A 51,625-nucleotide genomic window follows, 5' to 3' on the forward strand; every position below is an offset into this window, starting at 1 on the left:
CCTGCCCATTTCCATTGTCGCGGATTTTCGAAGGCGCGATGATGCGGCCATGCTGGGTCGGCGCAAAAAATTCGTCTTCATATTCGTTGATCTCGTAGATGCGCCCCGGCGACACATCACCGCCACCTGCTCGCGCTCCGCCCTTTAGAAAATCGCCGAGGGTCGTGTTCGGCACGAAGCTTGAGGAGAAAAGCCCCTTGCTACCACCGCCAAAGCCACCGGACAACGCTTCGAACAGCGAGCCGAAGAGCCCCTTTCCATTCGTTTTCACGTTGACCACTTCCGTGAGCACGGCTGCGAGTGCCTCTTTAAGATCGAAGGTGCCGTCGATGGCCCGCATCAACTGATCGTCGAGCGTGTCACCCATGCGCTGCGCCGCGTCGCGCATCCGCTCCTGGCTGTCGATCAGCTGTTCCTCGGCCGCCATCTGCTGATACTTCTTGTCGATCAGCTTGGAGATTTCCTGCCCCTCTTTCGAGGCGTAGGTAACGCCGGCTTCGCGCAGCGCGATTGTGCGCTCGCGCTCGATGTCCGTCAGCCCCATCACCGCGAGCTCGTCGCGCAATGACTGGATGACGTCGTCGATCGCCTTCTTTTCCTTTTCGGCGGCGCGCTCCGCCTTGGAGCGTCCGCCGCTGCCACGCCCCTTTTTGTCATCATCTGGTGTGATAACGGGTGGCGTCCATTTCACGCTCGGCGCGGGTTTTGGGGAATTTCGGTCGCTGAGGATCGCGATCACGCGATCTTCTTCTTCCCCGATCTGATCGAGGTAGGCTTCCAACTGGGTAATTTGCTCATCGAGCATACCCTTGGCACCGTAGGCTCCCATCGCTTCCCGCGTTTCTTTCGCCTCGCGAATCTGTTGGGCAATATCGTTGCGTCGTCCCAGCAGCTCGGTCTGGCGGGCAGCAAGCGTATTCGTCTGCTGGTTCTGGATATCATTGAAGCTATCGATGAACTGACCCATGCTGCTAACGACTGACACGATGGCAGCTTTCAAGTTGGTGCCCACAGTCGTCGCTATAGCGTTGAACTTGCGGTCGATCTCAGCCGCCTGCTGGACCATCTTTTCGTCCAACACGATACCGAGGTCATTGGCCGCCTTGATCGTATCGCGAATGCCAGCTTCACCCGCTTCAATAAGCTGAACGAACTGCTCGCCGCCGGTACCACCGAAGACTTCATCGAGAATGCGGATCTGCGCCGCCTTATCGAACTGCTGCAGCTTCCCGATAATCTCGGTAAACAGGGCCGATGGGTCCTTGAGCTTTTTCTTAAGATCGTCGGCATTTAGCCCCAGACGCTTAAACGCTTCAGCCGCCGAACCGCTGCCCGTGAGGATGAATTCATCGGCGCGAAGGTTGAGTTCCTTGATGCCGTCGGTCAGAGCATCGACGCCGATGCGGTTCTGCTCGGCGACATACTTCAGTTCCTGAAACGACTTCACGTCGAGGCCTGCACGCCGCGCCTCGTCGCCGATGGAAGCTATTGCACTGGCCGCATCCCGAATGACGGCAACCGTCGAGGCAGAGATAACCCCTGCCGCGATGCCCGCGACGCCACCTGCCAGGCTTCTGATACGGCCGATCGAAGCTACGACATCGAGCGCCGTAGATTTTGTCATAGCTCTAATGCGTGCTAGCGAAGCCTCAAAACCCTTGGAGTCACCCGAAATTGTAACCGGGATGTCTGGACGACTCATAGTAGACCTCACAAAGGATAGGGTTTGCTAACTGGAGGATGTTCGATGGCGAGAGCGGGTGACCAAAACATAAGGTGGTTGGCGGCACTCGCCGTCGCGCTTGCAGTTATTTTGACGGTCTGGGTCGGCGGCGTTCGAATCTTTGTCATTCAGCCGATCGGGGCGATACCCGAGGGTGTGACCGCCATCGTCGTTAACATTCGGGGACTGAATCTCATCGACAGTCCGGACGCATTCTGCGCCCGGCAAGGTCAACCAAACCTGCTATGCCGCGGCATGACCGCAGCGAAGGTGGCTAACGAAGGCAAGATCATACTGAGGCTTCCCTACAGTCAGACCCTTTATTCTTTAACCGGCGCTCCTGAATACTGACGCAGCTCGCAGAGGCTAGCTCCCGCCTAGTGTCTTTGCCTTCGGATTGGTTTTGAGCGAGGGCCGAACCCCGTAAGCCGCGGCGGCGCGGCGTACTTCCTCGCGAGAAACAAATGGCGCGCCGCTGAGCCTTCCGGAAAGCCCCTCCAATGCCATCTCGAATTCGACGGCCGTCGCCTTCCAGAAGACTTCCGGCGACCAGCCGAGAAGCTTCGGAGAGGTGGCGACACGAAACGCCGTCTTGAGATGGTCAGAAATCAGGAGGGGCTGACGGGCTTTCCCAGCAGAGCATCCGCCGCGATGTCGTTGGCCGTCCGCTCGTCGCGCCGGATTTTGCCCGACGCAACATGGCCAGCGAGTGCCGTTTCCGCCGCCTCGCGCCAGTTCGCCTGGTCGGCGAGCGAGATGTTGTCATCGGCGAGGATTTTGGCGACCAGCGTGTCGAGCTGGTCCGCGTCGTCGACGACAATCAACGCGCGGACAGCGCAGGCAACGGCCTTCGGCTCGAAACCCAGCAGCCGCGCGTAGACCTCATCAATCGTCCTGGCGCCGATCGCCTGCGAGAGCCGGGCAAGACCGGAGAAGGTGACGGCGATGCGGAAATCGATGGCGCCGATCTTGACCGGCGCCTCTCCGCGGATGGGGTTGGCTTCTGTTTCCACTGTCGCCTCCGTCACACGGCCGCTACGAAGGTGATGACGCCGGTCATCGCGCAGCGAATGTCCATCTGCAGCTCATTCGTCTTGTCACCGGAGAAGGTGATCGAAATGAGCATGTCGCCCTCGAAGGTGCCAACGCCCGGCACGGTCACCTGGTATTCCCTGATGACCTGGTTGATGGCATCCGCCGCAACTTCCTTCATGACGGCGCTGCTGACGAAAGCGCCCTGTCCGCTGAATCGGATGGACTGGATGCCGTACATCAGCGCGAGGGTGAGTTTTTCCCCCGGATCCGTGCAGTTTGGCTTGGTGATATCGATCTCCTCGTTGTTGATTTCGAGGGATCGCTGTTCGGTGATGCAGGCGAGAGTGAACGCGCCCGCAAGCGCAGAGCGAGCAAGGGTAAGCTGACGGCCGAGAGCCATGGCAAGATCCTCTATTGTTGGGATTGGGAGCGCTAGAGCGCGACTTGCTGCGGATCGGCCGCAAGGGTTTTGTAGGCGACCCGGTAATTGATTGAACCGGCGCCGATAGACAGACCGGTCTGAGAATTCACGTAGTGGCGCTCGGACTCGAGTGTGACCTCAACCACGAGGCCATCGAGTTCGATGGCAGCGCCCATGACGCTTTCCACTTCGACACAGATCTCGTCGAACTCAAGCTCCGGATCATCGTCACGAAGGTGAACCACGATCGACAGCGGCAAGTGGCGATCATAGCCATCCTCGCCGTTCGGCCCGGAGAACGGCCGCATGGTGGCGATTTCGTTGCTATCGGACCATGTCGGCGTCAAAGCCGGCAAACTTTCCTGACGGATCGCGCCCTTGCGTCCTCGGGTTACTTTGTCGGGACCGGAGAAGCGCGGGATGGTGACCAGCCGCGCCTTCACCGCGTCGAAGATCTGGGTGCGCAAGTGTGCCATGTCAGGCGATCTTCTTGCCAAGATCGCGGAGCGCCTGACCGAGGATCTCGGTAGAGTAACCGAGCGCCACGATCTGCTCGCGCGTCTTCTTCTGGTCTGCAAGGTGACCGACGTCCGAGCGGATCGCCGAGCGCAGGCGCGACGGCAACTGCTGCCACGGTCGCTGCGTCATGCCGCCGACGGCCTTGCGAGCCGCTTCCTTCTTCGCGCCTTCCTCGGTGGCGAAGAGCGCCTGGCAGATCTCTTCGACCGGATCGACCTTCGCGGCCGCCGGCGCGTCCTGTTCCTGTTTCATGTCAGATGTCTCCTGAAAGCGAGAGCTTGAGCATGGCCCGGGCGTCGTCGCTCACGTTGATGATGGGATAGGTCACGCCGTCGATCGCGACCGTGTCGCGCCTGCTTTCGAGTCCGGGCACATCGGTCGCGGCAACGGCGAGCAAATGTGTCGTTCCCTCGACCGCCTGGTCGACCTCTTCCATAAGCTCGACGTCGCGCCAGACGCGGAGGATGCCCCGAACAGCCTTCGGACTGACGACGTCGGCGATGGTGAACACAGCATCGACGTTGCCGAAGGCCTTTGCGAACTTCGACCCCATGCGGGCGAAGATTTCGGGGCGCCGGATCATCTCACGGTCAGCTTTTCGATGTTGGCCTCAAGGGTCTTGACCTGACCCTGCAGAGCCTTCACCTGATCGGCCAGCACCTGGTTATCCTTGCTGAACGCGTCGTTTTCAGCTTCGAGTTCATCGTTCTTCTTCGACAGCGCCTTGCTGTTTTCGAAGGCAGTGTCGCGCTCGGCCGTGAGGCGGTCGACGTCGCCCTGCAGTTCGTCGCGCTCGCTGGTAAGCTTCGCGAACTCGTCGCGGATCCTCGCCAGATCCGCGCGGCTGGGGATCGGACCTTCGGATGCATCCGGGCCACCGTTGTAGTCGCCGAAGTTGGTGCGCAGGTTCTTCACCTCGTCGTCGGACAAGCCGCCGCTGGCACCTACGGGCACCGGCTCACCGGGCTTATAGACCTTCTTGCCGAGGGTGACGGTGACGTTGAACTTCTCTGTCTTTTTGCTCATCGGAGCCTCCAAATTCCGTCATGCTCCGCCGCCAGGACAACGGCGGAGATGATGCGGATGCAGTGGTTTTCAGGGATGGATCAGCGGACCAGCGCGAAGAGGCTGGCGTCGGGCTCCGGCATGATCGGCAGCGGGGCCGACTGCGTCTGCAAGATCGTGCGCGACGGGTTCTTCTCCTTCCACATGTCCGGGAAGCGTTCGAGGGAGATCAGAGCGTCGTTGTCCAGAATAGCGCCGTAGGCGAAGTGCCCCAGGAAGCCGAAGGGATCGAAGATACCGACGCCGAACGAAGGCCAGAAGTTCTGCTTCGCCCCGCCAACCGTGTAGGGCTGCGAATACTGGATGAAGGTCAGTTCGCCGATCGTGCCGAGAACGGTGTAGTACTTGTTCTCCGCGCCGGTCGAGACAGGACCAAGCTGCATGATGCCGCCGTCCTGGCGCCGGTTATCCAGCATCTCCTGGAAGCGAGGCGACTTTTTCAGGAGACCTGCGGCGCCCGGGCCAAGCAGGACTTCCCGGGCGTTAAAGCCGCCGGTGTCACCCAACAACTGAGCCCACTTTTCAACGTCGTCCATCGGATCCACACCGGCCTCACCCCAGCGGGCCGCTCCGGCGAGCGCGATCGTAAGCGCCGCATCGCGACCGTAGGCAATCGTCTGTGTCGGGTAGTCCTCGCCCTGAACGACGACCTGACCGGTGCGCAGTGCCTGCGAGCACATGAACTCTTCGCGTCGGGTGATGCGCTGATCCTGGTCGTCGATGATCGTCGCGAGGTTGTATGCATAGCGCGACGCCGGTGTGTCACGGCCGCCGATCGGCTCGCCCGGAATGCGGATCATGTTGCCGCGCGGACGTAGCGTGTTCTGCGGCTTCACATAGGCGGGCGTAAAGCTGGTCGCCTTGAAGCCGCGGTTGGAGGAGTCCTTGCCGGGAACGTCCGGATGCACGAACGGAGCGAGTTCGCGATCGGGCAGAATCTTATCAAAAACGATCTCTTCCATGTCGGAAAGAACGGTCGTCGAGAAGTAACGGTCGCGCAGGAAGGCCTCTGGCCGGTCGCGAGGCGGCAGAACCTGAATGAGTTCTGCAGTGTTGAGAAGCATATCCATGTGTGAGGAACCTTTCAGGTCTTTGCCGTCACTTCAGCGTGCGGACGTAGAGCGGCGCGCTTGCCTTGCGGAAAGCGGCTTCTACGGTCGCGGCTGTGTGACCAGCGCCAAGGATGAGTTTCGATGCATCGAGGCCGGCGCCCGCATAGGCGGGTGCTACGACATCACCGGCGGATGCGTCGCAGTCGATCGCGAGCACGAGGCCCGGCGTCTGCGAGCCGTCGGCTGCGGCCGAGGCGGACAAGATGTACTTGTCCGAAGCGGTGATGTTGCCGATCACGGCGCCGCGCTTCAAGTTCTGGCCGCTGGCGATCGTGATATTGCGGGTAACGACCGGCACGTCGGAGACGAGCAGATCGTTCGGGGCGAAGGTTGCTTCAGCCATTGAATCAGGCTCCCTTGCGGTTACGGCCGTGGATGGCCTTGATGGTGTTGCCGATGCCGGCGATCACGGCCTGGCGCTCGGAGGACTTGCCGCCACCCGGAGTACCTGCGCCGAGTTTCGGGGTCTTGCCCTTCATGCGGGCGCCGAGGCTGGAACCGCCGCCGCCAGCCGATGCCAGGAGGGCGCCGGCTTCCCTGGCCGTGTAGAACTTCGATCCGAAGGCCAATTCGTTCGCCAAGCCGGGATTGCTCTCGGCTTTCGGGTGCGTAAGGATCGAGCGGATGCGGCCCTGCTCGGCGCGACGGATCGCATTTGCCGAGGTTTTGCCTTCGTCCGTCTGCTCCTCCTCTGTTTCCGCCGAGGTGTCCTCTTCGTCGGCTTCCGCCTCGGGATCGGTCACATCGTCTTCGGCAGAGGTTTCATCCTCGGTGCCTTCGGCGTTTTCGTCGTCTTCGAGATCTTCCGGCCGCTCTTCTTCCAGCCGGGAGCCCTTTTTGCCGCTGATGGCGGCGAGCACGCTCCGCGTGAGCGCGCTGGTGCGCGTCAAGTTCGACATTCGTCGTCTCCGTGTGATGGTGGGTTAGCCGGCTGTCCGGCTCAGTTCCGCTTCGAAGGCCGCAAGGACCTGCGAAGGACGTACAACCGCGTCGGCGAGGCCGGCCTCAACCGCCTTTTGTCCGCGATAGACCCGCGCCTCTGTGGCGAGAGCGGATTGCTGTGTGAGGCGGCCGGCACGGAAGCGCGCAACGGTCGCCGCAAATTCGACGCGAAGCTCTTCGAGCTCGGCGAGTTCCTGTTTCAAGACATCTTCGGGGATGGCCTGATAGGGATTGAAGTCGGCCTTGTGCGCGCCAGCTGAAAGGATCGTGACGTTCAGACCCTCCTTTGCCAGCCACGCGCTCATGTCGACATGCATGGAAATGACACCGATAGAACCGCAGATCCCGGTCTGAGGAATGACGACCTGTCGGGCCGGCGATGCACACAGATAACCGGCAGAGCAAGCATGATCGGTAAGCACTGCGATCGTCGGCTTCATCTGCGAAAGCTCGAAGATCTGCTCGGCGCAATCAAAGGCGCCAGTCACCTCGCCGCCAAAGCTGTCAACCTCAAGCACCACTGCCTTGACGTCGGCGCGCTCAATGCAATCGCGAACCTGAAGCGAAATCGCTTCATAGCTCGTCATACCGCACGACTGGCCGATCCACTTGCCCTTGTTGACCAAAGAGCCCTCGATCTCGATCAGCGCAATGCCACGTTCGGACAACATCTTGGGGCCTTTGTAGACGTCGTCTCCCCAATAGTCCTTCGCGTCCCGCAGCTTCTCGCCGATCAGGCCCATCTCTTCGCCACCCGCCACATGCGCGGCAACATCCGGCGCACCGAGGACCCGTGGCCCGAAGGCACGCGCAATGATGTCGCCCTTTGCAGGGTGCAACATCAGCGGCGTACCGAACATACGGCTGGCGATTTCAGGGTAGTTCCTCATGCCGGTTTCCTTCTGGCAATCGCAGGGATGCCGACCGGGTGCCGGCGGGCATACTTGCGGCCGTTGACCTCCTCCTCGGTATCCTCGCCGGGTTCGCGATCATCAGCCGGGTTCACGCGTGGACGCGCCGGGACATCGGCAGGCCCCATGGGCAAGCCCAGTTTTTCATAGAAGCTGCGCTCGCGTGCCCGCTGCAGCGCGTCCATCTTCCAATCCCTGCCCTGCTCTGCCGATTCCTGCTGCAGGGTCGTCAGGTTGTTTTCGATGCGCTCGCCGGCAGCCTGCGCTTCGCGCAACGGATCAATCCAACCACGGCCAGGGCCGATCCAATCCGCATGGCACCACGCCGCCGGGTTCTGGTCGAACGGCACGGCGCCGGCGGGAAGTTCGATCAGGCCCTTGTCGAAAATCTCCTCAAGGAACGCACGATAGATCGGGGCCATGAACTGGGCTGCAAAACCACCCTTCTTCGCCGTCAGTCCGCGCCAGATTTCCAGCAGGGCCGCGCGTGCCGACGAATAATTGACGTTGCTCCAGTCCATTGTCAGCTGCTCGTAGGTGATGCCGATCGCACTCGCGACCTTGCGCAGCGCAGCATTCACGAAGGCCTCAAAGTTCGCGTTTGGATGCTCCGGCTTTGTGAGGGTCGCTTTTTCCCCCGGCTGCAGCATGTTGACGCGAACGCCGGGAAGGTCGATCGGGGCGGCGCTGTAGTACGCCTTCTGCGCGTCCGACATCTCGCCGTAGACGCTCGCGACTTTCTGCGCCGACACGTCTTCACCCATGGCATCGAGAAACTCTTCCGGGTCAAAGGGTGTCTCGATGAAGGCGGCCATGACTGCGTTCAATGCCGCCGCCTGGCTTTCGAAGTCCTCATAATCCGTCGACTGTTTGATCGAGCGGATGATGGGCGCCCAGTCCGAGACCCCGCGCGTCATGCCGGCGCGCTTCTGTTCGAAGGCATGAACAACGATCGGGCGGCCCCATTCGGTTTCGCGCTCGACATATTCCCACTGCCACAAGCCGGTATTGCCTGCGAAGACTTCGCCGGGATGCGACTTGCGGAAATGATAACCCTGCGGTGCGCCGTAGCCGTTGATCACGACCCCGTCGCGCAGGAACTCGTCGTCCATGCGCCCGTTCGGGTTCGAGCACCGTGCCGGGTCAACGACATGAACAGCGGTCTGAAACAACGGAGCGTTGTCGTGCCAGACGATGACGCCCATCGCCTCGCCCTCAGGCCCGAACCGCTGACGGGCGGCAAGGCCGAGAATACCGGCCATCGTTTTCGTCCGCTCGGCATCGCACCACTTGTCGACGTCCTGCGTGTAGTCGCGCCATAAGGCCTCGATCCGGTCGGAGATCGCATCGGCTTGTTCGAAGGTCATGTTGAGCGAGACATGGTTCGGCCGGGCGGCAAGCGTCCAGCCCGAACCGATGATGTTGTCGACCAGGCGCGACGTACCCGCAGCACCCCAGCCGTCATTGCGGGCGACGTCGTTGAGACGGTCGACCAGGTCGACGCGGTTCCACGACAGCGCAGACTGGCCCGACCAGGTGCCCGGACGCCATTTGGCAAGTGACGGATGATCGCTGGCGGCACCCTGGTAGGCGGTCGATGCCATCATCCGGTTCTTCGACATCTGCACACGGGCGGCCGCGCGCATGGAATCGGGCAACGGCTTGTCATCCGGGCCGTAAATCGCGACATCGCTCATCCGAAGATCACCCCTCGGCTACGGGCTCGACCCATTCGACGCTGGCCCAGCTGCGCCTCAAGACCGCGCACGTACTGACGCAGGCTTCCGGCATTGGCGGCGACATAGGTAATCGCTTCGCCGTTGTAGTGAAGGCTGACTTCCGCGCGGCCGATCTCCAGTTGGTGGAGTGCCTCGCGCGCTTCTGCGAGCCGCGCCTGCAGCACGGCGCGTTCCTGTTCGGTCAAAGCCATCTGAGATCCTAGCGATTGTTGCTGCGCTGGCGAGCTCGCTCGGCGCGCGCAAGCGCGGCGGCGAGCCGCGATGATGCTTCGGTTGCCGTCGTTTCTGGCGGCGTTTCCGTTTTCACCTCAACCCGGTTGAGATGGTCTTCGAGGTCGCCCTGTTGCGGGGCTTCGATCCGGCCGAGGCGGTCGGCTATTGCGTCCCACTCTTCGTCCGTCCAGTACGGCACGCCCCAGCGATAGGCACCGGCAAGGCTCTGGTTGAGCATGTCGATAATTTCGTTGCGGCGACCGTCGAGCAACTTCCAGACATAACGGGTGTGACCGCTGCGGGTCTTTTCCGGCACGCGCGCCTCCGAGGTCGCCTGCTGGTAGAAGTCGTCGCCAAACCCTCTGGCGAAGCGGATGTAGCCTGCCCGTTCCGGATCGCTTTTCTTGTAGTCACGATAGAGCCGTAGCTTGAAGGCCGAGGCATTGAACGTGAAGAAGCGCGACGACCACTTCTGCTTTTTCGGCTTGCCGCGCTTGTCGTACTCTTTCGTCTGCACGATCGGCGGCGCGGCCTCGGTGTTGCCACCGCGAACCATGATGACGCGAGACTTCGGGTGCTTGCGAACCCAGTTCCACACGTCGTCAGTGTATGCGTTGCCATCGATCGCGAGGCGATCAGGTAGGCGCTTGCGGCCGAGTTCGTCAGTCCACTCGCGCTGCAGCAACTTGTCGAGCGCTGCCCGAACCTCAGGCTCTGAGATGTGGCCGGAATGCTCCTTGTAGCCTGGGAGGTGGCTGCCGGCGCGATTGTCGATGACGCCGTGGTCTATGACGGCGCGATATCGGTTGCGGCCGTAACCGACGAGGAGCCACTCGACACGGTCGCCCTGAACGTCAAGGCCGAGCACCAACACGAGCGCTTCTGCCGGAATGACGCCGCGGCGGAAACCTTGCTCCTCACCGCGGTCGCGCAGAACTTCCCAATCGACCGCCTTGTTGTCCGCCTCATAGGCAAGACCGAGCCAGTCGTTGAAGAAGGTTTGCTCGGCTCCGGAGCCATTGTCCCGCTTCTCCGGTCCACCGGCTTGAAGGGAGAGCCATTCGCGCGCCAGGTTCTCCCAGCGTTCAAATGGCGAATAGGCCATCCAGACCCGAAACGACCGGTGGCGGCGCGCACGCTCCGGGTACTTGGCGACCCACTTCGCGCCGTTCCTCGGTAGCACCATCCATTCTCGATGATGCTCATGGATCTCGCCACCGCAATGGATACAGACGAAGTGCGCTTTCTCGGGATGCTCCGGATCGAGATGATCCCGCATGTTTTCCCAGCGCAGCTCCTGCAATCCGCCACACTCTTTGTGCGGGCAAGGAACGTGATAGCTCTCCTGCGTTCCCTCGCGATAGTTCGCCGTGATCTTGCATCCCGGCTCCACCATCGGCGTCGAGATCTTGAAGACCTTGGCGTTGAAGAACGCTTTGCTGCGGCTGTCCGCCTGCGCCTCCGGGTCGCCAGCCTCGTTCATCTGCCACTTGGCAAGGTCGTCTTGGACCTGCTTTCGCGGCGAGATCATCGACAGGCCTGCCGGCGAGTTGGCCCCGGCCGCCTGAATGGCTCCTCGGCCGTCGATGCGCTCCTTGTAGAGCACCGAGTTGCTGGCATCACGGCTGTTCTGCGAGAACAGCTTGGCGACGGCCGGCATCTCTCGCACCAGCGGCATCAGCTTCGTCTTCGACCAGCGCGACGCGTTTTCCTCGGTCGGGTGGACATAGAGGAAATCGCCGGGCGCCATGTCGAGCGAGCCGAGCGTGAAGATGTTGGCGCAGATGGTGCCGCCGATCTGCGCCGACTTCGCCAGGCTGACGATGTTGCACGGGTCCTCGGGCGACAACGCCCGAAGGATCTCCGAGAAGAACGGGACCAGGTCTTCGTTGTACGGCCCCGGATGATCGGTGATGCGTTCCGAGAACACGATGTTCCGCTTGGCCCACTCGAGATAGTCGACTGAAGGTGGCGGCTCGCAGATCTCGGCCAGGACCGAATAGATCATCCGCTCCGGGTTGAACAGCATCGTCACGTCTGTTCATCCTCGACATGTTCAACCAGCTCGGCCGCGGTAGTGGCAAAATCCCGCGCGGCCTTTGCTCGCGTTTCGCGGAACGACTTGAGCAACGCATGCATCGCATCGTGCATGGGCACATCGAACTGCGCAGCCATCGTCTTCGCCATGGCGGGTATTGCGAGTTCCATCACCTTGAAGGCTTCGGTAACCGCCTTGACCGTCTGACGCCTGGCATCGTCGGCAAGCATGTAGCGCCCAACTTCAAGCGCTTCCTCACGCTCCAGCTGGGCGGTCTTGATCTGCTGCTGCCTGAGACGCTCAGCCGCCAACTTGTCGGCAACGTCATCCCTGACAATCAGCTCCGGCTCGTCCGGATCGAAGGAAGGCGGCACCGCGGCCGGTCGTGGCGCGCGGCCACTAAGGTTCAGCGCCGGCTGGCGGGTCGGCATATTCAACGATGCTTGCCCGTTGGCGCCAAAGCGCTGGGAAGGCTCAAGCGTTTTCTGCAACTGCGACTGGGCGATGGTGGGCCTGATCTTCGCCGCCCTGCCCTCACCTTCAAGTGCATCGCCGTAGATCTTGCCTTCGGCGATGTACTGCGAGATCCGGCCAGCGCTCACGCCGATGTGCGCGGCGAAGGCACCCTTCGTCATCGTGTCAGCGGACAGGCTCATTTTAGCTTTCGACTTTAGCCAAGCTGTTTAGTTTAGGCTCTGACTTTAGGCTTCAAAAAGTCGCTCAGACTAGGCAACCACCGCGGTGCCAAATACCCGTAGGCCGGGTTTCGCCAGGAAGGACCCGCGAAACGGGTCGACCGGTCATCGGGCCGTCCGAACCGCCCTTTCGAAGGCAGCAGCGAAGTGGTCGTGAATGTTCGCGGTCACATAGCGATCGACGACCTCGCGAAGATGGAGGCGGATGCGATACGTGCTCTGCGACACGAAGAGGATGACCGGAAAGATCGCCTGCGTGGTCGGATCTCTCTGCCAGATGCCCGGAAACAAATGGCCCGGACGTTTCGCAGCGAAGAAGCGAGCGTTCTTGTAGTTTTTGTTCCGCTTGACCGATCTGTCGGAGCGGACGCGGGTTGCACCAGCGCCTCGATAGTCGATCTGCAGGTCGGCCATGACACGGTTGAGAAACCCTTGCGTCATGTTGCCGTATCGATCGAGACGCGCACGCTTGGCAGGAACAGCGACCTCGTTGCGCTTCATGACGCCACGATCGATAAGCTGTCGCTCGAAAGCCTTATGCGTGCGCATGCCGCCTTCGATCTGCGGCCCAAGGAACGCAGTTGCCGGCAACCCTCCCTTGGTTCGATCACCGGTCACGACGACAGCCGCCTGCAGGTTCTGCCTGGTCGCCCTGTCATAGACGACGCCGCGCTTGGCATAGGGTGTCGGCCGATCGAACACGCGATCCATCTCGCGCTGCACTTCGAGCCGGCCGCCTTTTGCCGCCTCGTTGAGAGTAAGCATGATCGCATACGGCAGTTGCTTGCGCTCGATCTCGCTCAGCGACCTCTCGAAGGCCGAGAGATCAAACCGTATGTGAGCATCAATCATGGCTAGTCCCAAAGGGCGAATTGCAAAAGCACCGAACCAGGCCAGAATGGACAACGTTCACCTGAGGGCAGTTAGTGAACTGGACCAACTTCCTCGTATCGGCTTGCGTGTTCGCCGCACTATGGGCGTGCCTGCTTACGGCGACTGCGATTTCGACTGACGACCGTTTTCTGCTTGGAGCCGGCCTGGCGATCGCAACCTTCATCTGGACCCGCAAGTACCACAAATTCAGCGGCGTCTTTTTTCGTCTGGTCAGCGCAGGCGCTTTACTAACCGCAATGATACTTGGCGGCATTGCTTTCGCGAACAACGATGGAGCTATCGGCTGGCTCGCCGGCTACTGTTTGGTTGCAGCTGGGCTAGCGTCGTTCCTCAGCAAAATTGCTGACGAAACACAAAGTCCGGCCACACAGGTGACAGCGTTAAACACCCAGCCCTCCTCAAACGACAATAGGCCGCCTGGTCCGGTTCGTACTAAACCGCAGCCTAGACGCCGCGTCATGAAGCAAGTTTTGGTGACGTGTAGCACCTGCGGCGGAAGCGCCCTCTATGGTGATTGCTCCGCCTGCAACAACGTCAGATGGTGGTACGAATATAGGTACGAAGACGAATGACTTGCACCTGAAGATCTGCACTATCCGACGGAAAAGGCGACCTTTCGGCCGCCTGTCATCTTCTCATAGCTGTCGCACTTGCCTTGAATCGGCGTCTCGCTCGGGAGACTTTCAAGGCTGGGGCTGACCGGCGTATCGACCTCGGGATTGCTCCCCGCTGTTTAGGCGTTCTCAGAGGCTCACTTCAGGATCATCAGCTAGTCCAGTGGCCGAATGACTCTCACAACTTCCGGAGCAATGCAAGAGGCACAGTTACAGGCACCTCGCCGCCCATGAAGCGTATTTCAACCACCACATCGCCTCGACCATTCCTGTTCGGCGTGACCACGATGCCTTTCTGGTTATTGAAGGGTCCAGCGGTAATCCAGACGGGCTCTCCAGCAGTCACCTGCAATTCGACATGTCGTTCCGAGTCGTAGGTTCCACCGAGCGCTAACGCATTGAAACGTGACACCTCCTTGTCACTGATGCGCATCGGCCGCTCGCACCCCCCGAGCACGTCAATGGCATGCTCAAGGCCCTGCAAGCCAGCGAGGTATTCTGGCTGCGGGAGCATTTGGACAAGCACGTATCCATGGATAACTGGCATCATCGTGCCTGGGATAACACGGTGGCGACGACGGAGATCCGGCCCTTTTCGCATCGGAACAAGCGACCGAACACCCATCCTTGCTAGCGCATCATCCACTACTTTTTCGCGGCCGGTCCAAACCCGAAGCGCGAACCATGGCGCTTTGCCACCATTGATTCGGCAATTCAGGGTGACCAGCGCGCCCTCGTCGAGCATGCCATCCGTGATTCGGCGCATTCGCTCCTCGAAGCGATCACTGGCTCGGATGGCGATTGGCTGCCCCTTCATTCCCCTATCCTGCATCATGGTCACCCTGCCCCTCGCTGATGGTTGCCTTGAACGTCTCGATTGCCGCTTCGACGCTGCCACCGGCCTCTACCACCGGGAAGCAGATCCACTTGGCGTCGCCCATGCGCGGCCATGGCCAATCCATGCGCTCATAGAATTGCCGATAGGCCTGCACCTCGGCAGAATCGACGTGGTAGCTCTTGAAGCCCTCGCCCGCCACGACGATGGCGCCGTCGATGACCTGGCCGCGAAACTGCTCCGCCGCCGCATACATCTCGCTCACCTTCGGCCAAGCCCAGCGTTGGCGATGCTCACGGCGCACGCGGTCGGCCATCGGGCCGCCGGCTTTCACAGTCTGCTGGAGGAAGGGTGTCATCGCCGGCATGGGTGCATCCGGCTCCAGCAGGCGGCTGATTACCAACGCCTGCCACGCCTTGCTGAAAGGCTTGTGCACGCTTGGCGGGTTGACCGCAGCGGCCGCCACGGCGCCAAGCCGTTGCCAGCGCTTTTCGTGAAGATACTTGCCCGCGGCGACTGTGCGTGTCTTCGAGCGGCCGAGCTGTTCACGCGCCCTGAGATAGGCTGGCGTGAGTTCGAGAGCTTCCTTACGCTCGGCAGGCGTCAGCCGATACCAGGCCTTGCGTGCTTCCGCCTCGCTGTCGTCGAGATTGGTCGGCCACGTCGGGAACCAGCGCTTGAAGCCACGTTCGATCGACTGCCGGCTTTCAGCCTTCTCGTCATCGCTCGCGCGCTCTCTCTCACTTCGTTCAGCAGGAGGCGTTAAACAAGAGTCGTTAATAGGTGCCGATCCAGGACCGGCAGGGGGTGCCGACTCTGGACCGGCAGGGGGTGCCGATATATCGGCAGGGGTGCCGGTATACCGGCAGGGGGGTGCGCCGTCTTCCTCGCCGGAAACAGGAGCGAATTCCTCGTCGGAAACGTCGCCGTCGTTGTCCCATGATTGGAATGCACTTTCCGGCGTCTCGCGATCGTAAATGACCCGATACCAGTGCGCGCTGTCGCGGCCGCTGTCGCTGGCAACCACGCGCCGCTCTACGGCCCCGATCAAAACGAGACGATCGAGCGAGGCCTGCACCGTGGAGCGAGCGCAGCCCATTTCCTCGGACATCTTGACCTGGCTGCGCCGGCACCATCCGTGCTTACTGCTGGTATGCCGCCCGAGAACGCAGAGAACCTGCAGATCCCGCCCCTTGAGCCGCTGATCGGTGACCAGCCAGCCGGGAATGATTGATAGTCGCGCCGTGCTCACGTCCCACCCCTCTGAATATGCCGTGCCGCCTGAATCGTGCGGCAAACCGCGTCCTCGCCAACGCCGAGGGCGTCTGCGATGTCGCAAGTGTCGAAATGTTTGGAGTTCCAAAGGATGACCGCGGCCAGCGCCTTCAACTCATCCATCTTGCCACTCATGGCCGATGATCGCGATCGGCGCACGTCTCTCCGGTTAAGACTCAACATGCCTAGCCTCCGCGCTGGCGCCCCGGCGCGCGATTTCGACGAGTTGCAGCCGCGCGTATTCGCGCGAGACCCGCATGGTGATGGGATGGCCGCCGTCATCGCAGCGGACGCCGCAGAGCGCGGCGATTTCGGTTGCCAGACACGTGAGGCCCGGCTGAAATCCCGCCCGCTGGAGCGCGGCGCGGATCTGCATCTGAGCGCGCAGAAGCACGTCCAGCGGTGCATTGAGGATCCAGCGAGCCCGAGTGGCATCGTCAGGCGCGTCGAGCAGCTCTTCGACGATCGGCAGCGGAGCCATCATTGCGCCACCGCCTTCCACACGCCGTCGCCGTCAGCGACGATCAGCCCGTCGGCTTCGAAATCCCCAATCAGAGCCCCGGCGACCGCGCCGCGCACGGCAACGCCACGCCGAAAGGTGCCAATGTCGAATGAGGCCTGACCGCGCACCCAATCGAGCGCTCGATCCCGCTCCTCGCTCAAACGCTCGTCGAGCGACTTGCGCGGCGTTTCGCGGGCGAACTCGTCGGGCTGCGGCTTGAAGGTCATTGGCGCGACGTTTCCGCCCGCACCAGGCAGCAGCGGCGCGGCATTCTCGTATGCCTTCCAGTCCACGCGGATGATGCGCGGGAAGCCGTCGCCATAGCTGCCGTCTTCGTTGCGTTCCCAGACAAACCACGCCGTGTTCATCTGGCTCGACGCCTCAGGCCCATCCCATCCGTCCCGGTGCATCATCGGCAGGCGGCGGGTGAAGAGGTAGACGCGCGACGGCGGGTTTTCGTCCATGACAAAGACGCGATTCGGATCGTCGAACCCGGCCGCGAAATTCCAGTTGAGGAGCAGCGCCATCTTGCGCGGCTTGTGCTCGCGCAGCGCATGGGCCGGGAAAGAGTTCGCCAGTTCCGCATAGGGCGGGTTGGTGACGATATCGACGCCGACCGAACCGCCTGCGACGGAAAGCAGGAAATCGCCAACCTGCTGCAACTCGCCGTGCCGCGTAGCGACGCCACGGTCGACGAGATCCGCGATCATCACCTCGTAACCGGCATCTTCGAGCGGGCGCATAATCGCGCCCTTGCCGACAGCCGGCTCTTTCACCGTCGCCGAGAAGCTTTCCAGCGCTAGCAACGCGCGCATTGCCTCGATCGACGTCTGGTAAAGCTGGTCGCCCTTGTCTTCCGACGGGGCCGAGCGCGTGCCGATCGCATGCGACAGGCTACGCCGGCTCGGATCAAGCCCTGCCTCCAGCCGCGCCGCGATCACGCGCTCGATGAAATCAGGCTGCTCGCGCACGACATTGCGGAGCTTGCGCGCTTCGTGTAGGCGGCGTTTGTCGATGCCGACATCGTCGAGCGTGAAAACGTCCGCGTCGCGGACCTTTGCGCGCCCCTGCTTGGCGACCTTCCCGTTTTCCTGCGCTTCGTCGATCGTGTCGGCCATCGCGACGTAGCACATGCTCTCGATCTTCAGCGCTTCCGCCTGCATCAGGCGTGCCTTCTCGAGCAGCTCGCGCGAGGCCCTGACCTTCTCCGCATAGTTCACAGCCGCTTTCGCCTGCTCGTAAGCACCGGTCGAAAGCAGCAGAGCTGCCCGCAGGTCGCCAGCGCTCAAAAGCGCGCGCGCCGTCTCGATCGAAACGACCAGCTCCGATCGTTCCGGGATAGGCGCCGGAGCAGAGAGCGGCGCATCGAGCACCGGCGGCGCAGAAGCATCAGGGGCGTACCAGACATGGCCGTCCTTCGGGTGACGCCGGACAAGTCCCTTGCCGTTCAGGTTCCGCGCGGCCGCTTGCTCGCTTTTTTTGGTGCAGCGGTAAAAGCCGTCCACTTTCACCGCATTGAGAATGCGAGATTGCGTCGACGCATAAGGAACAACTTCGATCACAGCGCCCGCCTTTCCGATTGCTCGATGATTTCGCAGACCTCGCGCTCGGCGATGTTGAGCAGCGCGGCGATGGCGTACGTGTCGTGCTGGCCGTCGTGCCAAAGCTGCAGCACGCGCTCGATCAGGATCTGGCGAGGAAGAGGCGGCATCAGTCCCTCACGAGATGCAGCGATGCAGCCATGCCGCCCCGCGCCTTGACGACGGCAGCCGTCGCCCGCAGGTCCGAGGTCGCCTTTTCCAGCGCTGCGGCGATGCGGTCGACAGCAGTCACTTCCGTCGACGTGAAATGACCGTCGGCAATTGATACGGCGACCTTGTTTGCAAGCTCGCCGGAAAGGCGCATCACCTCGGCATGGGCCGAAAGGACGTTAATCTCGGACTGCCGCTCGCCTTCCGGGTCCGTCAGCCGACGGCCACTCGCTTCCGCCATCACGGCAGTGATCAGCGGCTGACCGCAGTCCTGTTCCAAAGCGCGAACGGCGCCGATCGGCATCAGGTCGGGGTCGTTCGGGTTGTTCCAGCGGCCGACGTGGCTCTTGGAAAAACCGGTGATGCTGACGGCGCGCTCGATCCCGCCGCAACGTTCGATCAGGTCACGCTGCGCAGCTTTCACGCGGTAGAGGAAGGCGTCGGACATGGCTGTCTCCAGGACAAAGAAAAAGCGTTCCCGCGCCGGGAAATCCGGTCGGGTTTTCCCGTTTTGGGAAAGGTCAAGAAGTGCGAAATTCAGTCCGTCAGATCAGGGAGGCCCGCATGGATACGAAACCACAGGCTGTGCACGCCGGGGAAAAGCCCCCCTGCGTGCTTGCCGCCAGCGCCGGTAGATGCTCCGTTGTGCTCGCAACAACCATTCGGAGAAACGGACATGGCGGAAGAGGCAATCACGCTCGAAGAGCGTATCGAAGCATTGGAAGGGGAACTCGACGAAACCAGGTACGCCGCAGCACTCATGCTGATGATGCTGGCAAAGTCCAAGACCATCGACCTGAACGACTTCGTTCACCAGGCGAAGTGGGATGCGGAGGTCCACCCGGATACCCCCCGCGGTCGTCGCAACCTTTTCACTGCGCTCCACATCGTCGAGCGCGCCATCGAGATGAGGGATGCGCGCACCGACTACGGGCAACAACAATAGGTCAGACGTTGGCTGCGCGAGCCCGCGCTTCAGCTTCATCAAGGGCCACAACTGCGGGGTGCAGGTCGCCAAACTTTTCGACGAACCGCGCTCTGAGCGCAGCGCAGCGCGCATCCAGTGCAGCGTCCTGCCTATCACGACGCCGCTGCTTTTCGCTTTCAGCGGCTTTCGCCGGCTGCAGAAGCAGACGCAGCCGCTTGAGCCAAGTGCGCCCGAAACTAAACTTTTCAGCATTCTGCATCGGCTCATCCTTTCACGTTGAAGAAAAGAGGCAGGGACGCGCAGGTCAGTGGCGCGTCCCCGCCAGGTGGCAAGGCGCACGGGAGGGAGGAGACCCGCGTTTTCCGTGCCTTGCTTGGGGAACATCGTCATTCGGCGGCCTCGATGGAGGGGCCGAGGAAATCGCCGATGCCGAGATCGACATCGGCGCGCTTTGCGACAGCGATGAGAGCGGGCCAGTGGCCCTGAGGAATCCTGCCCCTCTCCTGCCACCCCTGCACGGTCGAGACCGGAAAAGGCTTCTCTCCGGTCGACAGCGCCTTCGCAGTCTTGGTCAGGCCGCCGAACTTCGAGATAACGATTTCAGCCGGATTGGGTGCGGACACGGTTCATTCCTCAGTGATGACGATGGACTCATACGCAGAGTGCGTAAACATGTCAACGTGGAATGCGTAAACGTGTTTCGCGTAAAGGTGTGATATGAACGACACCAGCGAAAACATCTCAGTTCAGTGGCGGAAGCTCCGCGAGCGTGCCGGCATGTCGATGGACGAACTGGCGCGCGCAATGGGCTACAGCCGAGCTTCAAGCATCCAGAGATACGAAAACCCCGATGAGTATCGGAAGCTTTCGATCAGCACCGAGTTGGCGGGCAAACTCTTGAAGGCGATAAAAGGCCGAGGCACGCCACCGATCGAGCCGAAAGACGTTTGGGCACTGACGAGGCTGCCAAGCTCATTCGTTTCGAGCTTCGACCCAGACGGCGAAGAAGCAGACCGCGCCGACAGTGATCTCAGCTACAGCCGCGAGCACTGGCATCCGAGCGTCAATGGCGCAGTGCCTGAAGTGGATGTTAAGCTTGGCGCTGGGTTCGGCTCGGTCGGAGAAGTGATCAACCTACCGGTCGGCCGCGAGACCGTTGCCGGGCATCGTGTTATTGCCGAATGGCTTATCCCTGAGAGCTACTTGCGCAATGAAGCCAAGGTCTCGCCGGGCTCAACGCTTATCATGGAGATTGTTGGCGATTCGATGATGCCAACATATCTGCCAGGCGATCGTGTCATCGTAGACCTGGCACAGAATACGATGCTCACCGATACCGTGTACGCAATTAGCGACGGACAGAGCGAACCTCAGATCAAAAGATTGCAGCGGGTCCCGTTTAGCGATCCGCCGCAAGTGCGTATTATCTCGGACAATCCGGCTCTTGAAACATTCACGGTGGAGCTGGAGCGTCTGACGATCATAGGCCGCGTCTGCGGCCATATCGCGCGCAGATAGTCAACGCCCGACCCGTGTCACGGGGAAATCCAAGCGCCGACTAACCTCCAGCGCGCCATCAAGCACCCAAGTATCGCAGCCCTCGCCGGTCAACTGATCAGCGGGGGCTTCTGCCGTTTCGTGCGCCGCCTCTGACGAGCCAACCACGTCGCGCTGCACGTCTTCGGTATCTGTGATCATCGCATCGCCTCCAGTACGCAAGAACATAGCACGAACAAAAACACAGAACACGCCGACAAGTCGAGTCGTTTCTTAACGCGAGCATAGATTACGTAATTTACGCACTTTTCGTAAATGCGCTTGCGCTTTACGCATCATGCGTATATCGATGCTCCCCGTACGCATTTTGCAGAAGTGGAGATATCAAATGCAAAACCAGCTCGGCACCACTCCGGAAGAGATCACTCACTCCATGGCTGACGGCATGCGCCTGACCGGCGAAGGCTGCACCGAACGCGACCTCCTGCTTCGCGGCTTCACCCGCCAAGAAATCCTGAAATACGGCGACGCCGCACGCGAAATGGCACTCGCCGGCTCATCGAGCAGCATCCGCGCCCGCGTCCCCGCCAGACGCGCCGCTTGAGGCCGAACGCTTTCGGCGTCGGCCTTCGGGCCGACATCGAAGGTGTTCCCTTCGCTGTCCTCAATCGGAGTCTCTGGTCATGAATGAGCACTTCACCGGCCACAACAAGGCACGCCTTGACGCCGGCTACAGCCGCTTTCGGCTTCTCTGCGTCACCATTGCAATGACGGCCGCCTTGGCAATGTCGGCATTCCTCGCCGGCAACACGGCAGCCAAGAAGGAATGGCAGTTTGCATCGGAGGCTCGCGTCTGATGGGCCACTACCCCCTCGACGGCGCCATCCCCGCCGAACCGATCGTTCACCGCCTTTGGGAGCAGGGCGCGACCGCGAGCGATATGGCGGCGCGCTTCTCAGTGCCCCTCCCGTCCATGGAGCGCTATCTGCGCCCGCGTCTCCCTCGCTGGATCGACGCGCAGCAACGTGCGGCCTCGCCCGACGCTCGCCGCATCGTTCATACCGTCCGCTACTTCGACCGCAACGCCTACCAGGTGATGCACGTATCCCTGCCCCGGATCTCGATGCACGTGAAAGCGATCGAGGCCGGGCACAAGGACGTAGACTGGAGGGTCGCGGCATGACGATCACCCTCTGGAAACCCGAAGCGGATGTCGTTCTGCACCAGGCGCTCGGCAAGTGCGCCGAGGAGTGTGCCGAGCTTTCTCAGGCTTTGGCCCGTTGCCTCATTCAAGGCTTCCACGAAGCGGAATCGGTGACGCGCAAGCTCAACCGGACGCATCTCCTCGAAGAGACGGACCTCAAGGCAGCGCTGCGCTGGCTTTTCGACGTTCTGGACGAGCCGTTCAAGGGCGAAAGCGAACGCGAGCGCCGCAAGTTCGACGGCTTCAAGCGGTGGCAGGCCATGCTTGAGGCAGAGGGAGGCGCCAGTGCCTAACCTTCAGCCCTTCCGCATCCACTTTCACGACCCCGAAATCGCGCCGCTCGACATCGACGCTACCGACGCCATGGCCGCACGCGACATGGCGGCGGAACGCCGCAACGTTTCTCCCGGCGCTATCCGCAAGGTCAAAGTCATCAGGGAAATGCGATGAAGCCCGTCCGCCTTCAGCTTTCCCGTCGTAAGGGCTTTAGCCTTCAAGACTTTAGCCTTGCCGCAAACGGCCTGACTGCCGTCAACGTCTCGCGGCCGTCGAAGTACGGCAATCCGGTGATCAAGCAGGACTTCGACGAGCTGCAGGCGATTTATGCCGAACTCGGCCGACCACCGATCGAGGGCACGTGGCAGAAGCACGCCGTGAAATGCTTCGACGCGTGGATCGGCGGCGAGTTACCGGAACTGGGCGCGCCGCCGACCTGCGAAGAGATCCGACGTGACCTGCAGGGCAAGAACCTTGCTTGCTGGTGCAAGCCCGGCGAGCCTTGCCATGCCGATGCCCTGCTGTTCATCGCCAACAACGCCGACGAGGCGAAGCCATGAACCTCGACTTCGCCAAAGAGACATACCTGGATGCGCGCCAGCTGCTCGGCCTTGCCAGCGAGGAATGGTGTGAATCCTTCGAGGTAGAGAGCGGTCGCGCCGAGATCTGCGCCAAGGACGTATTGACCGGCGAGGTGGAGCCGATCGCCCACCTCCTGCCCGCCTGCGGTTACGATGATCGCCGGATCATGACGCATGCGCCGACCTACATGCGCGCAATGGACTTCCTTCTGCAGCATGCGTTTCGCGAGATCCGCGAATTGCGCCAGAAACTGGCCGTGCGCGAGCCGAAGCCCAAGCAGTACGCCACCGAATGCGCCATGAAGTGCAGCGAGCCGGCATTCCTCAGATTCCTTGAGGAGCGCCACGGCCTCCAGCGCCCCCTGACACAGGAACGCGCTGCGACGAAGGTCCGCTCCATCCTTAATATTTCGTCGCGCCGCGAGCTGGACAGCAACCAGGACTCTGCTGCGCGTTGGCGCAGCCTGGTCAACGCCTTCGACGCTTGGAGGCGGGTCGGATGAATGGTCGCCGTCTGGAAATCTACCAAAAGATCATGTCGCGGGTTTTCATCAATCCCGTTACCGGCTGCTGGATCTGGAGAGGCCCGACATCAGGAAAGACCGGCCGAGGAAAAGACTATCCACGCATGTCGCTTGGCGGTCAGACGGTCGCCGTGCACTTGGTCATGTGGACCAACGAGCACGGCTACATTCCCGGCAAGAAGCAGCTCGATCACAAATGCCGCAACCGCCTCTGCGTCAAGCCGGACCCAAAGCATACGGAGCTGGTGACGCACAAGCAGAACCAGAAGCGCCGCGACCAAGCGCGCGCTGCCGCAATGATCGGACACAAAGGCCGGCCGGCACTCGAATGCCAGGAGATTACCCAATGAGCCGAGAAATGACGGCCGTCGACACGCGCGTTCGACGCTCCGCCCTGCTTCCTCCAGGCCTTCCGCCCTTTGGCGTCACGCGCGAGCAGGCCGCCCTGCTTTTGAGCATCAGCGTGTCTCTGTTTGACAGCGCCGTTGAAGTTGGCACCATGCCACAACCGAGAGTGCTCTTCGGGCGAAACATATGGGATGTCGACGAGCTTTGGGCGAGCTTTCGCGCGCTACCGCACAAAGCCGGCATGAGCCGAGACCCCGACGAGCTGCGACCACAAGGGAACGCTTTCGACAATGCCTAAAAGGCTTGATGACAAACTGCAGAAGGGCGTGAGCCTCGATCGCGACTGGCGCACCAGAGAAGCACGCTACTATTTCCGCGCGCCGGGCAAGAAGAAGGTCCGCCTCAAAGAGACACCCGGTACCGATGCTTTCGACAAGGAAGTTGCTTGCGCCCGCCTTGGAATTCCCTACGTGCCTGAAGGCGCAGAGCCGCCGCCTGCCGTTGTGACGCTGAAACGAGATCCAGCCGAAGGAACCGTCGATTGGCTCTATGCGGAGTACAAGCGGCGCGCAACCATCAGCGCCGGCGTCATGGCGCGACGGGCGACCATCTTGGAGGAGGTCTGCGATTACAAGTTCGGCTCAGCTCGATGTGGAGACCTACCATACGCTGACATGCGCAAGCGCCATGTCGTCAAGATCCGCGACGCCGTCCGAGACAAACCCGGTTCGCGCAACGATGTGAAGAAGGCCATCTCCGCCTTGTTCGCGTGGGCCGTCGAAAGCGACCTCGCGCAGATGAACCCGGCCGCGAAGATCAAGCTTTTGCACTCCGGCGACGGCTTCCACACTTGGACGGTCGACGAGGTGCGCCAGTACGAGGCCAAACACGGCGCAGGCACGAAGGCGCGCCTTATGCTTCACCTTGCACTCTACACCGGCCTGCGCCTCGATAGTCTCTCCATTGTCGGCCTCCAGCACATTCGCAATGGCCAATTGACCATCCGTCCGGAAAAGACGCGCAAGTCGAGCGGCGTCATCGTCGACATTCCGGTGCTGCCGGAGCTGCAAAAGACGATCGACGAGTGCCCGACTGGCAACCTGACCTTCCTCGTCACCGAGTTTGGCAAACCATTCACAACGAACGGCCTTGGCAACAAGATGCGGGATTGGTGCGACCAGGCCGGATTGTTCCACTGCACCACTCACGGCCTGCGGAAAGCCGGCGCCACAATCGCCGCCGAGAACGGCGCTACGGACGAAGAGCTGATGGCAATTTTCGGCTGGACCACGAAGAACCAGACGACGACCTACACCAAGAAAGCCCGCCGCAAACAGATGGCGGCAAGTGCGATGCACAAGCTCGTTCCGGGAGAGGGCTAGCGGTCAAAGTCTGAAGCGATCGCGCCCGTCGTCTAAAAGAGATCTGACCCAAATGGAACACCTTCAGCGGATACTAATCTTCGGCAATGGCGGGACAGGCAAGACTTGGCTGGCCCGCGAGATCGGCGACATCCTTAGACGTCCTGCAATCCACCTTGACGATCTCCGCTGGGCTTCCGGCCAGTACGGTGTCGCGCGAGACAATCAACTGGTTTTCGATGAAGTCGTCGAAGCCGGTAAGGCCGAGAGTTGGCTGATGGAAGGCGTATATGGATGGCTTGCCAATGCTGTTCTGCATCGGGTGACAAGCTTGATCTGGATCGATTTGCCCGAAGAAGATTGTGTCGCCAATATTATTGCCCGAGGCATCCAAGGCGGAGGCAGTGAGGAAGATTTCCAAGAACTGATTAAGTGGGTACGCGAGTATCGGAAGCGCGAAAACTCTTCAACCAGCTATGCCGGCCATGAGAAGCTGTTCGAAGCCTGCGCTGGGTCAAAGGTTCTTTTGAAGAGCCGTTCGGAGGTGATCAATCATGCGGAGATCATTCGGGCTATCGCCGCTTAGGGCCGAACCGCGCCTCAACCCGCCTTACAAGCTCACCAATAGCCGACAAGGGGGCAATCTGACGCACGGATCATGAACAAATTTGTCCCACACATTTTGACATTGGAAAATGTGGGACAAAAACAGCAAAAAAAGACAACAAAAACAATAGCTGTTAGGTGTAGGTGGTGCCCCATGCCGGGGTCGAACCAGCACTCCTTTCGGAACTCGATTTTGAGTCGAGCGCGTCTACCAATTCCGCCAATGGGGCTCAGGGAAGTGCGATATCAGCGGCTCGGATTTACACGAAGGATTTCGCCGTGGTCAACCATCATTTTCAGGATGCACGACCAACAATCACGAAAGCGTGCGGGCCGCTCACAGCCGCTGCGATTTACAGCGCGCACGATCCTGCCTAAGAAGGCGCCATCCAGTTTGCACTGCGGCATCCCTCGGTTTCGAGTTGCCGCCCGCGAGGTATAGATGATCGACGCCGCCACCCAATCCCGCCAGCATTTGCTGATCGCCGTTATCGTAACACTCGGCATGGCGGCGACCGTGGGCGGCGCGCTCGGCTTCGAGCATGTCGGTGGCTATATTCCCTGCGCGCTCTGCCTGTTGCAGCGCGATCCCTACTACTGGGGCATCCCGGTCGGTGTTTTGGCAATCGCCACGAGCGCGTTCAAACTGCCGGCGTGGACGACACGCACGCTGCTTCTCATCGTCGGCATCCTGATGCTGGTCGGCGCCGGCATGGGCGTCTATCACTCGGGCGCCGAATGGGGCTTCTGGGAAGGACCGTCCACCTGCGCCACGACCGCGCAAGGGATTTCGTCGAATGTCGGTGATCTGCTGGGCGATCTCGATTCCAAGCATGGCCCGTCGTGCACCGAAGCCTCCTTGCGGGTGCTCGGGCTCTCCTTTGCCGGATGGAATGTGATCGCCAGCCTCATCCTCGCAGCAATCGCCTTGCGCGGTGCGGCAAAGGCGCGCTGATCCCAGATCGCTCTCGGGCAGGCAACGCCCCAACAAGGGGTTCGCGAGCGCACGCACCTCTCCTGACCCCGCTTTGGGCTTAGATCCGGCAAGAAGGCACGAACAGCGTCAGGGCTGCAGTTCGACGTCCCAGTAGAGATAGTCCATCCAGCTTTCATGCAGATGGTTCGGCGGGAAGAGCCGGCCGTTGTTGTGCAGGTCCTGCACCGTCGGCTGGAAAGGCCTCTGGTGCGGGAACATGCCGGCTTGCTTCGGCAGCTTGCTGCCCTTGCGTAGATTGCAGGGCGAGCAGGCTGCGACGACATTGTCCCAGGTCGTCTGGCCGCCGTGAGCGCGGGGCACCACGTGATCGAAGGTGAGATCGTCGGGCGAACCGCAATACTGGCATTCGAATTTATCGCGCAGGAACACGTTGAACCGGGTGAAGGCCGGGTGGCGTGAGGGCTGCACGTAGCTCTTGAGGCAAACAACGCTCGGCAGTCGCATCGAGAAGCTCGGAGACGACACCGAATGTTCGTACTCGGCAAGGATATTTACACGGTCAAGGAAGACTGCCTTGATCGCGTCCTGCCAGGACCAAAGCGACAAGGGGTAGTAACTCAGCGGCCTATAGTCAGCGTTCAAGACGAGCGCCGGCAAGGCCTGTGGTGAGACTGCAATCGTCAAGCGTATTCTCCTGATCGATTCGGCATCTGCACCTTCTATATTAGGCCCGTTGCAACAGGATTGTGAAGCCGGAAACAAAAATGCGTGCGCTGGATTCGCTTTTTCCTTCAAGGTGTCACAGGAACAGCATCACGACGCATTTCCTGTGAATAATAGGCCCAGAAGAGGCGTGCGGCGACGCTGCGCCAGGGCGACCACGAAGCGGCGAGCGAATCAATTTCGCGTGCGCTCGGGCGCAGTTCGAGGCCCAGTCCGTGACCGATCGCGTTTTGCAGCGCGACGTCGCCGGAGGGAAAGACATCCGGGTGGCCGGCGCAGAAGAGCAGATAGACTTCCGCCGTCCAGCGCCCCACCCCCTTGATCGCCGTCAGCTCCCGGATCGCCTCCGATCCTTCGATGTTGCAGATCGCGTCGAGATCGATCTGACCGCTGACGACCACCTCGGCCACGCGCCTCAGCGCCTCGGCCTTCGCCCGCGACAGCCCGATCGCCCGGCAATCCTCGTCGCTCAGCGAATTGACGCCTGCCGCCGTGACCTCGCCGAGCTTTTCTTCCATGCGCCGCCAGATCGCAGCCGCACTTGCCTTCGAGACCATTTGCGAGACGATGATGCTGGCAAGGCCGCGATAGCCGGGATCGGTGCGCCGGAGCGGCACCGGGCCGGCTCTCGCAACGACGTGCCCGAGGCGCGCATCGAGCATCACCAGGCCTGACAGCCCGGCCTCGATATCCTCATGTGTCCGGATGATCCGCATGACGCCTCCACAAAGCGGATGATTTTTATACCCCTTCCATGGCAAAGGGAAAGCATGCCTGACACGCCACCCGTTTTCCGTTTTGCCCCGAGCCCCAACGGGCTGCTCCATCTCGGCCACGCGCTTTCCGCGGCGCTGAACCATGACATGGCGAAGGCCGCGAACGGGCGTTTCCTGCTGCGCATCGAGGATATCGACCAGACCCGCTGCCGCCCGGAATTCGAGGCGGCGATCTTCGAAGACCTTGCCTGGCTCGGCCTCGACTGGGAGCGCCCGGTGCGCCGGCAATCGGAACATCTCGACGCCTACGCGTCGGCGCTTCAACGGCTGGACATGCTGGGTGTCATCTACCCCTCGGTCATGACCCGCGGCGAAATCAAGGCCGCCGTTGCCGATGCGGAAGCCGGCGGCCAGACCTGGCCGCGCGATCCGGACGGCAGCCCGCTCTATCCCGGCCGCGAGCGCGAATTGCCCCAAACCGAGCGCGCGGCTCTCACCGCGAGCGGCAAGGCCTATGCCTGGCGGCTCGACATGGAGAAGGCCATCGCGCTTTTGGGAAAAGACCACCTGAGCTGGGCCGAGAGCGGCCATGGTCCTGAGGACGAAACCGGCACCATCATCGCCGACCCCGCCGCCTGGGGCGACGTAATCCTGTCGCGCTCCGATGCGCCGTCAAGCTACCATCTATCCGTCGTCGTCGACGACGCGTTGCAGGGCATCACCCATGTGGTGCGCGGCCGCGACCTCTATCATGCGACATCCGTGCATCGGCTGCTGCAGCGGCTTCTCGATCTGCCGGAACCGCTCTATCACCATCACCGGCTGATCCTCGGGCCGGATGGGCGCAAGCTGTCGAAGAGCAACCAGGATACCGGCATCGCCGCTTTCCGCGCCGCCGGTCGCACGGCGGAGGAAATCCGCGCGTTAATCGGCTAGGTCCTGCTCCTCGCGGGTCGCGTCGTTGCCATTGCGCAGCTGGAAGCTGCGCCGCACCATGCTCTTGACCCTGTATTTGAGGATCGCCGCATTGATCTCGGCGCCGATGATGAAGATTGCAGCGATCATGTAGAGAAACACCAGCACGATCATGATCGACGCCAGGCCAGCATAGGTAGACACATAGGTGGCGAAGGTCGCGAGGTACGAAGCAAAGGCATAAGCGCCGATCGTCCAGCAAACGAGCGTCAGCGCGATGCCCGGCAAAACGTCGATCACTTTACGGTGCCCATCCGGCAGCCAGAGATGGGACACGAGCAATCCGCTGGTCAGCACGACGAGAGCGAGCGGCAGGCTCCAATTGTCGACGGTCGCAAGCACGCCACCAAGCCAGGGGAGCCACTGTCCGGCATAACGCACCGCCAGGGGCACGGCGACGAGCAGAATGCTGAGTGCGGCCAGGATCAGGACGCCGGCAAGCACGAAGCCGAGGCTCGCAAGCCGAGTGACGTACCAGTAGCGGCTCTCGGTCACTCGATAGGCGCGATTGAGCGAGACGCGCAGCGCCTCAACGCCGTTGGAGGCGAAATAGGCGGCGGCCAACACCGAAACGGTCAAGAGCCCACCGCGCGGGATCGTCAGCACCCGCACGATTTCGTCGGCGATGGGCTTGGCGATCGATTCCGGCCAGGCATCGAAAATCAGATGCACCGCCGTTTCGGCAAACTGGTCGGCCCCGAGAAAGCTGCCGAGCGCCGTGCCAAAAATCAGGAAGGGAAAGACGGCGAGCAGCGACGACAGCGCCACATGGCTCGCCATCGCCCAACCGTCGTCGAGGCTGAAGTGCCAGAGCGCATCGAACACGACTTTCCAGGTGATGCGTATAAACGCTGGCATTCCATTCCAATCCTACGAGGCGCCGGGACTACCCGATCAGTACGTCCGTCTCGGCGCCGTTTCCTTGGCTTCGCATGACCCCAACGGCGACAACGCTGGCGGGTTCCGGCTTGCGCAATTCAATTGTATCCCGCCGATGAATATGGGAAACCGAGGCAGGATTTCTACAGGATTCGACCGGATGACGGATCGCCCCACAATCATTGTCACCGGATGCTCCTCCGGAATCGGCGCCCATTGCGCACGCGCGCTTCATGCCGACGGCTGGCGGGTCTTTGCGACCGTGCGCCGGGAAGAGGACCGGCAATCGCTTGAAAGCGAGGGCATCGAGACCTTTCTGATGGACTACACCAAGCCGGAGAGCATCGCTGCCCTGGCCGATACGGTGCTGGCGCTTTCCGGCGGGCGCATCGACGCGCTGTTCAACAACGGCGCCTATGGCCAGGCGGGTGCGGTCGAGGATCTGCCGACCGAGGCGCTGAGGCTCCAGCTTGAGACCAACGTGATTGGCTGGCACGACCTGACGCGGCGGGTGATCCCCGCGATGCGGGCGCGCGGCAGCGGCCGCATCGTGCAGTGCTCTTCCATCCTCGGCATCGTGCCCTATCGCTGGCGCGGCGCCTACAACGCCTCCAAGTTTGCGATCGAGGGCCTGTCCCTCACCCTCAAGATGGAGCTGGCCGGCAGCGGTATCGAGGTGAGCCTGATCGAGCCAGGGCCGATCACATCGAAATTCACCGCCAATGCCGTTACCTATATCGAGCGCTTCATCGACCTCAAGAATTCGGTGCACCGCGTCGAATACGAGCGGCAGATGCGACGCCTGAAAGGCGAAAGCAAACCCGCGGCCGGAAAGCTCGGCCCGGAGGCGGTTTATGCGGTTTTGAAGCACGCACTGACAGCAAAGAAACCGAAACCGCACTATATTGTAACAAGGCCAGCCAGACAGGGCGCGCTTCTGAAGAAGCTCCTGCCGGCGGCACTGTTTTATCGCATCATCGGCCGACTTGGCTGAAGCAGAATTGCAAGGAAGAGTTCGATGTCCAGCTTCTTTACCGGCTTGACCCTGTTCGTCATGGGCCTGGTCGTGATCGTTTTGATCCGCGGCCTCGTGAACATGGCAAAGGGTGGCAGCGGCAACACGTCCAACAAGTTGATGCAGGCGCGTGTGCTGTTGCAGGCAATCGCGATCGTGCTCATCATGGTGACCCTTTGGATCACCGGCGGCGGCCGTCCGACCTGACGCAAATTCCGAACGGACAACCGTTCAACACCGTTCCTGAAATTGCGCTAGAGGACTGCGTCCGCCCATGGTGAAGCTGAACAAGATCTATACCCGGACGGGTGACAACGGCACCACCGGGCTCGTCTCCGGCCCGCGCCGGCTGAAGAGCGATCTGCGCGTCGATGCCTATGGCGCAGTGGACGAAACCAATGCCTTCGTCGGCCTGGCTCGGCAGCATACGGCCGGCAACGTCGATCTCGACGCCGCGCTGATGCGGATACAGAACGATCTCTTCGATCTCGGCGCGGATCTCGCAACACCCGACACCGGCGAGCCGCCGCAATACGAACCGCTGCGCATCGTCGCAGCGCAGGTGACCTGGCTCGAAACCGAAATCGACCGGCTGAATACCGAACTTGATCCCTTGCGCTCCTTCGTGCTTCCGGCCGGAAGCCCCGCCTCCGCAGCCCTCCACGTCGCCCGCACGGTCGCACGCCGTGCGGAACGCCAGGTGGTGGCCCTTGCCCAGATCGAGGGTGAAGTCGTCAGCACGGAAGCCATCGCCTATATCAATCGCCTGTCGGATTTCCTGTTCGTCGCGGCGCGCTTTGCAAATGACAAAGGTCAAGCCGACGTCCTTTGGATTCCCGGAAAAAACAGATAACGTCGGCTCGCGCATTGTCGCGCCCGATCGAGATTCGACGGGAGAAACGGGCAATAACCTGTGCTTCGGGAGACCGCATGTTCATACCGCTTCACGATACGAACACCCTGAAGCACATCAAGGTCCAGTACGTCACGATCAGCCTGATCGTCATCAACATTGCCGTCTGGCTGATCACTGGACCGATTGCCTCCGAGCAATTCGCCAACGCCGCGCTGCTGGGCTTCGGCTATATTCCGGCGCTCATTTTCGACTACGCGCAGCTCGATCCCTCGCTCGTCGTCGTCCCTGACGGCTTCACCTTCGTCACCTATTCCTTCCTGCATGGCGACTTCATGCACCTCGCCATGAACATGCTGTTCCTCTGGGTGTTCGGCGACAATGTCGAGGATGCGCTCGGGCACTTCCGCTATCTCGCCTTCTATCTTCTCTGCGCGGCTGCAGGCGCACTGGCGCATGGGCTTCTCGACCCGGCCTCCGAGGCGCCGTTGATCGGCGCATCGGGCGCGATCTCCGGCGTCGTTGCCGCCTATTTCCTGCTGCACCCGAAGGTGCGCGTCTGGGTGCTTGTCTTCTTCCGCATCCCGCTGCCGCTGCCGGCCGCCATTCCGCTTGCCTTCTGGATCGGCCAGCAGTTCTTCATGCTGGTCGTCGATCCCGGCAGCGGCGTGTCCTGGAGCGCCCATGTCGGCGGCATCGTCGCGGGCCTGGTTCTGGTTGTCATTTTGCGACGCCGCGATGTGCCGCTCTTCGACCGCACGATCGTCACGCCGCGCGCCGTCCGGCACAAGGCCGAACCGGTCACCGCAAGCCAACAGCCGTCGTCAGATGCGACAAGACCGCCCATTCCCTGGGGACGCCAGACCGGATCCTGACACCGGCAATCGCCAGCCTTCAACGAGGATGATCCGTTATTTCAATGGCTTGCCTGAAGCGCACCCGGCCCTGCCGGGACAGTGCCGCATCAGGCCCCAAGCCACTTGCCATGGATCATTCTTACGTGTACGTAAACGTAATTCCAATTCTCGGGATTATATCGATTTAGCGCCATGCACAGCGATTGTAATTGGAGAAAAAACGCGTATCGATGTCGCCAACCGACAATCAGGCGGCTCCGTTAAGGCGCATTTTCCTGCGAAAGCTCTTGGAGGGAAGAATCCATGAAAATACTTGTGACGGTGAAGCGGGTGGTTGACTACAACGTCAAGATCCGGGTGAAGGCAGACGGTTCGGGCGTCGAGCTTGCGAACGTGAAGATGTCGATGAACCCCTTCGACGAAATCTCGGTCGAAGAGGCGCTCAGGCTGAAGGAAGCCGGCAAGGCCGAGGAAGTCGTCGTCGTATCCGTCGGTCCGGCCAAGGCCGAAGAAACCCTGCGCACCGCGCTCGCCATGGGGGCGGACCGCGCCATCCTGGTTGAGACCGAAGACCAGGTCGAGCCGCTCGCTGTCGCCAAGATCGTCAAGGGTGTGGCCGAGGCTGAACAGCCGGGCCTGATTATCGTCGGCAAGCAGGCGATCGACGACGATTCGAACCAGACCGGCCAGATGCTGTCGGCCCTGCTCGGCTGGGCGCAAGGCACCTTCGCCTCCAAGGTCGAGATCGGCGACGGCAAGGCAACCGTGACGCGCGAAGTCGACGGCGGTCTGCAGACCATCGACATCAAGCTGCCGGCCGTCGTCACCACCGACCTGCGCCTGAACGAGCCGCGCTACGCCTCGCTGCCGAACATCATGAAGGCGAAGAAGAAGCCGCTCGACAAGAAGTCGCCGGCCGACTTCGGCGTCGACACCGCTGCCCGCCTCAAGGTGCTGAAGACCGAGGAGCCGTCGGGCCGCAAGGCCGGCATCAAGGTCAAGTCGGTCGCCGAGCTCGTCGAAAAGCTCAAGACCGAAGCCGGCGTGCTCTGATTTAAGGAAGGGAGATTTTATCATGGCCATTCTTCTTCTGGCTGACCACGACAGCAACCACCTTTCCGACCAGACCGCCAAGGCGCTGAGCGCCGCTTCGAAAATCGGCGGCGATGTGCATGTTCTCGTTGCCGGCGCCGGCGCGAAGCAGGCTGCCGAACAGGCGTCCAAGCTTGCAGGCGTTTCCAAGGTGCTCGTTGCCGACGACGCCTCGCTTGCCAACAACCTTGCCGAGCCGCTCGCTGCCCTGATCGTCTCGCTCGCTGGCAGCTACGACACGATCGTGAGCGCCGCCACCTCGGTCGGCAAGAACGTGATGCCGCGCGTTGCAGCGCTGCTCGACGTTTCCCAGGTTTCGGAAATCATCGAAGTTGTCTCGTCGGATACCTTCAAGCGTCCGATCTATGCCGGCAACGCCATCCAGACGGTGCAGACGACCGAAGCCAAGCGCGTCATCACCGTGCGCACCGCCTCCTTCGCGTCCGCCCCTGAAGGCGGCTCGGCCGCGATCGAGAGCGTCTCGGCCGCCGCCAACCCCGGCGTTTCCTCCTTCGTCGCCGACGCCCTGTCGTCGTCCGACCGCCCGGAGCTGACGTCTGCCAAGATCATCATCTCCGGTGGCCGTGCACTTGGTTCTTCCGAAAAGTTCCAGGAAGTGATCCTGCCGGTGGCCGACAAGCTCGGCGCTGCCGTCGGCGCTTCACGCGCTGCGGTCGACGCCGGTTACGCGCCGAACGACTGGCAGGTCGGCCAGACCGGCAAGGTCGTTGCGCCCGATCTCTACATCGCCTGCGGCATCTCCGGTGCCATCCAGCACCTCGCCGGCATGAAGGACTCGAAGGTCATCGTCGCCATCAACAAGGACGAAGAGGCACCGATCTTCCAGGTCGCCGACTACGGTCTGGTTGCCGATCTCTTCGACGCTCTGCCGGAGTTGCAGAAGGCGCTGTAAGCCCAAATCGATGCCACCCTCCGCACCCATGAAAAGGGCTGGCAAAAGCGGGGACTTGGCATTAACAATCTACCGGGCCGGCCAAACCGGCCCGGTTTGCGTGTCTGATGGCGGCCTTGCCGCCAACCTTTGAAGATGGATGTTCGCCGCGATGATCAAGACGGTCGGAATTATTGGTGCCGGGCAAATGGGCTGTGGCATCGCACATGTTTCGGCAATCGCCGGATACAAGGTGCAGATCTATGATCTGGCCGCCGAACGGATCGAAGCGGGCCTTGCAACCGTCAACGGCAACCTTGCCCGTCAGGTCTCCTCCGGCAAGATGACCGACGAGGCCCGCAAGGCAGCCCTTGCCCTGATCAAGGGCTCTTCCGATATCAACGACCTGTCCCAGGCCGATCTGGTAATTGAAGCCGTCACCGAAGACGAAACGATCAAGCGCAAGATCTACGGCCAGGTTTGTCCGATCCTAAAGCCGGAAGCGATTCTCGCGACGAATACCTCGTCCCTGTCGATCACGCGCCTGGCCTCCGCCACCGATCGCCCCGAGCACTTCATGGGCATCCACTTCATGAACCCGGTTCCGGTGATGAAGCTGGTCGAGCTCGTGCGCGGCATCGCCACCGACGAACAGACCTTCAAGACCGCCAAGGAATTCGTGGCGACGCTCGACAAGACCGTGACGGTCGCCGAAGATTTTCCGGCCTTCATCGTCAACCGCATTCTGCTGCCGATGATCAACGAGGCGATCTATACGCTTTACGAAGGCGTCGGCAGTGTCGAGGCGATCGATACCGCCATGAAGCTCGGCGCCAACCATCCCATGGGCCCGCTGCAGCTTGCCGACTTCATCGGCCTCGACACCTGCCTGTCGATCATGCAGGTGCTCTATGACGGCCTGGCGGACTCGAAGTATCGCCCCTGCCCGCTGCTGGTGAAATATGTCGAAGCCGGCTGGCTCGGCCGCAAGTCCGGACGCGGCTTCTACGACTATCGCGGCGAAGTGCCGGTTCCCACCCGCTAATTCCGTCAGCATTTGACAAGAAAAACCCGGCGATCCGCCGGGTTTTTCTTTGTCCAGATCTAGTCTCCTTCAGCTTCCCGCAGCAGGAGAAAGCGCCGCGCTGATCAGCGTCTTGGCGTCGTCGCTGTCCCAGGCGGCCGGCCCGTTCATCGAGCCGATCAGGCAGCCCTTGTCGTCGAGCAGCAGGGTTGCCGGCAGGCCGAAGGCCAGGCCTTCCTTCTTCATGTTGTTGAACACGCCCATCGAGGCGTCGCGATAATAGCCAAGCTCGTGCACGGCCGTCTCGTCGAGGAAAGCCTTCGGCTTCTCGTCGTCGCCGACGTCGATGTTGATCGCCACCACTTCGAACTTGTCGCTGCCGAGCGACTTCTGCAGGGCGTTCAAGGCCGGCATTTCCTCGCGGCAGGGAACGCACCACGTCGCCCAGAGATTGACGAGCAGCGTCTTGCCGGCAAAGGCCGAGACATTGGTCGACTTGCCGTCCGGACCGTTGAAGTCGAGCGCGATCGGCCGCGGCGACGCCGCCGGCGACATCGCGGCAACCTGCCCCTTCATGAAGGGTGTCAGCGCAGCGACCTTGGCCGAGGTCAGCGGGCAACTGGCGGAGGCCGTTTCGGTTGCCTCACCATTGCCAGACCCGGTCTCCTTCACGTATACCGCTGCCGCACCGACGATCACGCCAAACAGGGCGGCGAGCGCGAACAGTTTCACGGCCGGGGGGGATTTCTTCTGGTCGGGCATTTCATTCTCCAAGGCGGGCATTCTTCATGGCTGACGGCAATTCCGAGACGAAATCCTCCAACCAGATGTGGGGCGGTCGCTTTGCCTCGGGTCCGGACGCGATCATGGAGGAAATAAATGCCTCGATCGGCTTCGACAAGAAGCTCTATGCCCAGGACATCCGCGGCTCAATAGCGCATGCGACGATGCTGGCGCATCAAGGCATCATTTCGGCCGACGACAAAGACAAGATCGTTCACGGCCTGAACACGATCCTGTCAGAGATCGAAAGTGGTGCGTTCGAGTTCTCGCGCCGCCTCGAAGACATCCACATGAACATCGAGGCCCGGCTCGCGACCCTGATCGGTCCGGCTGCCGGCCGCCTCCACACCGCCCGCTCGCGCAACGATCAGGTGGCGCTCGACTTCCGCCTTTGGGTCAAGGAAGAGCTGCAGCGCACCGAGAAAGCGCTGACGGCGCTGATCGCCGCCTTCCTCGACCGCGCCGAGGAACATGCCGATACCGTCATGCCCGGCTTCACCCATCTGCAGACCGCGCAGCCCGTCACCTTCGGCCATCACTGCATGGCCTATGTCGAGATGTTCGGCCGTGACCGCTCGCGCGTGCGTCACGCCATCGAGCATATGGACGAGAGCCCGATCGGCGCCGCCGCCCTTGCCGGCACCGGATTCCCGATCGACCGTCACATGACCGCCAAGGCGCTCGGCTTTGCCGGCCCGACCCGCAACTCGATCGACACGGTATCGGACCGCGACTTCGCGCTCGAATTCCTGTCGATGGCCTCGATCACTGCCACGCACCTGTCGCGGCTGGCCGAAGAGATCGTCATCTGGTCGACGCCGCAGTTCGGCTTCATCCGCCTGTCGGATGCATTTTCGACCGGCTCCTCGATCATGCCGCAGAAGAAGAATCCCGACGCCGCTGAACTGGTGCGCGCCAAGACCGGCCGCATCAACGGTTCGTTGATCGCGCTGCTCACGGTCATGAAGGGTCTGCCGCTCGCCTATTCCAAGGACATGCAGGAAGACAAGGAACAGGTCTTCGACTCAGCCGAAAGCCTCGAGCTGGCGATCGCCGCCATGACCGGCATGGTTCGTGACATGACCATCCGTAGCGATCGCATGAAGGCCGCCGCCGGCTCCGGCTATTCGACCGCGACCGACCTTGCCGACTGGCTGGTGCGTGAGGCAGGCCTGCCCTTCCGCGACGCCCACCATGTGACCGGCCGCGCCGTGGCGCTTGCCGAACAGAAGGGCTGCGACCTCGCCGATCTTTCGCTTGCCGACCTGCAGTCGATCCACGCCGACATCACCGAGAAGGTCTTCGATGTCCTGACGGTCGAAGCCTCCGTCGCCAGCCGTACCTCCTTCGGCGGCACGGCGCCCAACGAGGTTCGCAAGCAGATCGCCTGGTGGCGCGCCCGCAACTAAGACATCTGCTCCCAAGCCCGCTGCGGGCGGCTCTTCGCCCGCAGAAACAGGGTGCACAAGTGCCTGAAAAATCGGTAAGACATCGCACCTGCATCAGTTCCCGCGAAGGAAAATCACGATGACATTCACGAAGGCGGCCCGGCTTGCACTTCTGCTGGCGATCCCCGGGCTGGTTCTTGTCGGTTGTGGACGCAAGGGCGACCTCGATCGCCCCGGCTCGACCGCGCCGATCAACACCAAGGCGCCGGCAGGAACTGTCGAGCAGAAGGAAAAAGCAGACGAGCGTTCGTTCCTGCTCGATCCCCTCCTCTAGTAGAAATTACGCAATTCCGAACGGAAGCCGCTTCGCACTTTCCTGGAATTGCTCAAAGTCGAGCTGCGTGACGTGAACCATTTTCAATACCGCGACGGAATTCTCTACGCCGAAGATGTGCCGGTGACCGATATCGCCCGCGCCGTCGGCACACCCTTCTACTGCTACTCGACCGCCACACTCGAGCGCCACTATACGGTGTTCTCCAAGGCTTTCGCCGATGTGGATGCGATGGTTTGCTATGCGATGAAGGCCAACTCGAACCAGGCGGTACTGAAGACGCTCGGCCGCCTTGGCGCCGGCGTCGACGTGGTCTCCGGCGGTGAGCTGCGCCGGGCGCTGGCGGCCGGCATCCCGGCAAACCGCATCATGTTCTCCGGCGTCGGCAAGACGCCGCTGGAAATGGATCTCGCACTGGAAGCCGGCATCTACTGCTTCAACGTCGAGTCCGAGCCGGAACTTGAGGTCCTGAACCAGCGCGCCGTTCGCGCCGGCAAGCGCGCCCATGTGTCCTTCCGCATCAACCCTGATGTTGACGCGAAGACCCATTCCAAGATTTCCACGGGCAAGAAGGAAAACAAGTTCGGCATTTCCTGGGAGCGCGCCCGCGCGGTCTACGCCCATGCCGCAACGCTGCCCGGCATTGAGGTGACCGGCATCGACATGCATATCGGCAGCCAGATCACCGAACTTCAGCCCTTCGACGACGCCTTCAAGCTGCTGCGCGAACTGGTCGATACGCTGCGCTCCGACGGCCACTCGATCGATCATGTCGACATCGGCGGCGGCCTCGGCATTCCCTACAAGGACGACAACAATCCGCCCCCGCTGCCGGACGCCTATGCGGAAATCGTCAAGAGCCAGCTGCAGTCGCTCGGCTGCAAGATCGTCACCGAACCGGGCCGGCTGATCGTCGGCAATGCCGGCATTCTGGTGACCGAAGTCATCTACGTGAAGGACGGTGGCGACAAGACCTTCGTCATCGTCGACGGTGCGATGAACGATCTCATCCGCCCGACCCTCTATGAGGCCTATCACGAGATCCGCCCGGTCCGCATCTCCGCCGCCAACGCGCCGCGCATCCGCGCCGACGTCGTGGGCCCGGTCTGCGAAACCGGCGACTATCTGGCGCTCGACCGCGAGATGGCGATGCCGAAGCCTGGCGATCTCTTTGCCATCAGCTCGGCCGGCGCCTACGGCGCCGTGCAGGCCAGCACCTACAATTCACGCCTCCTGATCCCGGAAGTTCTGGTCAAGGGCGACCGTTTCCACGTCGTTCGCCCGCGTCAGGACTATGACGCGTTGATCGGTCTCGATTCGGTGCCGGACTGGCTCGACTGACCCGTCCGGGCATGACAACGACAATCTGTGGATCGGCCGCCCGGCCGATCACGATTGTGTTTGCGCCCTCGTCTTCGCCACAAACGATGGTATCCTGAACGCAAGCGGGATAGGCGAAGTTGCGTGCATTTTTGAGCTCGGCCGTCGCCTCACTACATTGGGTCAGCCACAAGCGTTGATGGGCGACCGAAAGGAAACTTGGGCGGATGACGCAATTCCGGCAGGATGAAACGCCACAACCGAAGCCGTTTTCGAGAACTCTGGCGCTGAAGAGATGGCTGGCGCGCGCGGTGCTGGTCGCCGAGCAGGTCCTGCCGCGTATCCTTCTGCCCGGTGCGATCGCCCTTCTGTTTCTTGCCTTCGCCTGGCTCGGCTTCTTTCGCGCTGCACCTTTCTGGCTGCATGCGGTGGCGCTCTTTGCCTTTGCGCTAACCTTCCTCGCCTCTCTCGTACCGCTCAGCCGGTTGCGGCTTCCCGGTAATGCCGATGCCGATCGCATGCTCGAAGAGCGCAATGCGCTGCCGCATCAGGCCATCCGCGTCCAGGACGATCGCCCCGCGACCGACACCCCTCTGGGCGAGGCGCTCTGGCGCGAACACCAGGCGCGCATGGCACGCATGATCGGCACCCTCGAGACTGGCCTGCCGCGGCCCGATATCGCCAGGCACGATCCCTTCGCGCTCAGGGCCGTGCCTGTGCTGCTCGCTTGCGTCGCCTTTGCCTATTCCTATTCCAACCGCGCCGGATTGCTGAGCGATGCGTTCCGGCTGCCGCAGACGTCGATCGAAGCTGCCAATATCCGCGTCGATGCCTGGGTAACGCCGCCGCCCTATACCGGGCGGGCGCCAATCTTTCTGACGGGCAAGCCGGAAGCCGCCGCTGCCGTGAATGAAGACGCCGCGGCGATCACCATCCCGCAGTTCAGCGACATCACCGTACGGATCACCGGCGCCGGTGCGGACGCGCCAGTGCGCTACGCGGAAACCGGCGGGAGCAAACCGATCGCCATTCCGGTGGCCGGCGAAAAGGCCGAGGAAAAGCAGAGCAAGCCGAAAGTGGACGATGCCGGCCCGAAGGTCGCCGAAATGGTTGCAACGGAGCCGGCACGCAGTCCGAATGCCGTGCGCAACCACGTCTACAAGGTCGTCAAGGATGGCGAACTTATCGTCGGCAGCCAGCGCTGGGCGTTCAAGATCACCCCGGACGGCGTGCCTCAGATCGCCTTTGACGGAATCCCCCATCCGACCATCAACGCGGCGCTCGAAATCACGTTTACGGCCAACGACGATTACGGCATCGCCCAGGCCTGGGCGGAGATCAAGCCGCTCGACGAACCGGCAGAAGGGGCCCGCGCGCTCTATCCGCTACCGGAATACCGGCTCGATCTGCCGCGCCGTAACGCGCGCGAGGCAAAGGGCACGACCAGCCGAAACCTCAGCGAGCATCCGCTCGCCGGCAAGCGGGTAGCGGTGACGCTCGTCGCCCGGGATGCTGCCGGACAGGAAGGCCGCAGCCCGCCGCACGACATGATCCTGCCTGCCCGCCAGTTCTCGCAGCCGCTCGCCGGCGCCGTCGCCGAACAGCGTCAGGTTTTCGCGCTCAATGCCAACGACCTGCCGCGCGCCATCGACCTCAACGACGCCGTCACCTCGCTTGCCGAGGACTGGATCCCGAACCTCACTCATTTCCTGCTGTTGAAATCGGCGCGCACCCGGATGGCGCTCGCCTATAACGACGACATGTTGCGCGATGCCGCCGGATACCTCTGGGAGATCGCGCTCGGCATCGAGGACGGCGACCTGTCGCTTGCCGAGCGCCGCCTGCGCGAAGCCCAGCAGGCGCTGTCGGACGCCTTGGAGCGCAACGCTTCGGACCAGGAAATCGCCAAGCTGATGCAGGAACTGCGCCAGGCGATGCAGGAATACATGCAGGCGCTCGCCGAGCAGGCGATGAAAAATCCACGCATGACCGGCAAGCTCGACCCGAACAACATCCTGCGCCAGCAGGACCTCGAGAAGATGATGAACCAGATCGAGAATCTGGCGCGCTCGGGCGCGCGCGATCAGGCACAGCAGATGCTCTCGGAACTGCAGCGCATGATGAACAACCTGCAGGCTGGCCGCAGCCAGCAGCAGATGGGCGAACAGAACGACGCCATGCGCCAGCAGATGGACAAGCTCGGCAAGCTGATGCAGCAACAGCAGCAGTTGATGGACGAGACCTTCAAGTTCGACCAGGCCCTGCGTGACCGGATGCAGCGGGGCGACCCGCTGCAGGGCGAAGACAACGAGCTCTTCGGTCAGGAAATGCCGCAGGACCCAGGTCAGCAGGGCGATCCGAATGGTCAGCCCAACCCGCTCGACAACATGACCGCCGAACAGCTCAAGGATGCACTGAAACAGCTGAAAGAGCAGCAGGACGCGCTCGGAAAACAGCTCGGTGAGCTGAACAAGGGCCTGGAAAGCATGGGCATCAAGCCCGGCAAGGGCTTCGGCGAAGCCAAGCGCGAAATGGACGGCGCTTCCGGCGCGCTCGGCAAGGGCCAGGGCGAACAAGCCGTCGGCAATCAGGGCCGCGCGCTACAGGCCCTGCGCCAAGGCGCCCAGGATATGATGAACCAGATGCAGGGCCAAGGTCAGGGCGGCCCTGGCATGGGTGTTCCGCAATACGGTCAAAACGGCCGCGATCCTTTGGGAAGGCGGCAACAGAATCTCGGCCCGAATTTCGGCGACCAGGTCAAGGTTCCAGACGAGATCGATTCTCAGCGCGCCCGACAAATCCTTGACGAGATTCGCCGCAGGCTGGGCGACAGCCTGTCGCCGGAGCAGGAGCGCCAGTACCTCGAACGCCTGCTCGACATGCGCTGAGCCGAGCGCCCGGCTGAGCCCTTTGCCTCATCACGGCAGAACATGACAACGGCTCCCGTCGCATCCAATCGATGCGCCGGGTCGCAGTCCTGTTGCTGTGGGCCGGCAGGTCTGGCCGTCAGGCGGCCAGCGCCAGCGCGACTGCCTTGCGGATATCGGGAAGGGAGAAGGGCTTGGAGATGACGTCGACGATCTTGTCGGTGAGATCGTCAGCCCGCTCGCGCTGCTCGGCATAGCCGGTCATCAGCAGGATCTTCATGGCCGGAAAGGCCGCCGACGCCTGGTGCGTCAGCTCGATGCCGTCCATCACGGGCATACGGATATCGGAGAGGAGAAGGTCGAACGCCTCGGCCTCCAGGCAGGCAAGGCCATCGGCCCCATCGCCCGCTTCGACCGTCTCGTGGCCGTCGAGCCTCAGGGCCCGCGCAACGAAGGAACGCAATGCATCCTCGTCCTCGGTAATCAGGATCTTCGCCATCATGGCCTCCGCGTTCGCTTCCGAGTCCGGCGTTCACGCCGGCACCCGCACCTGATCCAAAAGTACAGCGGGCGTGGATCATCGGGAGACACACTGGCGCTGCAGCGCCGCCGATCCCCGTCGAGAATCACTGCGGCACGCACCAAAACAACCAGTTTTTCGTTTGTGTTCCGTAAACGCCGAACGACTGGATTTCAGGGCGCATGCCCCAAATCGAGACATTTACTCGGCGTCGCCGGTGACAACACCGACAAAAGGCAGCTCGCGGAAGGCATAGGCGACGTCCATGCCGTAGCCGACGACGAAGTGATCGGGGCATTCGAAGCCGACATAATCCGCCTCGAGTTCGACCTTGCGCTTGACCCGCTTGTCGAGCAGCACGGCGATCGTGACGTTGCGGGCGCCGCGCTCGTACATCAGTTCCTTGGCGAAACGCAGCGTGCGGCCGGATTCGAGAATGTCGTCGATCAGCAGAACGTCGCGCCCATGCACGTCGCTGTCGATATCCTTGGTGATCTTGACGCCCTGCGAAACGGTGCCGGTGCCGTAGCTCGACAGCGTGATGAACTCGACTTCCGGTGCCAGACCGGCCGTATGCATCGAGCGGATCAGATCGGCCGCGAAGATGAACGATCCCTTGAGCACCGCGATCACCAGCAGATCCTTGTGCGGGCCGTTGACGATCATTCCGGCGAGCTCGCTGTTGCGGGCAGCGATGGTTTCGGCCGTATAGAGAGGTTCGATATTCTTACCGCGAACAACGGGCATCAAGGCTTCTCCAGCGTTTCATCCGGAAGACCTTAAGCCTTCCCTTTGGCGCCGCTTAGCACAATCAGCGGGCCGAAACACCGTTTTCGGCGAAGGAAACCGTCACATCCGGCATTTTTCCACCCGCATAGGGCAGTCTCGTCATGAAATGACGGCTCTCACCGGGCGCGACGGCAGCACCCTCGGGCATCACCCGTGTCGTCGTGACCTTGCGCCCGTTGGCGGCAATCTCCACCACGACGAGCGGCAATCGCTGCTCGATATCGGAGCGATTGTCGATCGAACCATAGACGGACAGCACACGCATGCCGCCGGAGTAGTCGAGCCCACTCTTGATCCCCGATATCGTCAGCGGCTGGACGTCGGCCTGTCCATCGCCGGCAAAGCCGACGATCGCCAGGAAGGAAGCAAGCGCAACGCCCGCGACCATCCCGGCAAAGCGGCGTGCCGGCATGTCGCGCAGCCGCGTCTCGGCAAGACGCAACAATCGAGCGCCGAGCGACGGCTCCTGCTCCACGACCGTCAGCGTCGGCCGCCTGCGGCTGCCCGTTTGTGCATTGTCGTTGAAAACAGGATAGGGCGTGCGGCGCGACGAAGCGGATATCACCTCGAATTCCGCATCCACATAGTCGGCGCGCCTCGGCGCTGAAGCCCCGTCGCGTCCGCCGCGCTCGGGCGGCAGGAAATCTGTATCGGCGTTGTTGCTGGCGGATTTGGTCCGGAATGCCTGCATGATCATTTCCTCCTGTCCCGCAAGAGAACACGGCCGCAGGCGGCCAGTTTGTCTGCGAAACCCTCGGGCAATGCCAAGCCTCATGCGGTGCAAGAACTAGGCATTGCATCAAATCTTTCCGACACGTAAACCGGAATGGTTAATGTTTCGGAAAGACGTCGCGAAAGCGGCGCCTTTTCATGAAAAATTAACCGTCACTTAACCATGATTCCGCTGGCGGTTTTGCCTTTCTTGGCTGGTCGTCCTATGCGCGGAGGACCGGAACCGGCCGTCGGTTGCAGGGCCGTGAGAGAGACTGGGCTGCCGCTTGATTCACTTTGAGAACGTCGGACTGCGCTATGGCATGGGACCGGAAATCCTCCGGGACCTGACCTTCGACATTCCACGCCGTTCATTCCAGTTCCTGACGGGTCCGTCGGGCGCCGGCAAGACCACGTTGCTGCGGCTTCTTTTCCTCTCGCTGCAGCCGACACGCGGCCTGATCCGGATGTTCGACCGCAACATTTCGTCGATCCCGCGCGAAGAATTCCCGATGCTGCGCCGGCGCGTCGGCATCGTCTTCCAGGACTTTCGCCTGCTCGATCATCTCACCACCTACGAGAACGTCGCGCTGCCGTTGCGCGTGCGCGGCAAGGAGGAGACGAGCTACCGTGCAGACGTGCTGGAGCTTTTGAAATGGGTGGGTCTCGGCGAGCGCATCAACGTGCTGCCACCGGTCCTTTCCGGCGGTGAAAAACAGCGCGCCGCCATCGCTCGGGCGCTGATCGACCGGCCGGAGATCCTGCTTGCCGACGAGCCGACCGGCAACGTCGATCCGCCGATGGCAAGGCGCCTGCTCAATCTTTTCCTCGAGCTCAACCGGCTCGGCACGGCGGTCGTGATCGCCACCCACGATCTGTCGCTGATGGACCAGGTGGAGGCGCGGCGCATGATCCTTTCGCAAGGGCGGCTCGACATCTATGAGTGACAGCCGCACGAAACACCAAAAGGATGTGCCCGAACAGGCACCGGAGGCACAACAGCGCCGGACGGAAATGCGCGTGCGCCCGACCGGCCCGATCGTGCCGTCGAGCAATGTGTCGGGCCATGCGCTGATGTGCGTCATCGCCATCATGTCGTTCCTCGCCTGCCTGACGCTCGGCGGCGTCAGCATGGTGCGAGCCACGGCCCAGAGCTGGCAATCGCAGATCTCCCGCGAGATCACCATCCAGATCAAGCCCGACGACAATCTCGACATGGAAAAGGCGCTGGCGGATGCCCGCGACCTGGCGCTGACCTTCAGTGGCACGACGGACGGCAAGATCGTCGACCGGGCCGCCACCGCCCGCCTGCTCGAACCCTGGCTCGGCGAAGGCCTCGATCTTGACGAATTGCCCGTGCCGCGCCTCGTCATCATCACCATCGACGAAAGCAACCCGCCGGACTTTGCGGCCATGCGCAAGGCGCTGACAGAAATAATCCCGCAGGCTTTCCTCGATGACCATCGCACCTGGGTCGACCGGCTGGTCGCCATGGCCAACACCACGGCCATGATCGGCACCGGCGTGCTGACCTTGGTCTTTTCCGCCATGGTGCTGACAGTGGTCTTCGCAACGCGCGGCGCGCTGTCGGGCAATCGCCATATCGTCGAGGTGCTGCATTTCGTCGGTGCCGAAGCCGGCTTCGTCGCGTCGGAATTCCAGAAGCACTTCCTCAGGATCAGCCTCAAGGGCGCCGGCGCCGGCGGTCTGCTCGCAGCACTTTTCTTTGCGATCGCGGGTTTCTGGCAGTCACGGACCTTGGCGACCCCCGAGACAGACCAGGCCACCGCCCTCTTCGGTACCTTCACCATCGGCTATGGTGGCTATCTCGGCATTGCCGCGATCATCGTCGTCATCGCCATCCTGACGACCGTTACGGCGCGGCTGACGGTTACCCGCACGATCTACGAAATCGACCTCATCCGCTCGGACCCCGGCCGTACCGACCTCTACCAAAGCTGAGCCGCCTGATGTTTCGCCGCCACTCGATCTATTCCTTGCCGCAATCTGCGGCTATGTGAAGAGAATCATGATGGCGCGAGAGCTACGCGGGAACGGAATGGCCGGAGGAGATAAATGGCACGGGCAAGCCGACGATCGCCGGCGGTCCCGCAGTCTCCTGCGCAAAATCCTCCGCCGAACCTTCTTCGTCCTGCTCCTGCCGCTGGCAATCCTGATCGCCGCCTTCCTGAACTTTGCCGACACGGTCGCCTCCCTGCAGCCGCCGGGTCATCCGAAGGCCGATGCGATCGTGGTCCTGACCGGCGGTTTCCAGCGCATCGACCAGGCGGTCGATCTTCTGAAGGGTGGCGCCGGCAAGCGCCTGCTGATCTCCGGGGTTCACCCAACGACCACAGGCAGCCAGATCCGCCGCAACACCCAGAGCTCGGCCGACCTTTTCAAGTGCTGCGTCGACATCGGCCATGAGGCGATCGATACCATCGGAAATGCCACGGAAGCGGCGCAATGGATCCATGATCGCGGCTATGCGAGCGTGCTCGTCGTCACCAACAACTATCACATGCCGCGCAGCCTCCTGGAACTGCGCCGCGCCCGGCCGGAAACGGAGTTCATCCCCTACCCGGTCGTCAACTCCGATCTGAAGACCACAAACTGGCTGCGCAATCCGATGGTGCTGAAGTCGATCCTTCTGGAATTCGGCAAGTATACGGTGGCTTCGATACGCGACTTCGCCGGCGCCCGCCCGACCAGCGGCCTGCGCACCGACGCATCGCGCGCGACGCCCGCCGAAGAATAAGGGCCGGCAGGAACAGCCTTCGCCACTGCAAAGTGAAACAGAGCAGTTTTCCTTCAGCACTTAATCGTGTAGGCAGCGATCAACCGGCTCAAAGACGCCGGTCCCCTTGAGACCTCGCCTGTGAGAGCGTGCCTGATGATCGTCTTGCGTTCGATCCTTTTCAACATGGTGTTCTACGCCAATCTGATCGTGCAGATGATCGTGCTGACCCCGATCTACTTCCTGCTGCCGCGCAAGAAGGCGTGGTTCGTGCCGAAGAACTGGGTACGCAGCAACCACTGGCTCATGGAAAAGATGGTCGGCACGACCTTCGAGATCGAAGGCTTGGAGAATATCCCCGAGGTTCCCTATATCTTCGCTCCCAAACACCAGTCCTTCTGGGATGCCTATGCGCTGCTCCCCTGGCTCAGCGATCCCTTTTATATCCTGAAGCGCGAGCTCACCTGGATCCCGCTCTTCGGCTGGTATGTGCTCAAGCAACGCATGGTTCCGGTAAATCGCGCGGCCCGCGGCAAGGCGATGACCGGCGTGATGGACCGCACCAAGCAGGAAATGGCAACCGGCCGCGAGCTCATCATCTACCCGGAAGGCACGCGTCGCCCGCCGGGCGCTCCGCCGGAATACAAATACGGCATCGCCCGCCTCTACCGCGACCTCAGCGTGCCGGTGGTGCCGGTCGCCATGCATCCCGGCCTCTTCTGGCCGCGCCGCAAGTTCCTGCGCTTTCCCGGCCACTTCAAGGTTCGCATCCTGCCGCCCATCGAGGCCGGCATGGACCCGGACGCTTTCCTGGCGAAGCTCGTCGAGGTAACCGAGAGGGCGAGCGACGAGTTGCTCGTCGAAACCGTGAAGGCCAATCCGCACCTGCCACTGCCGCCGACCGCCGAGCAGCGGCTGAAGGAACTGAAGGCAGAAGGCCGGGCCTGAGCCTTCAGGCCCGGGCTGAACGCGGCGCCTGCCGCAGCAATCCGACCACCTCTTCCAGCCAGTGATCGCGGATGCCCATCTCCTTGAGATGGGCGAGCGTGTTGAACACGTATTCGCTGTTCGGCCCGGATTTTCCCGTCGAAACCGCGACGATTCCGGCCGCCTCCGTGGTGGTCAGCGAGCCCGCATACTGGACGTGGGCGCGGTCGATGACGTAGGCGAGCGCCGGAACGCGTCGGCCGTCGGCAAGCAGCACCGGCATGGTGCGTTCCTTGTAGACGTGGGTCACCAGTTCACGCTCGCGCAGATAATCGACGACATCCGCCTGCTGCCCGCGCTGGACGCGAAACGCCGTCCCGATGCAGGAGCCGCCGCGGTCGAGCCCAAGCACCAGCCCCGGCCGCTGTTCGGTGCCACGGTGAACCCAGGAATGCACGCAGAGTGAGCGGCGAAAACCGAAGGCACGTGCCGTGAGCTTCTCCTCGAAGGCAAAGCCCGGGTTCCACATCAGCGAGCCGTAGCCAAAGACCCAAAATTCGTCCATATCCACTGTCATTCAACCCGCGCTGCTGTTCTCACTGCCGAATCACGATCGGTCGCGTGGGACGGTGAGCCATTTTCGGTTTCTACGGCACAGCATCCCGGCACGAAAGAGACAAGGTCGTCCTCCTGCGGCCGAAGGAAAGAATAGTTTTGCGGATCGATGGCGCCACCCGAAAGGCAGCCTCCATCCTGTTTTGAGTGAGGTACCCCCGCCCATGTCGGCCACCGCAGTCTCCAACCCATCGCCGGTCAGCCGGAAATTCCGCTGGCTCCTGGCAGGCATCGTGCTTGTCACAGGCGTTTATTCGGCCGGCTGGTTTCTCGCCGCCGACCAGATCGAGAAGCGGTTTGCGACCCGCCTCGCTGAAGGACAGGCGGCCGGCCTCGGCGGCGAATGCACCAACATGGACGTGCGCGGCTTCCCGTTCCGCATCGGCCTCTTCTGCGACAAGGTCCATCTGGACGACACCCGCAACGGCACCTCGGCCTCGTTCGGAGCGCTGAGGACCGCTGCCCAGGTCTACCAGCCGGGCCATGCGGTGATCGAGCTTGACGGCCCGGCCGAGATCCGGGCTTCCCCCGGCCTCAACATCTTCGCCGACTGGACGTTGCTGCATGCGAGCGTGCGCGCGACCCTGTCCGGCGTTGACCGCACGTCGCTAACCTACGACAACCTGACGGGCCGGTTGCGATTGCCGCTTGAAGGCGACGGATTTGGCTTCGGCGCCAGCCACGGCGAATTGCACCTGCGCCAGAACGGCGCGGATCTCGACGCCGCCTTGAGCGTCGACAAACTGGACGTTCGGCCCGAGGAAGGCCCGAGCCTCGCACCGCCGGCGACCGTCGCCGCCGACCTGACCTTCACCGACCGGGCCGGATGGATGACAACCCCGCCGACGCCTGAGATGTTTCGCGGCAGCAAGGGCGAGCTGCGACAGCTCACCCTCGACCTCGGCTCAGGCATGAACGCCAAGCTTTCCGGGCCGTTCTCGGTCAATGATCAGGGACTGATTTCTGGCGAGTTCTCGCTGACGATGACCAATATCGAGGCCTGGCGCGCCAATCTGGTCACCCTGATCCCGGATGATGCCAACCTCGTCGACAACACCGCCAACATGCTGAAGGCTCTCGCCAACGGCAAGAACGAGGCGACCGTGAAGCTCAACGTGCGCGACGGCACGGCATTCCTCGCCTTCATCCCGATCGGCGTCCTGCCGACCCTCTAGGCTACGATCATACGCCTCATAGGAAGGAAGACCGCTCCACGGTCTTCCTTGATCTGCTCAGGCTATTTCTGATCCATGGCATGGCGACCGAAGTCCGGCATCGCCGTGTCCTGGCCGGCCTGAATGATCGAGCGGCGAATGGCCCGGGTGCGGGTAAAGAGATCGAACAGCTTGTCGCCGTCGCCCCAGCGGATCGCCCGCTGGAGGTAGGCGAGATCTTCCGAAAACCGCGCCAGCATCTCCAGGATCGCATCCTTGTTATGCAGGCAGACGTCGCGCCACATGGTCGGGTCGGATGCCGCCAGACGCGTGAAGTCGCGGAAGCCCGAAGCCGAATATTTAATGACTTCGGATTCGGTAACGGTCTCGAGATCATCAGCCGTGCCGACGATGTTGTAGGCGATGATGTGCGGCAGGTGCGAAACGATTGCCAGCACCTTGTCGTGGTGTTCGGCGTCCATCTCCTCGACCATCGAGCCGAGCGTCTCCCAGAAAAGCCGCAGCCGCGCCACCGCTTCCTCATCCGCGCCAGGGGGCGGCGTCAGGATGCACCAGCGGCCGCGGAAGAGGCCGACGAAGCCGGCATCCGGGCCGGAATGCTCGGTACCGGCGATCGGGTGCCCCGGCACGAAATGCACGTTCTCGGGCAAGTGCGGCGCCATCTGTGCGATCACCGAACCCTTGGTCGAACCAACGTCGGTGACGATGGCGCCTGGCTTCAGATGGGCTGAGATCTCGGCGGCAACGGCACCGGACGCGCCGACCGGCACCGAGACGATAACGAGATCCGCGTCGCGAACGGCGTCGGCGGCCGACAGCGTATAGCGATCGCCGAGCCCGAGTTCCTGCGTCCGCTTCAGCGTCGCCTCGCTGCGCGTGGAGACCACGAGCGTGCCGGCGAGTTGCTTCTCGCGGATTTCGCGCGCGATCGACGAGCCGATCAGACCAATGCCGATGAGGGCGATCGTTTCAAACTGCTGAGCCATTATTTCCGTCCCATGAATTCGGTCAGCGCCGCGATGACGCCCTCGTTGGCTTCCGCGGAGCCGATGGTCATGCGCAACGCATTCGGGAAGCCGTAGCTGCGGACTGCCCTGAGGATATAGCCGCGGCGGGTCAGGAACTCATCGGCCTCCTCCGCCCGCTTGCCGGCCTCGTCGGGGAAATGGATCAGCACGAAATTCGTGACCGACGGCGTGATGCGGAGCCCGATCGCCTCGAGCGCTTCGGCAACGCGGGCAAGCCAGGTGAGATTGTGATCGACCGCCGTTGCGACGAAAGCCTGATCGCGGATCGCCGCCGCACCCGCCGCAATGGAAGGCGCACTGAGATTGAACGGCCCGCGGACACGGTCGACCGCGTCGATCACTTCCGGCGGCGCATACATCCAGCCGATGCGCAGGCCGGCAAGACCATAGATCTTCGAGAAGGTGCGGGTCATTACCACGTTGCGGCTGGCCGAGACGAGCTCAAGACCGGCGGCATAGTCGTTGCGGCGCACATATTCGGCATAGGCGGCGTCGAGCACCAGGAGCACGCCCTCGGGCAGGCCCGCATGCAGCCGGCGGACTTCGTCGACCGGGATATAGGTGCCGGTCGGATTGGCGGGATTGGCGAGAAAGACCATCTTGGTCCGCTCGGTGACCGCGGAAAGGATGGCGTCCACATCGACGCGCGCATCCTTTTCCTCGACGGTTACGGGCGTCGCACCGGCCGCCAGGATCTGGATCTTGTAGACCAGGAAACCGTGCTCGGTGATGATGCCTTCGTCGCCGGGGCCGAGATAGGTGTGGCACAGCAACCCGAGCAATTCGTCCGAGCCGTTGCCGCACATGATGTTTGCCGGATTGAGCCCGTGAACGGCCCCGATCGCCTCCCGCAGCGCCC

General features: G+C 62.1%; 69 protein-coding genes and 1 tRNA gene (2 of these 70 cut by a window edge). 33 read left to right on the forward strand and 37 right to left on the reverse strand.

The genetic code is table 11. The features are described from left to right. Positions 1-1,702: the 5' portion of a phage tail tape measure protein gene (locus AC3WVQ_RS14580; RefSeq protein WP_492382824.1), read on the reverse strand. The gene continues 149 nt to the left of window position 1, outside the view; 1,702 of the gene's 1,851 nt are visible here — the first part of the coding sequence; its start codon is at positions 1,700-1,702; the stop codon falls past the left edge of the window. A 45-nt stretch (positions 1,703-1,747) separates the two neighbouring features. Between AC3WVQ_RS14580 and AC3WVQ_RS14585 the strand changes: the two genes are divergently transcribed. Further along, a complete protein-coding gene (locus tag AC3WVQ_RS14585) occupies positions 1,748-2,074 on the forward strand; it encodes a hypothetical protein (RefSeq protein WP_034797789.1) in 327 nt (108 codons plus the stop codon). Positions 2,075-2,331: 257 nt separating this feature from the next. On the opposite strand, the gene AC3WVQ_RS14590 is transcribed toward AC3WVQ_RS14585, so the two are convergent. The 15 genes from AC3WVQ_RS14590 to AC3WVQ_RS14660 all read right to left on the reverse strand — a co-directional run bounded on the left by AC3WVQ_RS14590 (position 2,332) and on the right by AC3WVQ_RS14660 (position 13,265). Then, on the reverse strand, positions 2,332-2,736 hold the full coding sequence (locus AC3WVQ_RS14590) for a hypothetical protein (RefSeq protein WP_034797791.1): 405 nt from the start codon (positions 2,734-2,736) through the stop codon (positions 2,332-2,334). Positions 2,737-2,747: 11 nt separating this feature from the next. Further along, complete coding sequence (locus tag AC3WVQ_RS14595) at positions 2,748-3,158, reverse strand: phage tail tube protein (RefSeq protein WP_034797794.1); 411 nt, start codon at positions 3,156-3,158, stop codon at positions 2,748-2,750. Between the two features lie 32 nt (positions 3,159-3,190). Continuing rightward, positions 3,191-3,655, reverse strand: a complete 465-nt coding sequence (locus AC3WVQ_RS14600; RefSeq protein ID WP_492382825.1) for a hypothetical protein — start codon at positions 3,653-3,655, stop codon at positions 3,191-3,193. Position 3,656: 1 nt separating this feature from the next. Further along, entirely contained in the window at positions 3,657-3,950 is a 294-nt protein-coding gene (locus AC3WVQ_RS14605; protein ID WP_034797798.1) for a hypothetical protein, read from the reverse strand. A gap of 1 nt (position 3,951) precedes the next feature. Beyond that, complete coding sequence (locus tag AC3WVQ_RS14610) at positions 3,952-4,281, reverse strand: head-tail joining protein (protein ID WP_492382826.1); 330 nt, start codon at positions 4,279-4,281, stop codon at positions 3,952-3,954. Continuing rightward, positions 4,278-4,724, reverse strand: coding sequence for a hypothetical protein (locus tag AC3WVQ_RS14615; protein WP_492382827.1), 447 nt, complete (start codon positions 4,722-4,724; stop codon positions 4,278-4,280). The genes AC3WVQ_RS14610 and AC3WVQ_RS14615 overlap by 4 nt, the downstream gene beginning before the upstream one ends. Before the next feature lie 80 nt (positions 4,725-4,804). Continuing rightward, positions 4,805-5,833 (reverse strand): major capsid protein, encoded by a 1,029-nt coding sequence (locus AC3WVQ_RS14620; RefSeq protein ID WP_492382828.1) that lies wholly within the window; start codon positions 5,831-5,833, stop codon positions 4,805-4,807. A 28-nt stretch (positions 5,834-5,861) separates the two neighbouring features. After that, positions 5,862-6,218 (reverse strand): head decoration protein, encoded by a 357-nt coding sequence (locus AC3WVQ_RS14625; protein ID WP_492382829.1) that lies wholly within the window; start codon positions 6,216-6,218, stop codon positions 5,862-5,864. A 4-nt stretch (positions 6,219-6,222) separates the two neighbouring features. Continuing rightward, the gene (locus AC3WVQ_RS14630) at positions 6,223-6,774 is read right to left on the reverse strand and encodes a hypothetical protein (protein ID WP_492382830.1); all 552 of its coding nucleotides are present in this window, start codon (positions 6,772-6,774) and stop codon (positions 6,223-6,225) included. 24 nt (positions 6,775-6,798) lie between these two features. Further along, entirely contained in the window at positions 6,799-7,707 is a 909-nt protein-coding gene (locus AC3WVQ_RS14635) for a S49 family peptidase (protein ID WP_492382831.1), read from the reverse strand. After that, on the reverse strand, positions 7,704-9,425 hold the full coding sequence (locus AC3WVQ_RS14640; RefSeq protein ID WP_492382832.1) for a phage portal protein: 1,722 nt from the start codon (positions 9,423-9,425) through the stop codon (positions 7,704-7,706). Before AC3WVQ_RS14640 ends, AC3WVQ_RS14635 begins: the two co-directional genes overlap by 4 nt. Next, positions 9,422-9,658, reverse strand: a complete 237-nt coding sequence (gene gpW, locus AC3WVQ_RS14645; RefSeq protein ID WP_492382833.1) for a gpW family head-tail joining protein — start codon at positions 9,656-9,658, stop codon at positions 9,422-9,424. Before gpW ends, AC3WVQ_RS14640 begins: the two co-directional genes overlap by 4 nt. A gap of 8 nt (positions 9,659-9,666) precedes the next feature. Beyond that, entirely contained in the window at positions 9,667-11,715 is a 2,049-nt protein-coding gene (locus AC3WVQ_RS14650) for a phage terminase large subunit family protein (RefSeq protein ID WP_492382834.1), read from the reverse strand. Continuing rightward, positions 11,712-12,374, reverse strand: a complete 663-nt coding sequence (locus tag AC3WVQ_RS14655; RefSeq protein ID WP_492382835.1) for a hypothetical protein — start codon at positions 12,372-12,374, stop codon at positions 11,712-11,714. The genes AC3WVQ_RS14650 and AC3WVQ_RS14655 overlap by 4 nt, the downstream gene beginning before the upstream one ends. A gap of 144 nt (positions 12,375-12,518) precedes the next feature. Next, a complete protein-coding gene (locus AC3WVQ_RS14660; protein WP_492382836.1) occupies positions 12,519-13,265 on the reverse strand; it encodes a hypothetical protein in 747 nt (248 codons plus the stop codon). Between the two features lie 74 nt (positions 13,266-13,339). Between AC3WVQ_RS14660 and AC3WVQ_RS14665 the strand changes: the two genes are divergently transcribed. Continuing rightward, positions 13,340-13,879 carry a hypothetical protein gene (locus AC3WVQ_RS14665; protein ID WP_492382837.1) on the forward strand — a complete coding sequence of 180 codons (540 nt, stop codon included), beginning with the start codon at positions 13,340-13,342 and terminating at the stop codon, positions 13,877-13,879. A gap of 220 nt (positions 13,880-14,099) precedes the next feature. On the opposite strand, the gene nusG is transcribed toward AC3WVQ_RS14665, so the two are convergent. Genes nusG through AC3WVQ_RS14700 form a run of 7 tightly spaced genes read right to left on the reverse strand, consistent with a single transcriptional unit; the run spans position 14,100 to position 18,732 of the window. Further along, positions 14,100-14,738 carry a transcription termination/antitermination protein NusG gene (gene nusG / locus AC3WVQ_RS14670; RefSeq protein ID WP_492382838.1) on the reverse strand — a complete coding sequence of 213 codons (639 nt, stop codon included), beginning with the start codon at positions 14,736-14,738 and terminating at the stop codon, positions 14,100-14,102. A 4-nt stretch (positions 14,739-14,742) separates the two neighbouring features. Then, a complete protein-coding gene (locus tag AC3WVQ_RS14675; RefSeq protein ID WP_492382839.1) occupies positions 14,743-16,008 on the reverse strand; it encodes an LvrA C-terminal domain-related protein in 1,266 nt (421 codons plus the stop codon). Further along, positions 16,005-16,154 carry a hypothetical protein gene (locus AC3WVQ_RS14680; RefSeq protein WP_244496849.1) on the reverse strand — a complete coding sequence of 50 codons (150 nt, stop codon included), beginning with the start codon at positions 16,152-16,154 and terminating at the stop codon, positions 16,005-16,007. Before AC3WVQ_RS14680 ends, AC3WVQ_RS14675 begins: the two co-directional genes overlap by 4 nt. A 46-nt stretch (positions 16,155-16,200) precedes the next feature. Then, entirely contained in the window at positions 16,201-16,515 is a 315-nt protein-coding gene (locus tag AC3WVQ_RS14685; RefSeq protein ID WP_492382840.1) for a hypothetical protein, read from the reverse strand. Next, the gene (locus AC3WVQ_RS14690; protein ID WP_492382841.1) at positions 16,512-18,095 is read right to left on the reverse strand and encodes a hypothetical protein; all 1,584 of its coding nucleotides are present in this window, start codon (positions 18,093-18,095) and stop codon (positions 16,512-16,514) included. Before AC3WVQ_RS14690 ends, AC3WVQ_RS14685 begins: the two co-directional genes overlap by 4 nt. Further along, positions 18,092-18,244 (reverse strand): hypothetical protein, encoded by a 153-nt coding sequence (locus tag AC3WVQ_RS14695; protein WP_492382842.1) that lies wholly within the window; start codon positions 18,242-18,244, stop codon positions 18,092-18,094. Before AC3WVQ_RS14695 ends, AC3WVQ_RS14690 begins: the two co-directional genes overlap by 4 nt. After that, on the reverse strand, positions 18,244-18,732 hold the full coding sequence (locus AC3WVQ_RS14700; protein WP_492382843.1) for a phage regulatory CII family protein: 489 nt from the start codon (positions 18,730-18,732) through the stop codon (positions 18,244-18,246). Before AC3WVQ_RS14700 ends, AC3WVQ_RS14695 begins: the two co-directional genes overlap by 1 nt. A gap of 228 nt (positions 18,733-18,960) precedes the next feature. Between AC3WVQ_RS14700 and AC3WVQ_RS14705 the strand changes: the two genes are divergently transcribed. Continuing rightward, positions 18,961-19,230: a hypothetical protein gene (locus AC3WVQ_RS14705; protein WP_492382844.1), complete on the forward strand. Its 270-nt coding sequence runs from the start codon at positions 18,961-18,963 to the stop codon at positions 19,228-19,230. Between the two features lies 1 nt (position 19,231). Here AC3WVQ_RS14705 and AC3WVQ_RS14710 read toward each other — a convergent pair whose 3' ends face one another. Beyond that, on the reverse strand, positions 19,232-19,471 hold the full coding sequence (locus tag AC3WVQ_RS14710; protein ID WP_492382845.1) for a hypothetical protein: 240 nt from the start codon (positions 19,469-19,471) through the stop codon (positions 19,232-19,234). A gap of 127 nt (positions 19,472-19,598) precedes the next feature. Beyond that, positions 19,599-19,835, reverse strand: coding sequence for a carph-isopro domain-containing protein (locus AC3WVQ_RS14715; RefSeq protein ID WP_492382846.1), 237 nt, complete (start codon positions 19,833-19,835; stop codon positions 19,599-19,601). A gap of 94 nt (positions 19,836-19,929) precedes the next feature. Here AC3WVQ_RS14715 and AC3WVQ_RS14720 point away from each other — a divergent pair, with 94 nt between their 5' ends. Next, positions 19,930-20,730 (forward strand): LexA family transcriptional regulator, encoded by an 801-nt coding sequence (locus tag AC3WVQ_RS14720; RefSeq protein WP_492382847.1) that lies wholly within the window; start codon positions 19,930-19,932, stop codon positions 20,728-20,730. Here AC3WVQ_RS14720 and AC3WVQ_RS14725 read toward each other — a convergent pair whose 3' ends face one another. Then, entirely contained in the window at positions 20,731-20,910 is a 180-nt protein-coding gene (locus AC3WVQ_RS14725) for a hypothetical protein (protein ID WP_492382848.1), read from the reverse strand. A 187-nt stretch (positions 20,911-21,097) separates the two neighbouring features. Here AC3WVQ_RS14725 and AC3WVQ_RS14730 point away from each other — a divergent pair, with 187 nt between their 5' ends. The 11 genes from AC3WVQ_RS14730 to AC3WVQ_RS14780 all read left to right on the forward strand — a co-directional run bounded on the left by AC3WVQ_RS14730 (position 21,098) and on the right by AC3WVQ_RS14780 (position 25,589). Beyond that, positions 21,098-21,313, forward strand: coding sequence for a hypothetical protein (locus AC3WVQ_RS14730; RefSeq protein ID WP_492382849.1), 216 nt, complete (start codon positions 21,098-21,100; stop codon positions 21,311-21,313). A 79-nt stretch (positions 21,314-21,392) separates the two neighbouring features. After that, the gene (locus tag AC3WVQ_RS14735; protein WP_492382850.1) at positions 21,393-21,566 is read left to right on the forward strand and encodes a hypothetical protein; all 174 of its coding nucleotides are present in this window, start codon (positions 21,393-21,395) and stop codon (positions 21,564-21,566) included. Then, entirely contained in the window at positions 21,566-21,892 is a 327-nt protein-coding gene (locus tag AC3WVQ_RS14740) for a hypothetical protein (protein WP_492382851.1), read from the forward strand. Before AC3WVQ_RS14735 ends, AC3WVQ_RS14740 begins: the two co-directional genes overlap by 1 nt. Next, on the forward strand, positions 21,889-22,206 hold the full coding sequence (locus AC3WVQ_RS14745; protein ID WP_492382852.1) for a hypothetical protein: 318 nt from the start codon (positions 21,889-21,891) through the stop codon (positions 22,204-22,206). Before AC3WVQ_RS14740 ends, AC3WVQ_RS14745 begins: the two co-directional genes overlap by 4 nt. Beyond that, the gene (locus AC3WVQ_RS14750) at positions 22,199-22,363 is read left to right on the forward strand and encodes a hypothetical protein (RefSeq protein ID WP_492382853.1); all 165 of its coding nucleotides are present in this window, start codon (positions 22,199-22,201) and stop codon (positions 22,361-22,363) included. The genes AC3WVQ_RS14745 and AC3WVQ_RS14750 overlap by 8 nt, the downstream gene beginning before the upstream one ends. Further along, positions 22,360-22,749, forward strand: a complete 390-nt coding sequence (locus AC3WVQ_RS14755) for a DUF4326 domain-containing protein (RefSeq protein ID WP_492382854.1) — start codon at positions 22,360-22,362, stop codon at positions 22,747-22,749. The genes AC3WVQ_RS14750 and AC3WVQ_RS14755 overlap by 4 nt, the downstream gene beginning before the upstream one ends. After that, a complete protein-coding gene (locus AC3WVQ_RS14760; protein ID WP_492382855.1) occupies positions 22,746-23,273 on the forward strand; it encodes a hypothetical protein in 528 nt (175 codons plus the stop codon). Before AC3WVQ_RS14755 ends, AC3WVQ_RS14760 begins: the two co-directional genes overlap by 4 nt. Then, positions 23,270-23,644, forward strand: coding sequence for an HNH endonuclease signature motif containing protein (locus AC3WVQ_RS14765; RefSeq protein ID WP_492382856.1), 375 nt, complete (start codon positions 23,270-23,272; stop codon positions 23,642-23,644). Before AC3WVQ_RS14760 ends, AC3WVQ_RS14765 begins: the two co-directional genes overlap by 4 nt. Next, complete coding sequence (locus AC3WVQ_RS14770; RefSeq protein ID WP_492382857.1) at positions 23,641-23,940, forward strand: hypothetical protein; 300 nt, start codon at positions 23,641-23,643, stop codon at positions 23,938-23,940. The genes AC3WVQ_RS14765 and AC3WVQ_RS14770 overlap by 4 nt, the downstream gene beginning before the upstream one ends. Beyond that, the gene (locus AC3WVQ_RS14775) at positions 23,933-25,024 is read left to right on the forward strand and encodes a tyrosine-type recombinase/integrase (protein ID WP_492382858.1); all 1,092 of its coding nucleotides are present in this window, start codon (positions 23,933-23,935) and stop codon (positions 25,022-25,024) included. Before AC3WVQ_RS14770 ends, AC3WVQ_RS14775 begins: the two co-directional genes overlap by 8 nt. A gap of 52 nt (positions 25,025-25,076) precedes the next feature. Further along, positions 25,077-25,589, forward strand: coding sequence for a P-loop NTPase family protein (locus AC3WVQ_RS14780; protein WP_246810413.1), 513 nt, complete (start codon positions 25,077-25,079; stop codon positions 25,587-25,589). Positions 25,590-25,754: 165 nt separating this feature from the next. Here the strand turns inward: AC3WVQ_RS14780 and AC3WVQ_RS14785 are convergent. Then, a tRNA-Leu gene (locus tag AC3WVQ_RS14785) sits at positions 25,755-25,839 on the reverse strand. Positions 25,840-26,051: 212 nt separating this feature from the next. On the opposite strand from AC3WVQ_RS14785, the gene AC3WVQ_RS14790 reads away from it, so the two are divergent. Further along, the gene (locus tag AC3WVQ_RS14790) at positions 26,052-26,564 is read left to right on the forward strand and encodes a disulfide bond formation protein B (protein WP_060584437.1); all 513 of its coding nucleotides are present in this window, start codon (positions 26,052-26,054) and stop codon (positions 26,562-26,564) included. A 108-nt stretch (positions 26,565-26,672) separates the two neighbouring features. Here the strand turns inward: AC3WVQ_RS14790 and AC3WVQ_RS14795 are convergent, their stop codons facing one another. Together AC3WVQ_RS14795 and AC3WVQ_RS14800 are read right to left on the reverse strand one after the other, a co-directional pair. Beyond that, the gene (locus AC3WVQ_RS14795; protein ID WP_034797858.1) at positions 26,673-27,230 is read right to left on the reverse strand and encodes an HNH endonuclease; all 558 of its coding nucleotides are present in this window, start codon (positions 27,228-27,230) and stop codon (positions 26,673-26,675) included. Positions 27,231-27,337: 107 nt separating this feature from the next. Further along, positions 27,338-27,985: a DNA-3-methyladenine glycosylase family protein gene (locus AC3WVQ_RS14800; protein WP_034797859.1), complete on the reverse strand. Its 648-nt coding sequence runs from the start codon at positions 27,983-27,985 to the stop codon at positions 27,338-27,340. Positions 27,986-28,039: 54 nt separating this feature from the next. Between AC3WVQ_RS14800 and gluQRS the strand changes: the two genes are divergently transcribed. Beyond that, the gene (gluQRS, locus tag AC3WVQ_RS14805) at positions 28,040-28,921 is read left to right on the forward strand and encodes a tRNA glutamyl-Q(34) synthetase GluQRS (RefSeq protein ID WP_492382859.1); all 882 of its coding nucleotides are present in this window, start codon (positions 28,040-28,042) and stop codon (positions 28,919-28,921) included. Here the strand turns inward: gluQRS and AC3WVQ_RS14810 are convergent. Beyond that, entirely contained in the window at positions 28,910-29,818 is a 909-nt protein-coding gene (locus AC3WVQ_RS14810) for a YihY/virulence factor BrkB family protein (protein ID WP_060518489.1), read from the reverse strand. The genes gluQRS and AC3WVQ_RS14810 overlap by 12 nt on opposite strands. 181 nt (positions 29,819-29,999) lie before the next feature. Here AC3WVQ_RS14810 and AC3WVQ_RS14815 point away from each other — a divergent pair, with 181 nt between their 5' ends. From AC3WVQ_RS14815 to AC3WVQ_RS14845, 7 genes are all read left to right on the forward strand, one after another. Next, positions 30,000-30,833, forward strand: a complete 834-nt coding sequence (locus tag AC3WVQ_RS14815; RefSeq protein WP_060584426.1) for an SDR family oxidoreductase — start codon at positions 30,000-30,002, stop codon at positions 30,831-30,833. A gap of 24 nt (positions 30,834-30,857) precedes the next feature. Beyond that, entirely contained in the window at positions 30,858-31,061 is a 204-nt protein-coding gene (locus AC3WVQ_RS14820) for a twin transmembrane helix small protein (RefSeq protein ID WP_034797863.1), read from the forward strand. 67 nt (positions 31,062-31,128) lie between these two features. After that, positions 31,129-31,707: a cob(I)yrinic acid a,c-diamide adenosyltransferase gene (locus tag AC3WVQ_RS14825; RefSeq protein ID WP_034797864.1), complete on the forward strand. Its 579-nt coding sequence runs from the start codon at positions 31,129-31,131 to the stop codon at positions 31,705-31,707. Positions 31,708-31,784: 77 nt separating this feature from the next. Further along, positions 31,785-32,582 (forward strand): rhomboid family intramembrane serine protease, encoded by a 798-nt coding sequence (locus AC3WVQ_RS14830; RefSeq protein WP_060518493.1) that lies wholly within the window; start codon positions 31,785-31,787, stop codon positions 32,580-32,582. A 285-nt stretch (positions 32,583-32,867) separates the two neighbouring features. Further along, positions 32,868-33,617, forward strand: a complete 750-nt coding sequence (locus AC3WVQ_RS14835) for an electron transfer flavoprotein subunit beta/FixA family protein (RefSeq protein ID WP_060518495.1) — start codon at positions 32,868-32,870, stop codon at positions 33,615-33,617. Positions 33,618-33,639: 22 nt separating this feature from the next. Continuing rightward, positions 33,640-34,569 (forward strand): electron transfer flavoprotein subunit alpha/FixB family protein, encoded by a 930-nt coding sequence (locus tag AC3WVQ_RS14840; protein ID WP_492382860.1) that lies wholly within the window; start codon positions 33,640-33,642, stop codon positions 34,567-34,569. Between the two features lie 151 nt (positions 34,570-34,720). Further along, positions 34,721-35,593, forward strand: coding sequence for a 3-hydroxybutyryl-CoA dehydrogenase (locus AC3WVQ_RS14845; RefSeq protein ID WP_034806743.1), 873 nt, complete (start codon positions 34,721-34,723; stop codon positions 35,591-35,593). A gap of 69 nt (positions 35,594-35,662) precedes the next feature. On the opposite strand, the gene tlpA is transcribed toward AC3WVQ_RS14845, so the two are convergent. Beyond that, positions 35,663-36,334 carry a thiol:disulfide interchange protein TlpA gene (tlpA, locus tag AC3WVQ_RS14850; RefSeq protein WP_492382861.1) on the reverse strand — a complete coding sequence of 224 codons (672 nt, stop codon included), beginning with the start codon at positions 36,332-36,334 and terminating at the stop codon, positions 35,663-35,665. A gap of 26 nt (positions 36,335-36,360) precedes the next feature. Between tlpA and argH the strand changes: the two genes are divergently transcribed. From argH to AC3WVQ_RS14870, 4 genes are all read left to right on the forward strand, one after another. After that, positions 36,361-37,764, forward strand: coding sequence for an argininosuccinate lyase (gene argH / locus AC3WVQ_RS14855; protein WP_034806619.1), 1,404 nt, complete (start codon positions 36,361-36,363; stop codon positions 37,762-37,764). A 118-nt stretch (positions 37,765-37,882) separates the two neighbouring features. After that, positions 37,883-38,077 carry an LPS translocon maturation chaperone LptM gene (gene lptM, locus AC3WVQ_RS14860; RefSeq protein WP_034806616.1) on the forward strand — a complete coding sequence of 65 codons (195 nt, stop codon included), beginning with the start codon at positions 37,883-37,885 and terminating at the stop codon, positions 38,075-38,077. A 72-nt stretch (positions 38,078-38,149) separates the two neighbouring features. Next, positions 38,150-39,418 (forward strand): diaminopimelate decarboxylase, encoded by a 1,269-nt coding sequence (gene lysA / locus AC3WVQ_RS14865; protein ID WP_034806740.1) that lies wholly within the window; start codon positions 38,150-38,152, stop codon positions 39,416-39,418. A 206-nt stretch (positions 39,419-39,624) separates the two neighbouring features. Continuing rightward, positions 39,625-42,285, forward strand: coding sequence for a TIGR02302 family protein (locus AC3WVQ_RS14870; RefSeq protein WP_090299887.1), 2,661 nt, complete (start codon positions 39,625-39,627; stop codon positions 42,283-42,285). Between the two features lie 118 nt (positions 42,286-42,403). On the opposite strand, the gene AC3WVQ_RS14875 is transcribed toward AC3WVQ_RS14870, so the two are convergent. The 3 genes from AC3WVQ_RS14875 to AC3WVQ_RS14885 form a co-directional block, all read right to left on the reverse strand. Beyond that, a complete protein-coding gene (locus tag AC3WVQ_RS14875; RefSeq protein ID WP_034806737.1) occupies positions 42,404-42,763 on the reverse strand; it encodes a response regulator in 360 nt (119 codons plus the stop codon). A 222-nt stretch (positions 42,764-42,985) separates the two neighbouring features. After that, positions 42,986-43,531 carry a hypoxanthine phosphoribosyltransferase gene (gene hpt / locus AC3WVQ_RS14880; protein WP_034806612.1) on the reverse strand — a complete coding sequence of 182 codons (546 nt, stop codon included), beginning with the start codon at positions 43,529-43,531 and terminating at the stop codon, positions 42,986-42,988. Positions 43,532-43,595: 64 nt separating this feature from the next. Next, positions 43,596-44,264 carry a hypothetical protein gene (locus AC3WVQ_RS14885; RefSeq protein WP_060518649.1) on the reverse strand — a complete coding sequence of 223 codons (669 nt, stop codon included), beginning with the start codon at positions 44,262-44,264 and terminating at the stop codon, positions 43,596-43,598. A 307-nt stretch (positions 44,265-44,571) separates the two neighbouring features. Here AC3WVQ_RS14885 and ftsE point away from each other — a divergent pair, with 307 nt between their 5' ends. From ftsE to AC3WVQ_RS14905, 4 genes are all read left to right on the forward strand, one after another. Beyond that, complete coding sequence (ftsE, locus tag AC3WVQ_RS14890) at positions 44,572-45,231, forward strand: cell division ATP-binding protein FtsE (protein WP_034806610.1); 660 nt, start codon at positions 44,572-44,574, stop codon at positions 45,229-45,231. Beyond that, positions 45,224-46,246: a cell division protein FtsX gene (locus AC3WVQ_RS14895; RefSeq protein WP_162731776.1), complete on the forward strand. Its 1,023-nt coding sequence runs from the start codon at positions 45,224-45,226 to the stop codon at positions 46,244-46,246. The genes ftsE and AC3WVQ_RS14895 overlap by 8 nt, the downstream gene beginning before the upstream one ends. 97 nt (positions 46,247-46,343) lie before the next feature. Next, on the forward strand, positions 46,344-47,042 hold the full coding sequence (locus tag AC3WVQ_RS14900; protein WP_060581207.1) for a YdcF family protein: 699 nt from the start codon (positions 46,344-46,346) through the stop codon (positions 47,040-47,042). A gap of 135 nt (positions 47,043-47,177) precedes the next feature. Then, positions 47,178-47,969 carry a lysophospholipid acyltransferase family protein gene (locus AC3WVQ_RS14905; protein ID WP_060605800.1) on the forward strand — a complete coding sequence of 264 codons (792 nt, stop codon included), beginning with the start codon at positions 47,178-47,180 and terminating at the stop codon, positions 47,967-47,969. A gap of 4 nt (positions 47,970-47,973) precedes the next feature. On the opposite strand, the gene AC3WVQ_RS14910 is transcribed toward AC3WVQ_RS14905, so the two are convergent. After that, a complete protein-coding gene (locus tag AC3WVQ_RS14910; RefSeq protein ID WP_060518502.1) occupies positions 47,974-48,525 on the reverse strand; it encodes a gamma-glutamylcyclotransferase in 552 nt (183 codons plus the stop codon). 202 nt (positions 48,526-48,727) lie between these two features. On the opposite strand from AC3WVQ_RS14910, the gene AC3WVQ_RS14915 reads away from it, so the two are divergent. Beyond that, the gene (locus AC3WVQ_RS14915; RefSeq protein WP_090299891.1) at positions 48,728-49,738 is read left to right on the forward strand and encodes a DUF2125 domain-containing protein; all 1,011 of its coding nucleotides are present in this window, start codon (positions 48,728-48,730) and stop codon (positions 49,736-49,738) included. Between the two features lie 62 nt (positions 49,739-49,800). Here the strand turns inward: AC3WVQ_RS14915 and AC3WVQ_RS14920 are convergent, their stop codons facing one another. Both AC3WVQ_RS14920 and hisC read right to left on the reverse strand, forming a co-directional pair. Beyond that, positions 49,801-50,724, reverse strand: a complete 924-nt coding sequence (locus AC3WVQ_RS14920; protein ID WP_034806590.1) for a prephenate/arogenate dehydrogenase family protein — start codon at positions 50,722-50,724, stop codon at positions 49,801-49,803. Continuing rightward, positions 50,724-51,625: the 3' portion of a histidinol-phosphate transaminase gene (hisC, locus tag AC3WVQ_RS14925; RefSeq protein WP_034806587.1), read on the reverse strand. It continues 205 nt past the right edge of the window; the window shows 902 of its 1,107 coding nt (coding positions 206-1,107); its start codon lies off the right edge, out of view — the gene reads right to left on this strand; the stop codon is at positions 50,724-50,726. Before hisC ends, AC3WVQ_RS14920 begins: the two co-directional genes overlap by 1 nt.

It is taken from the genome of Ensifer sp. EB106-05-01-XG146 (genome assembly GCF_058791875.1).

Excerpts from the sequence above, each read along its gene's own strand:
- AC3WVQ_RS14845 (WP_034806743.1), top strand. The coding sequence starts at position 34,721 with ATGATCAAGACGGTCGGAATTATTGGTGCCGGGCAAATGGGCTGTGGC.
- AC3WVQ_RS14685 (WP_492382840.1), bottom strand. The coding sequence starts at position 16,515 with ATGATGGCTCCGCTGCCGATCGTCGAAGAGCTGCTCGACGCGCCTGAC.
- AC3WVQ_RS14635 (WP_492382831.1), bottom strand. The coding sequence starts at position 7,707 with ATGAGGAACTACCCTGAAATCGCCAGCCGTATGTTCGGTACGCCGCTG.
- AC3WVQ_RS14700 (WP_492382843.1), bottom strand. The coding sequence starts at position 18,732 with ATGTCCGACGCCTTCCTCTACCGCGTGAAAGCTGCGCAGCGTGACCTG.
- AC3WVQ_RS14680 (WP_244496849.1), bottom strand. The coding sequence starts at position 16,154 with ATGGATGAGTTGAAGGCGCTGGCCGCGGTCATCCTTTGGAACTCCAAA.
- AC3WVQ_RS14920 (WP_034806590.1), bottom strand. The coding sequence starts at position 50,724 with ATGGCTCAGCAGTTTGAAACGATCGCCCTCATCGGCATTGGTCTGATC.
- AC3WVQ_RS14695 (WP_492382842.1), bottom strand. The coding sequence starts at position 18,244 with ATGCCGCCTCTTCCTCGCCAGATCCTGATCGAGCGCGTGCTGCAGCTT.
- AC3WVQ_RS14875 (WP_034806737.1), bottom strand. The coding sequence starts at position 42,763 with ATGGCGAAGATCCTGATTACCGAGGACGAGGATGCATTGCGTTCCTTC.
- AC3WVQ_RS14840 (WP_492382860.1), top strand. The coding sequence starts at position 33,640 with ATGGCCATTCTTCTTCTGGCTGACCACGACAGCAACCACCTTTCCGAC.
- AC3WVQ_RS14790 (WP_060584437.1), top strand. The coding sequence starts at position 26,052 with ATGATCGACGCCGCCACCCAATCCCGCCAGCATTTGCTGATCGCCGTT.
- AC3WVQ_RS14625 (WP_492382829.1), bottom strand. The coding sequence starts at position 6,218 with ATGGCTGAAGCAACCTTCGCCCCGAACGATCTGCTCGTCTCCGACGTG.
- AC3WVQ_RS14660 (WP_492382836.1), bottom strand. The coding sequence starts at position 13,265 with ATGATTGATGCTCACATACGGTTTGATCTCTCGGCCTTCGAGAGGTCG.
- AC3WVQ_RS14915 (WP_090299891.1), top strand. The coding sequence starts at position 48,728 with ATGTCGGCCACCGCAGTCTCCAACCCATCGCCGGTCAGCCGGAAATTC.
- lptM (WP_034806616.1), top strand. The coding sequence starts at position 37,883 with ATGACATTCACGAAGGCGGCCCGGCTTGCACTTCTGCTGGCGATCCCC.
- AC3WVQ_RS14655 (WP_492382835.1), bottom strand. The coding sequence starts at position 12,374 with ATGAGCCTGTCCGCTGACACGATGACGAAGGGTGCCTTCGCCGCGCAC.
- AC3WVQ_RS14745 (WP_492382852.1), top strand. The coding sequence starts at position 21,889 with ATGACGATCACCCTCTGGAAACCCGAAGCGGATGTCGTTCTGCACCAG.
- AC3WVQ_RS14815 (WP_060584426.1), top strand. The coding sequence starts at position 30,000 with ATGACGGATCGCCCCACAATCATTGTCACCGGATGCTCCTCCGGAATC.
- AC3WVQ_RS14830 (WP_060518493.1), top strand. The coding sequence starts at position 31,785 with ATGTTCATACCGCTTCACGATACGAACACCCTGAAGCACATCAAGGTC.
- AC3WVQ_RS14630 (WP_492382830.1), bottom strand. The coding sequence starts at position 6,774 with ATGTCGAACTTGACGCGCACCAGCGCGCTCACGCGGAGCGTGCTCGCC.
- AC3WVQ_RS14760 (WP_492382855.1), top strand. The coding sequence starts at position 22,746 with ATGAACCTCGACTTCGCCAAAGAGACATACCTGGATGCGCGCCAGCTG.
- AC3WVQ_RS14810 (WP_060518489.1), bottom strand. The coding sequence starts at position 29,818 with ATGCCAGCGTTTATACGCATCACCTGGAAAGTCGTGTTCGATGCGCTC.
- AC3WVQ_RS14775 (WP_492382858.1), top strand. The coding sequence starts at position 23,933 with ATGCCTAAAAGGCTTGATGACAAACTGCAGAAGGGCGTGAGCCTCGAT.
- AC3WVQ_RS14735 (WP_492382850.1), top strand. The coding sequence starts at position 21,393 with ATGAATGAGCACTTCACCGGCCACAACAAGGCACGCCTTGACGCCGGC.
- AC3WVQ_RS14620 (WP_492382828.1), bottom strand. The coding sequence starts at position 5,833 with ATGGATATGCTTCTCAACACTGCAGAACTCATTCAGGTTCTGCCGCCT.
- hpt (WP_034806612.1), bottom strand. The coding sequence starts at position 43,531 with ATGCCCGTTGTTCGCGGTAAGAATATCGAACCTCTCTATACGGCCGAA.
- AC3WVQ_RS14895 (WP_162731776.1), top strand. The coding sequence starts at position 45,224 with ATGAGTGACAGCCGCACGAAACACCAAAAGGATGTGCCCGAACAGGCA.
- AC3WVQ_RS14870 (WP_090299887.1), top strand. The coding sequence starts at position 39,625 with ATGACGCAATTCCGGCAGGATGAAACGCCACAACCGAAGCCGTTTTCG.
- AC3WVQ_RS14820 (WP_034797863.1), top strand. The coding sequence starts at position 30,858 with ATGTCCAGCTTCTTTACCGGCTTGACCCTGTTCGTCATGGGCCTGGTC.
- AC3WVQ_RS14740 (WP_492382851.1), top strand. The coding sequence starts at position 21,566 with ATGGGCCACTACCCCCTCGACGGCGCCATCCCCGCCGAACCGATCGTT.
- AC3WVQ_RS14755 (WP_492382854.1), top strand. The coding sequence starts at position 22,360 with ATGAAGCCCGTCCGCCTTCAGCTTTCCCGTCGTAAGGGCTTTAGCCTT.
- AC3WVQ_RS14900 (WP_060581207.1), top strand. The coding sequence starts at position 46,344 with ATGGCCGGAGGAGATAAATGGCACGGGCAAGCCGACGATCGCCGGCGG.
- AC3WVQ_RS14910 (WP_060518502.1), bottom strand. The coding sequence starts at position 48,525 with ATGACAGTGGATATGGACGAATTTTGGGTCTTTGGCTACGGCTCGCTG.
- AC3WVQ_RS14615 (WP_492382827.1), bottom strand. The coding sequence starts at position 4,724 with ATGAGCAAAAAGACAGAGAAGTTCAACGTCACCGTCACCCTCGGCAAG.
- gluQRS (WP_492382859.1), top strand. The coding sequence starts at position 28,040 with ATGCCTGACACGCCACCCGTTTTCCGTTTTGCCCCGAGCCCCAACGGG.
- AC3WVQ_RS14800 (WP_034797859.1), bottom strand. The coding sequence starts at position 27,985 with ATGCGGATCATCCGGACACATGAGGATATCGAGGCCGGGCTGTCAGGC.
- AC3WVQ_RS14765 (WP_492382856.1), top strand. The coding sequence starts at position 23,270 with ATGAATGGTCGCCGTCTGGAAATCTACCAAAAGATCATGTCGCGGGTT.
- gpW (WP_492382833.1), bottom strand. The coding sequence starts at position 9,658 with ATGGCTTTGACCGAACAGGAACGCGCCGTGCTGCAGGCGCGGCTCGCA.
- AC3WVQ_RS14605 (WP_034797798.1), bottom strand. The coding sequence starts at position 3,950 with ATGAAACAGGAACAGGACGCGCCGGCGGCCGCGAAGGTCGATCCGGTC.
- tlpA (WP_492382861.1), bottom strand. The coding sequence starts at position 36,334 with ATGCCCGACCAGAAGAAATCCCCCCCGGCCGTGAAACTGTTCGCGCTC.
- nusG (WP_492382838.1), bottom strand. The coding sequence starts at position 14,738 with ATGAAGGGGCAGCCAATCGCCATCCGAGCCAGTGATCGCTTCGAGGAG.
- AC3WVQ_RS14730 (WP_492382849.1), top strand. The coding sequence starts at position 21,098 with ATGCAAAACCAGCTCGGCACCACTCCGGAAGAGATCACTCACTCCATG.
- argH (WP_034806619.1), top strand. The coding sequence starts at position 36,361 with ATGGCTGACGGCAATTCCGAGACGAAATCCTCCAACCAGATGTGGGGC.
- AC3WVQ_RS14585 (WP_034797789.1), top strand. The coding sequence starts at position 1,748 with ATGGCGAGAGCGGGTGACCAAAACATAAGGTGGTTGGCGGCACTCGCC.
- AC3WVQ_RS14705 (WP_492382844.1), top strand. The coding sequence starts at position 18,961 with ATGGCGGAAGAGGCAATCACGCTCGAAGAGCGTATCGAAGCATTGGAA.
- AC3WVQ_RS14610 (WP_492382826.1), bottom strand. The coding sequence starts at position 4,281 with ATGATCCGGCGCCCCGAAATCTTCGCCCGCATGGGGTCGAAGTTCGCA.
- AC3WVQ_RS14725 (WP_492382848.1), bottom strand. The coding sequence starts at position 20,910 with ATGATCACAGATACCGAAGACGTGCAGCGCGACGTGGTTGGCTCGTCA.
- AC3WVQ_RS14835 (WP_060518495.1), top strand. The coding sequence starts at position 32,868 with ATGAAAATACTTGTGACGGTGAAGCGGGTGGTTGACTACAACGTCAAG.
- AC3WVQ_RS14885 (WP_060518649.1), bottom strand. The coding sequence starts at position 44,264 with ATGCAGGCATTCCGGACCAAATCCGCCAGCAACAACGCCGATACAGAT.
- AC3WVQ_RS14595 (WP_034797794.1), bottom strand. The coding sequence starts at position 3,158 with ATGGCTCTCGGCCGTCAGCTTACCCTTGCTCGCTCTGCGCTTGCGGGC.
- AC3WVQ_RS14710 (WP_492382845.1), bottom strand. The coding sequence starts at position 19,471 with ATGCAGAATGCTGAAAAGTTTAGTTTCGGGCGCACTTGGCTCAAGCGG.
- AC3WVQ_RS14600 (WP_492382825.1), bottom strand. The coding sequence starts at position 3,655 with ATGGCACACTTGCGCACCCAGATCTTCGACGCGGTGAAGGCGCGGCTG.
- AC3WVQ_RS14770 (WP_492382857.1), top strand. The coding sequence starts at position 23,641 with ATGAGCCGAGAAATGACGGCCGTCGACACGCGCGTTCGACGCTCCGCC.
- AC3WVQ_RS14905 (WP_060605800.1), top strand. The coding sequence starts at position 47,178 with ATGATCGTCTTGCGTTCGATCCTTTTCAACATGGTGTTCTACGCCAAT.
- AC3WVQ_RS14640 (WP_492382832.1), bottom strand. The coding sequence starts at position 9,425 with ATGAGCGATGTCGCGATTTACGGCCCGGATGACAAGCCGTTGCCCGAT.
- AC3WVQ_RS14780 (WP_246810413.1), top strand. The coding sequence starts at position 25,077 with ATGGAACACCTTCAGCGGATACTAATCTTCGGCAATGGCGGGACAGGC.
- AC3WVQ_RS14720 (WP_492382847.1), top strand. The coding sequence starts at position 19,930 with ATGAACGACACCAGCGAAAACATCTCAGTTCAGTGGCGGAAGCTCCGC.
- AC3WVQ_RS14825 (WP_034797864.1), top strand. The coding sequence starts at position 31,129 with ATGGTGAAGCTGAACAAGATCTATACCCGGACGGGTGACAACGGCACC.